We start from the raw sequence: 56,315 nt of genomic DNA, 5'->3' as shown, positions 1-56,315 counted from the left end.
TGCGGCCCCATCCAGTGACTGGTCAGCAGGTCCACCGAGGTCAGCTCCTCCAGCGGATAGTCGCGGCTTTCCCAGCGCGGCGTGTAATCCTCGGCGCTGTGCCACACGAAGTTGCGTACCTGCTCGAGATGCAGCACTTCACCCTGCGTGGCAGCCTCGGTCCTGGCGCTTGCCGGCGATGCCTCGTCCCGTGCTGGCGTGACCACCTGCCCCTCGACCAGATGCGCCACCTCCGGCGCCCAGTCGCGGTCCGCCCGTGGCGTGATGCTGGCCCACCAGGCAAGGCTTGCGACCAGCAGCATCAGGTAGCTGCCCATCAGCCGCCAGCGAATCGCGCTGGCCTGTGGCCACCACAGGGCAATCACGCACACGAGCCCCAGCACCGCTGCGAGAGCAGCCACGGTGGTGCGCAGCCCTTCCGGTCCCGGCAGGCGGAACCACAGTGCGGGCGCTAGCCAGAGGCTCGCGCCCACCACGGCGAGGCTGCTCAAGGCGCGAGCCGCGAGGCTGACCAGGGTCATCGCGAGGCCCTCACGATAAATCGTTCATGAACGGCGCTCTTCGGCGATGGCCTGCTCGAGACGCGCGAGACGGCCCGGCACCAGACTGTCTTCGAGTGTCGAGATGCGCAGGATATGGCCAAGCGAAGGATGCGGGGAGCGAGTGATCAGCACGCCTTGAGCCATCAATTGCTGCTGCACCTGTGCTGCCAGTTCGGCGCTCTTGAGGCGCACGCAGAGGAAGTTGGTCGCGCTGGGCAGCACTTCCGCGCCCAGCGAGCGCAGGTGCTCGGCGAGACGATCGCGACAGTCGATCACGCCGGCGACGTGCGCTGCCGCCTCTTGAGGGTGCGCCAGCAGCAGCTCACCTGCCGCCATTGCCGGGGCGCTGACCGCGAAGTGAATCCGCACCTTGGTCAGCATGGCGACATCGTCAGGCTCGGCGATCATGAAGCCGAGACGCAGGCCCGCCAGCCCATAGGCCTTGGAGAAGGTACGCAGGCGGAAGGTGCGCGCCATCGGCGCATGGTCGGCCTGGGCGGCGTCCGGGCGGAAGTCGTGATAGGCCTCGTCCAGCAGCAGGCTGCAGTTCTCCGGCAGGGCGTCGCGCAGAGCGCGCACATCGGCGTCAGAATGCAGGTGGCCGCTGGGGTTATCGGGGTTGGCGAGATAGACGACGCGGGCATCATGCTGCCTTGCCGCGGCGAGCAGCGCCGCGAGGTCCGGTGTCAGTCGCGACGATGAGGCGTCATCGGCCGTGGCGAAGCTCTCGCTGTAGGGTACCTCGATGACCTCGGCACCCAGCCCGCGGGCGAAGTACGCCAGGGTCGGATAGGTGCCGGCGCTGGTGATCACGCGCTCGCCCGCACAGACGGTGGCGCGCATCACCAGTGCCAGCAGGCTGTCGGCACCGGCATCGACCAGCAGGTTCTCGTAGGCGACTCCCAGACGCTCAGCCAGTTGCTGGCGCAGTTGCCAGGCATCGGCGTCGGCATAGCTGCGGCTCAGGTCGGCCAGGGCAGTGCCCAGCGCGCCGCCCAGCGTATGGTGCGGCATGTCGAGCCCTTCGTTGGAGCCATACTGATACGGCAGCGCGTGTCCCAGTCTGCGTTCCAGCGCCTTGATGCCGGGGAACGGGTTATGCGGCCCGTCCTGATAGAGGTGGGCAAGAAAGCGACGGGGACTGGCGGTGGTCATGTTGGCTCCGGAAAAGCAGAAAACGGTAAAGGGTGAATCAGGGGTGGCGGGGGCCACGGCGCAGCTGGGCGCAAGACTCTGGACTCAAGACCTGGAGCTCAGGGCGCGGGGTGATTACGCGCCAGCGACTCGAGGGCCGCCTGGTCGAAGGCACCGCTCAGGGTGAAGGTGCGCGTCTCATTGCGCTCGGCACTGGCGCTGCGGACCAGCGTCAGCTGCAGCTGATACGGCTGCAGCGTGCGGTCTGACAGGGTCAGTGCGGCGCCACTGGCCTCGAGAGTGGTCTCGAGACGCCACTGGCGGCTATCGACGGCAGGGCGGTCAGTGCTCCAGTTGAGCACCTGAGGCCCGTTCTTGAGCGCCAGCAGTGCGCGGGTCAGCGCCTCGTTCAGCGCGCCCGGGTTGGCCTGCAGCGTGGCATCTACCTCGGGCGGCGCGAGCAGCAATACCTGTTGCTCGAGCGGGGGTGTCCAGGACTGCTCGGCGATCAGGCGCGCCGCGCTCTGGCCGAGACCATAGATGGGGTCGCGTTCGGCACGCGGCACCTGGTCCAGGCTCATGCAGCCCGCCAGCGTGGAGAGTAGCAGGGTCGCGGCCAGCATGCGCAGGCGATGCATGGCCATCATGCCGTGCGCCCCTGCTGCGGCAGGTCTGACGGGCGCTGCGACAGGGCATCGAGAAAGGCGTCCAGCTCGGCAAACAGCTCCTGACGAATCGGCTCGGCTTCATTGACCAGATGGTGCTGGGCCTCGGGATGGCGGTAGATGCGCGCATTGGGGAACTTGCTGGCCAACACGCCGAGATTCCATTGCCAATCGACGGTGGTGTCCTGCTCGCCCTGCAGGATCAGGGTCGGCAGTGAGCAAGGGGGCAGGGCGCGGAGACGGGGAATCCACTCCCGCATCGCCGTTACCCACTTCACCGCGAGGCGATCGGCCTGCAGCGGATCATTGGTGCTGAGAAACTCGTAGAAGGCCACGTCGTTGGTATTCGCGCGGTACTTGCGCGGAATGGAATCGATAAAGGGGCGCGCCATGCTGTGCAGCCAGCGTGACTGCGACCAGCCCCACGGCCGCACCAGCGGTGCGAGCAGGGCGATACCCTGCCAGCGCGATTCATCGCCACGCATCAGGGCGTCGGTAGCCAGCACCGAGCCGCCGGTGCTCTGGCCGATGCCGAACCACGGGTGCGGCGCCAGGCTGTGGTCTTCCAGGTAATCCTGGAAGGCCTGCAGACAGCCGACATAGTCGCCGAAGTCATCGATGGAGGCGGGCTCGCCGGATGACAGGCCATGCCCCGGCAGGTCCCACAAGGCGACCTGCCAGCCGTTGCGCAGCAGGTGCGCCAGCAGATGGCGATAGAGAGCGAGGTGATCGAAGTAGCCGTGGACCACGAAGACGGTGCCGCGCGGCTTGCGCGGTGTCCACAGCTGGGCCCACAGGCGAAAGCCTCCGGCCTCCAGGTGGCCGGCATGCACGGCGATGTCCTCGCTGCGCAGCGCATCGAGACCATAATGGCCCAGGTAACGCTCCAGTGGACTGGACGTCTGGCCCGGCAGCATGTCAGGCAGGCGGATAAAGGGGCCGTGGTCGAGCAGTTCACTGAAATCGGGCATGGTCATCTCCATAATGCTGCCATGCTAGCGGCTGGCGCGGCTGCGAGCTACACAAAGAACAGTGTTTCTTCACTGTTTTCCCCGCCTGTCGCCGAGCAACAACAGCGACGCGGAATCAACGCTGGGCGGGTAATCGGGCTCCATGAGCTTGTTCATTGGTCATAGCAGTCCTTTCGCCGGCCTCGCCATCGGGTATGGTGATGGGATTCGTCCCCGCCCGGCAGGTGACAGCGTCTTCCTGCCCGGCGTCTCGATGGCTCACGCTTGTCGGGCAGTCGCGCGTCAGCAGTCGCGTCAAACGCCGCGCCAGTGAGTGCCGTCTGGCGAAAATCCTTTTGAACACCACTGCTTGCAGTGTTGTCAGCCGTTGAGGGTTTCCAGCGATTCGTTTTCAGGGAGAGCAAACGCATGACCGACCGTATTCAACTTCAGCGCCTGGCCATCGACGCCAGCCTGCACCGCTTCATCGAGCAGGAAGCGCTGCCGGGCACAGGGATCGCGCCGGAGACCTTCTGGGCGGGTGTCGATTCACTGCTGCACGAGCTGGCACCGCGCAACCGCGAACTGCTGGCGACCCGCGAGCAGCTGCAGAGCGAGATCGACGCCTGGCACCGCGAGCATCCGGGCAAGGTAGACCTCGAGGCCTACAAGGCGTTTCTGCACAAGATCGGCTATCTGCTGCCGGAGCCGAATACGGTCGAAGCCAGCACCGCCTTCGTGGATAGCGAGATCTGTCAGCAGGCTGGCCCGCAGCTGGTGGTGCCGGTGATGAATGCCCGCTACGCCCTGAATGCCGCCAATGCGCGCTGGGGCTCCCTCTATGATGCGCTCTACGGCACCGACGCGATCAGCGAGGAAGATGGCGCCGAGCGTGGCAAGGACTACAACCCGGCGCGCGGGGCCAAGGTCGTCGCCTATGCGCGCCAGGTGCTGGATACCATCGCGCCGCTGGCCGGCGGCAGTCACCACGACAGCGAAGGCTACACGATTCGTGATGGTCATCTGCTGGTGCGTGCCGGAGGGCGTGACCTCAGCCTCAAGTCGCCGGAACGCTTCCTCGGTTATCGCGGCGATGAAAGCGCGCCGAGCGCGATCATCTTCGCCCACAACGGCCTGCACGCCGAGCTTGTGATCGATGCCGAGCACCCCATCGGCAAGACCGATCCCGCCAACGTCAGTGACCTGATCATGGAGGCCGCGCTCTCCACCATCATGGACTGCGAGGACTCGGTGGCCGCCGTCGATGCCGAAGACAAGGTGACGGTCTATCGCAACTGGCTGGGCCTGATGAAGGGCGACCTGACCGAGACGCTGGAGAAGAATGGCCGCAGCATGACGCGCAAGCTGAATGCGGACCGCGAATACACCGGCGCCGATGGCACCACGCGCGTGCTGCATGGTCGCTCGCTGATGCTGATTCGCAACGTCGGCCATCTGATGACCAACCCGGCCATCCTGCTCGAGGACGGCAGTGAAGCGCCGGAAGGCATCATGGATGCCATCTTCACCAGCCTGATCGCGCTGCACGACCTCAAGGGCGACAAGCAGGACCGCGGCGGCATCTGCAACTCGCGCACCGGCTCCGTCTACATCGTCAAGCCCAAGATGCATGGCCCCGAGGAAGTCGCCTTCGCCGATGAGCTGTTCGCGCGGGTCGAGCAGCTGCTGGGGCTGCCGGACTCCACGCTCAAGATGGGCATCATGGATGAGGAGCGCCGCACCACCGTCAACCTCAAGGCCTGCATCGCGGCCGCCAGCTCCCGCGTGGCCTTCATCAACACCGGCTTCCTGGACCGCACCGGTGACGAGATGCACACCTCGATGGAAGCCGGCCCGATGCTGCGCAAGGGCGACATGAAGGGCGCCGCCTGGATCCAGGCCTACGAGAAATGGAACGTGGATGTCGGCCTGGAATGTGGCCTGCGGGGCCGCGCCCAGATCGGCAAGGGCATGTGGGCCATGCCCGACCTGATGGCCGCGATGCTCGAGCAGAAGATCGGCCACCCGCGCGCTGGTGCCAACACCGCCTGGGTGCCGTCACCGACCGCCGCCGTGCTGCATGCGCTGCACTATCACCAGGTCTCGGTGAAGGACGTGCAGCATGATCTGCTCAGCCGTCCGCGTGCCAGCCTCGATGACCTGCTGACCATCCCGCTGGAGCTCGACCCCCAGTGGAGTGCCGAGGAGATCCAGGCCGAGCTGGACAACAATGCCCAGGGGATTCTCGGCTATGTGGTGCGCTGGATCGATCACGGCACCGGTTGCTCCAAGGTGCCGGACATCCATGATGTCGGCCTGATGGAAGACCGCGCCACGCTGCGCATCTCCAGCCAGCACATCGCCAACTGGCTGCATCACGGCATCGTCGACAGTGCCCAGGTACAGGACACGCTGGAGCGCATGGCCGGCGTGGTGGACCGCCAGAATGCCGCGGACCCCAGCTATCAGGCGATGACGGATGACCTCGAGGGCTCCATCGCCTTCCAGGCCGCCTGCGAGCTGGTCTTCCAGGGGCGCGTGCAGCCGAGCGGCTACACCGAGCCGGTCCTGCATCGCCGTCGCCTCGAGAAAAAGCAGCAGGCGCGCTGATCGCAGGGCGGCTGACGGCAGGAAACACTGAACACGACAACGGCGACCCTGGGTCGCCGTTGTTGTCTGTCGCCGAGCAGGAATTGCCCGGCCACTATTTTGCCAGGCGCATGTTTCCCGAGGCCGCATTTGCCGCTAGCCTTGCCTCAGAAACCGCGTAACCGCGCGATCGGACCCAGTGTGTCGAGGAGAATGTCATGCCCGTGATGAGCGCCGCCGCCATCGAGGATTTCCTCGATGAAGTCTTCCCCCAGCGTCTGGGTACCATCGAGGCCGTCGGCGATCGCTGGGCGACCATGGGGCTGGCCATCGAGGACGAGCACCTGCGTCCCGGCAGCTGTGTGTCCGGGCCGACGATGATGGCGCTGGCGGATGTCTGCCTGTATGTCGCGATTCTCGGCGAGATCGGCCCGGAGCCGATGGCCGTCACCAGTGACCTCAGCATTCACTTCCTGCGTCGCGCGCGCGGCGACCGCGATCTGATGGCCACCGCGCGTATCCGCAAGCTGGGTCGGCGGCTGGCCGTCGGCGAGATAGAGCTTTTCAGCCACGGTGACACCGACCCGGTCGCCATCGTGACCGCGACCTATACCTTGCCGGACAGCGATGACTGACCCCGGGACGGTAATGGGCAACGTCTTGGGCCAGTCCGCTACAGCTTGTTGATATCCTTCTCTTCGCTGCCGCGCTGACGCCAGCCGGTGACGGCCAGGCTCAGCCAGCCGGCGATCAGCAGCAGGCCGCCGATGGGTGTGATGATGCCCAGCTGGGTGCGCGCCGTGGTCGCCAGAGCATACAGCGACCCCGAGAACATCAGGATGCCGGCCGCCCACAGCCCCAGCGTCAGCATCTGGCCGCGCAGCGGCTGCACCGAGCGCCAGGCGAGTACCCCGACCGCCGCCAGCACGTGCCACATCTGATAGCGTACGCCGGTCTCGAACACGCGCAGCATGTCCGCGCTCAGGGTGCCGCGCAGGCCATGGCTGGCGAAGGCACCCAGCGCGACGGTGGACATGCCGGCCAGTCCCATGGCCAGCCACCAGTGGCGGGAGTGGGAGTCGTTGTGACGCATAGACAATAATTCCTTGAGGGCAGGTGGCGCGGCACGATGTGCCTACGCCTGTCCACGTAAAGCCGCTACAATAGCGGCCTCTTTTCGCGGGAGGACAGCATGCAGATACAGCTCAACGGTGAAGACCACGTGGTGACGGACGACACGACGATTGCCGCCCTGGTCGAGAGTCTCGGTCTCCAGGGCCGCCGACTGGCAGTGGAACGCAATGAAGACATCGTGCCACGTAGCGCGCACGCCGACACCCGTCTGCATGCCGGTGACCGCATCGAGATCGTCCATGCCATCGGTGGTGGCTGATCCGTCCTGTTTCCAGGATTGACACTTTTCACTACTCGCTCGCGCTCAGCGCGTTCACGTCCAGCTCGATGAGGTCATCATGACAGACAGTTCTGCCCCGACATTGAACAATCCCGTCACCCAGGTCGCCGGCGACAGCCCGTTGATCGTCGCCGGTCGCGAGTTCTCCTCGCGCCTGCTGGTCGGTACCGGCAAGTACAAGGACATGGACGAGACACGCTCCGCCATCGAGACGTCCGGCGCGGAAGTGGTCACCTTTGCGGTCCGCCGTACCAATCTGGGTCAGAACGCTGACGAGCCGAACCTGCTCGACGTGCTGTCACCGGATCGCTATACCTTCCTGCCCAACACCGCCGGTTGCTACAACGCGCGTGACGCGGTGCGTACCTGCAAGCTGGCCCGTGAACTGCTGGATGGCCACAACCTGGTCAAGCTGGAAGTGCTGGGCGATCAGGACACGCTGTATCCCAATATCGTCGAGACGCTCAAGGCCGCTGAAGAGCTGGTCGCCGATGGCTTCGACGTGATGGTGTATACCTCCGACGACCCCATCGTCGCGCGCCAGCTCGAGGAAATCGGCTGCTGCGCCATCATGCCGCTGGGCTCGCTGATCGGTTCCGGCCTCGGCATTCTCAACCCGCACACCCTATCGCTGATCATCGAGCGCGCCAATGTGCCGGTGCTGGTCGATGCTGGTCTGGGTACGGCGTCAGAAGCCGCCTTCGCCATGGAACTGGGCTGTGATGGCGTGCTGATGAACAGCGCCATCGCCCACGCGCGCCAGCCGCTGTTGATGGCAGATGCCATGCGTCAGGCCGTGATTTCCGGCCGTGGTGCCTTCCTGGCCGGCCGCATGCCGACTCGCCTGACGGCACGTGCTTCCTCACCGGGCGCTGGCCTGATCACCGGCTGAGCCCTGAAACATTCGAATCCGATGCTCGCGCATCGTTCATGCAAAGACCAAGACGACCCCATGACTGACGAGACTTCCAAGCCGCAGGACGACACGTCCACTTCTGCTCCCGCTGACGATGCGCAGCAAGAAAGTGTGCAGAACGAGCGCGCGCAGCCCGAGAGCGTGCAGACCGAAAGTGCGCCAGCGACCCCTTCCGTTGCCGATGAAGCCGTCGCCCGCAAGCGTGGCATCAAGAGCTACGTGATTCGTGGTGGCCGCATGACCCAGGCCCAGACCCGTGGGCTCGAAGAGGTCTTCCCGCGCCTTGGCCTGCGTCACGAGCAGGGCGAGCTGGATCTCGAGGCGCTGTTCGGGCGTCGGGCACCGCTGGTGATCGAAGTCGGCTTCGGCATGGGCAAGTCACTGTGTGAACAGGCCCAGGCCAACCCGGACACCGACTTCATCGGCATCGAAGTACATGCGCCGGGCGTCGGCAAGCTGCTGGATGATGTCGACAAGCTGGGTCTGACCAACCTGCGTGTCTATCGTCACGACGCGTTGGAAGTGCTGGCGGATTGCGTGCCGGCCGGTTGCGCTGACACCTTCCAGCTGTTCTTCCCGGACCCGTGGCCGAAGAAGAAGCACCACAAGCGTCGTATCGTTCAGCCGGCCTTCGTCGAGCTGGTGCGTCGTGTGCTCAAGCCGGGCGGCCACTTCCACATGGCCACCGACTGGGCCAACTACGCCGAAGCGATGGCGGAAGAGATGGCCGAAGCACCGGGCTTTGCCAACACCGCTCCAGCGGAAACCGCACCCTACGTGCCGCGTCCGGACTTCCGACCGCTGACCAAGTTCGAACAGCGCGGCGAGCGTCTCGGCCACGGCGTGTGGGACCTGATCTTCGTCAAGCAGGACTGATCAGCGCCTCGTGCGCAGTGGCGGCGTCTTCATGATGCTGCATCGCGGCCGCCTTCGGGTGGCCGCTTGCTGTGTTTGCTGTCCCTTTCTTTCCTCGTCCCGAGAGTTGCTGACCATGACGACGCTTACCGCCGATTCGGCTGATCGCCCGACCATGACCCCGCTGACAGCCCTGACCTGTCCGCTGGATGCCCAGCCGCTGGTACGTGACGGCCAGAGCTGGTGCTGTGCCGACGGGCATCGCTTCGATATCGCACGCCAGGGGCATGTCAATCTGCTGCCGGTGCAGCGCAAGCGCAGCCTGGACCCCGGCGACAGCAAGGCGATGGTCAGTGCCCGTCAGCGCCTGTTCGCCCTCGGCGGCTATCAGCCGTTGGCGGCGGCCCTGGCCAGCCGTGTGCTGGCATTGGCATTGGCAGCGGCCCAGACGTCTCAGGCGCCGCTGGCCGTGCTGGATGCCGGCTGCGGCGAAGGCTTCTATCTGCGTCAGTTGGCGTGCGCTGCCGGTGAGCAGAATCTCTCGCTGACGGCGGCGGGGCTGGATATCTCCAAGCACGCGGTGCTGGCCGCGGCGAAGCAGTCACGTGATGCCGCCTGGCTGGTGGGCACCAACGCCGCTCTGCCGCTGGAGGATGCGTGTGTGGATGTCGTCATCTGCGCCTTCGGCTTCCCTGTCTGGCAGGAATTCGCGCGTGTCCTCAAGCCCGGTGGCCACGTCGTGCTGCTGGAAGCGGGGGCCGAGCATCTGCTGGCGTTGCGCAAGATTCTCTACCGCGAGCTGAAGCCCGCGCGTGGCGAGGCCGGACTGAGCGCTGCCGAGTCTGCTGGCTTCACCATCAGCGGCGAGGTCGAGCATCTGCATGCGGGGCTGTCATTGACCAGCAATGAGCAGATTCGGGACCTGCTGACCATGACCCCGCATCTGTATCGCGCCGAGCGTGATGGCCTGGCGCGTGCGGAAGCCATGACGGCGTTGGAGGTCGAGCTGCATGCGGAGTTGAGGGTGTTCTCGCTCGAGGATGCACAAGATAAAGCTTAAATAGAAATTCTTCGCATTTGACTTGCAAAAGCAAATGAGAATGATTATCTTGTCTGTGCGGTGTCCGGGCAGACATCGCAGGGCGCAAGCCCAGCCGTAGCGGCGGAGTCAGGCCCCCGCTACGGTGTTTCTCCTCATCAAGCTAGTCACGGTCTTGGGCATCCTCATCTGGGGATGCCCTTTTTGTTGTGCGCTACGCACGCTGCGAGCTCTCACGTCGCGTTCGGATATGCGGTCGTCAGCTCGACAGCTCGACAGGAGCTCAGGTCGACAAGAGATCAGGTCGCCAGCCACAGGGGCAGGGTCAGCATCGCCAGTAGCGTCTGGGCGGTGATCAAGGCCGCCATCAGCTCGGCATTGCCGCCTAGCTGGCGGGCCAGAATATAGGCGGAGGTCGCGGTGGGCAGCGCCGCGAACAGAATCGCCACATCGCGCGCCACTCCCTCGAGGCCGAACCACCGGCAGAGCACGACCACCAGTGCCGGCATCGCCAGCAGCTTCAGCAGGCTCGCCAGCCACGCCACGCTGCCACTGCTCACCAGTACACGCGGGCGCAGCGCCACACCCACCGCGACCAGGCCGAGCGGCAAGGCGGCGCGCCCCAGCAGGCTGATGGCGTCGCCACTCCAGCCCGGCAAGCCGATGCCGCTCAGGTTGAGCGCCGTGCCGGCCAGACACGCCAGCACCAGCGGATTGCGGGTCAGCGCCTTGAGCGAGCGCAGCAGGCCACCTTCGCCCAGGGTGCCAGCCCCGATGAAGGCCATCACGCACAGCAGGTTGGCGGCCGGCACCATCAGCGCCAGCGCCACGGCCGCGACGGTTGCCCCGGCACTGCCATGCAGCGCTGCTGCCCCGGCCACACCGACGTAACTGTTGAAGCGGATGCTGCCTTGGAAGAGCGAGGTAAAGGAGGCGGCGTCGCCCATATGACGGCTCAGCCAGTCCGGCGCGTGACGCCAGCTCAGCCATAGCGCGGCGGCGAACAGCAGCATCGCGCCCAGCATCACGCTGGCCAGCGCCACGACCGGCACGCTGGCCATGTCGGCACGTGCCAGCGTGGACACCAGCATGGCGGGGAACAGCACGTAATAGATCAGGCGTTCCAGTTCGCTCCAGAAGCCTTCGCCGGGGAAGCGCTTCCAGCCGAGTAGCGCCCCCGCGAGGATCAACAGGAAGAGGGGGCCGAGCGCCTGCTGTACACTTGCCATGCTGACTCCTTGTCGGGGCTGAGTGCGAATGCCTTGAGAGCGATGTGGCGTGCGCGTGACATGATGTCTCGCCTGCTGCCGCGGTGAGGCGGGCTGGTAAGCTTGTCATGACTCGCTCAGCGCTGCACTTGGACTCAGGTCTTGTTCGCCGGTCACGCGCTGGCGTCATGTCGTGGCTGAGCGCAGACCATTCCCATCACGTCACTTTCTTTCCCATTCGGGGCGCCTTGCCTGTCGATGCGCTGCCGGACTGTTGCCGGAACTGCCATGTATCGCGTAGAAGAAGACAATGCCCGCCCGCGGCTGCTCAATCTGCTGATCATCGTCACGCTGATCACCATCGTGGTCTCGCTGTATTACCTGATCGACTATTACCTGGTACGCGACGGCAGCAACGGCAAGGTGACCTGGTTTGCGCCCAATCAGTCCTGCGAGCTCAATCATGCCCCTTGCACTGCCGAGCTGGGCCGCTTCGGGCGTATTACCCTGGCGCTGGAGGGCGACATCAGTCCGCTGACGCCGCTGGGCATTCGCGTGATGACGGAAGGCGTCTCACCGGAGGGGGTCGAGGTGGACTTCATCGGCCGCCACATGGACATGGGCGTGAAGCGCAGCGTGCTGAACACCACCGATGCCCAGAGCCTCGAGCGCCAGCATTGGCAGGGGGAAGGGCAGCTGGGGTTCTGCAGCAGCGCGACCATGGCGTGGCGCGCGCAGGTGATCGTGACCACCGAGCGTGGCCGACTGGGCAGCTGGTTCGATTTCGATAGCCACCCGCAGGCCACCACGGCAGAGCAGCTCGAAAGCTCGGTCGATCAATTGTTTCGCAGTGATACCCGCCCGACGCATCAGGGCAGCTAGCCGCTGGCGCTGAGCCCGGCCGGCAGGGACGTCGTTTCAGGCAGAAGGCACCGGGAGGCAGGGATGGGCGCAGAGCGAAAGTCACAGGACGGGCAGGCAGGCACTCGCCGACAAGAAAGCCATCAGCTGGACAAGGGCGTCGCCAGACGCTGGTGGCTGCTGGGCGCCGTCGGCCTGGCGGCCGTGATCGGTGCTGGTGTCGCCTGGCAGCAGGCGCAGCAGGATCTGGCGCCGGTCGCGGGCATGCAGGCCTGGGCCAGTCTGGGCGGCCCCATCCAGCTCGAATCACAGCAGGGTGACTTCACGCTCGCGGAGGTCACGATGGGCGAGGCCGCAGACGCGCAGGCCACGCCGGTCGTCGCGCTCTACTTCGGCTATACCCAGTGCCCGGATGTCTGCCCGATGACGCTGGCGGCGCTGCGTCAGGTGATGTCTGAACTGCCACCCCAGGCGGCGGCGCGCGTGGTGCCGGTGATGGTGTCGCTGGACCCCGAGCGCGACACGCCTGCCCGGCTGGCCGAATACACCGGGCACTTCGGGCCGCGCTTTCAGGGCATCACCGGCAGTCAGGCGGCACTCGCCGATGTGGCGCGGCGCTATGGCGTCAGCTATCGGCGTGTCGAGGCGCAGGACTCCGCGCTGGGTTACACCATCGATCATGGCGCCGCGCTCTATCTCGTCTCTGCCCAGGGGCGCATCTACGATCGCATTCCATTCACGCCGGGGCCGGCCGGTGTTCGCGCTGGCGTGACGCGTGTCCTGAGCGCGACCGCTGATTGAGCGCTGCGTGGCACCCGCTGAATGCGCCGCGCCTTGAGGCCTTTCTCAGAGGTGAAATACACATTGTCCACAAGTTGGCAAGCGCTCAAGGAAAATTTTGTGGATAATCATGACGCCTCGAACACGCAACGCAGTGCCGTCAAGTGCTGATTTATAAAGGCTAGTAAAAACAAACTGTTACGAGATATCGACTAAAAATATCAAGTCAGTGGTTGCTTTGCGTTCAACCAGCATCACTGCCGCGACAGGCACCAGAAGGGCCGGTTGTCAACCTGTGGTCAATAGCTTCCCCACAGATTTATCCACAGGCTGGCGGCGTCCGCACCGGGCCTTCTGGAGGGGAGAATCAGCGGACATCAGCCATTGCCGTAGTAGTGGAATGCACCGTTGTCCTGTGCGCAGCATGCGCTTGGATGAGCTTGCCGATAGCCCTCATCCAGCCTGGCCAGAAACGCAAAGAGCCGCCCGATGGGCGGCTCTTTCGTTGCTACCGGCAGCAGTGCTTGCCGGTTACCAGCAGGGGAGGCTCACGCCGCCATTACTGCTTGGCGTCGGCCTTGGTCACGTCGAGCAGCTCGACCTTGAAGGTCAGCGTCTCGTTCGGGCCGATCGGGCCGCCGGTGCCAGCCTTGCCGTAGGCAAGCTCAGCCGGGACGTAGAGCATCCAGGTGTCGCCGACGCTCATTTCCTGCAGTGCTTCCTGCCAGCCCTTGATGACCTGGTTGACCTTGAAGCTGACCGGCTCGCCACGCTGGTAGGAGCTGTCGAAGACGGTGCCGTCCAGCAGCTTGCCTTCGTAGTTCACCTTGACGGTATCTTCAGCGGACGGGGTCGCGCCGTCACCGGATTCCAGCACCTTGTACTGCAGGCCGGAATCCAGTGTCTTCACGCCGTCCTTCTTGGCGTTGTCGGCGAGGAACTTGTCACCCTCTGCCTTGTTGTCGGTCGCTTCCTGCTCGACCATCTTCTTCTGCTCTTCCATCTTCTTCTGCTGGAAGCGGGAAAGCGAATCCGCGATTTCCTGGTCGCTCATCTTCATGTCGCCCTTGGCGTAGACATCACGCACGGCTTGAGTGAAGGCGTCGAGATCCAGATCGGTGATGTCCTGGGAAAGGCTCTTGCCCAGAGTTGCACCGATGCCATAGCTGAGCTGTGCCTGCTCGTCTGCGAGGCTGTCATCGGCGGCAAAGCTGAACGGGGTGACCAGGAGGGCGCCGAGCGCGACGGCACTGACCAGCTGTTTCATGAAAACTCCTTCAGGATGGAATGGGCCTGAGACGGGCCCGAAACACGCAATTGGCACCGAGGCGGCATGGCCTGCCTCGGGCACTAGTGTTACTCCGACTCTACCAGCCGCGTACAAGTTCCGCATCTCGCTGGCGTTGTCAGGCGCCGGCGGGCACGCGGGCCAGTGCCAGGCGGCGCAGGGCACGTGCCGACGGGTGGTCCCCCACGGCGAGCGTCGTCTTGCCACTCAGCAGGGCCAGCGATTGCTGAAAGGCCTGCAGCGGGTCCGCGACATGCGCGAAGGGCGCCCGCAGGCCGGTCGCGCCTTCGGCTGACGACAGCGCAGGGCTCAGCTCTTCCAGCTGGGCGAGGGTTTCCTGCTCGGCGGAAAGCTCGCAGGCCTTGAGCTGCTGATAGAGGCGTTCCAGGCGTTGCACCGCGGCCGGGTCCTGGGTCGCGGGCAGCGTCATCAGTTCCTGCTTCAGCTGGCGGCGGCGCTCGCGCAGCATGCCGGTCATCCAGCCCTGCCAGTCGCGCACGTCTTCCAGCAGGCGAGTGGGCGAGGCGGCCAGGGCGATGCCGTGGGCGGACAGCCAGTGAATCCACAGCAGCTCGCAGACATCGAGGCCCGCCTCGTCCTGCAGCAGCAGGCAGGTACTCATCATGTCCGGCGTCGGCTGAGGGTTGCCCGCAGAGCCGACCTCGCCGGGCAGGGCATACAGAGACAGCGCGTAGTCCCACAATCCGATAGAATATGCGCCCATCAAGTCGGCCTCTTCGTGTGTCACGGATGATGTCTCTTCATGTGCCACCGATGATGTCTCTTCACGAGTCGCGTCCAGCAGCTTGCTGAGTCGTAGCGCTCGTGTCGGTGGCGGTGAACGGGAGCCCGACGTCCCCCGTATTTTCTGATCGAGGTTGTCATGATTGCACTGCGCCAGCTCGCCCTGCAACGCGGCGGAGCACCGCTGATCGACGAAGCGGACCTGACGCTGCATGCCGGTCACAAGGCCGGTATCGTCGGCCCCAACGGCGCCGGCAAGTCGAGCCTGTTCGGCCTGATCCTCGGCGAGTTGACGCCCGATAGCGGCACGGTATCGCTGGCCGGTGGCGTGCGTGTCGCGCACATGGCGCAGGAAATCGATGCGCTGGAGCGCCCGATCGTCGACTACGTCATGGACGGGGACCACGCGCTGCGCGAGACCGAGCGCGCCCTGGCGGCCGCCGAAGAGAGCGGCGAGCACCAGCGTCAGGCCGAGCTGCACGCCCATTTCGACACCCTCGATGGCTACACCGCACGGGCACGTGCCGAGCAGCTGCTGGTCGGCCTCGGCTTCAGCCAGGCGCAGCTCAGTCAGCCGCTGGCGGCCTTCTCGGGGGGCTGGCGCATGCGTGCCAATCTGGCGCGTACCCTGTTCACGCCGTCTGACCTGCTGCTGCTGGATGAGCCGACCAACCACCTGGATCTCGATGCGCTGCTGTGGCTGGAGCAATGGCTGGCGCGTTATCCCGGCGCGTTGTTGCTGATCTCCCACGACCGCGACTTCCTCGATGCGGTGTGTGATCACATTATCCACTTCGACCGCCGCAAGCTGGTGGTCTACAAGGGCAACTACAGCCGCTTCGAACGCACACGTTCCGAGCGTCTGGTGCGCGAGCAGGTTGAGCACGAGAAGACCATGGCGCGGCGCGCCGAGATCGAGGATTTCGTGCGTCGCTTCAAGGCCAAGGCCACCAAGGCACGTCAGGCCCAGAGCCGCATGAAGATGCTGGAGCGCATGGAGGAGACGGCGGCGGTCAAGGCCGATTCCCCGTTCCACTTCACCATCCCGTGCTCCGACAAGATCTCGCATCCGCTGCTGGGGCTGGACCGCGCGGTGATCGGCTATCCCGGTCAGCCGCCGCAGCTCTCCGGGGTGCGCTTCTCGCTGCTGCCGGGGCAGCGCATCGGTCTGCTCGGCCCCAACGGCGCGGGCAAGTCGACGCTGATCAAGGCGCTCACCGGCGAGCTTGCGCTGGTCGAGGGCCAGCGGACCGCCGGCGAGCATCTGGCCATCGGCTACTTCGCCCAGCACCAGGTGGACGGGCTCGACCTGTCCTCGACGCCCTTCAATCATGTGCTGCGCCTGTCACCGTCGGCGGGTGAGCTGGAGATCCGCACCTTCCTCGGCAGCTTCGGCTTCCACGGCGATGAGGTCTACGCCACGGTGGAGTCGTTCTCCGGTGGCGAGAAGGCGCGTCTGGCGCTGTCGCTGATCGCGTGGCAGAAGCCCAATCTGCTGCTGCTGGATGAGCCGACCAACCACCTGGACCTCGATATGCGCGAGGCGCTCACCGATGCACTGGCGACCTTCGAGGGCACCGTGATTCTGGTCTCCCACGACCGCCACCTGCTGCGTGCCTGCGTCGATGAATTCTGGTGCATCGCCGATGGCCGCGTGACGCCCTTCGATGGTGACCTGGATGACTACCGTGCCTGGCTCAAGGCGCGCGTCGAGGGCGAGCGGCGGGAAGCGCGCGCCCAGAAGGATGCCGATGCGGGGACAGACAGCACGCGCACGCCGGACCGCAAGGAAGCGCGCCGTCAGGCGGCTGAACTGCGCGAGAAGCTGCGTCCGCTCAAGAAGGTCAGCGACAAGGCCGAGCAGAAGATGAGCAAGGCGCAGGGCGAGCTGGACAAGATCGAGGAAGCGCTGGGCGATGCCACGCTCTACGAGGCGGACCGCAAGGCGGAGCTGACCAAATTGCTGGCCAGCCAGGGCGAGATCAAGAGTCGCCTCGATGAGGCCGAAGCCGAATGGTTCGAGGCTCAGGAAGCGCTGGAAGAGATGGAAGCCCAGCTCAAGGCGGCGGACTAGGTCATGCGGCTGGACCGCTGGCTGACACGTCAGCCACAGCTCAACCGTCGTCATGCGCTCTCGGCGCTGGCGGCGGGGCGCGTGCGGGTCAACGGCGCGACGATCAGCGACCCGCTGCATGAGGTCGGCCCCTTCGATGACATCCACCTGTCAGCGCCTGACGCGACCACCTGCCTGCAGATCGCGCGGCGTCCGCGTCATATCCTACTCAACAAGCCTGCCGGGGTCGTGACGGCCTGTCATGACCCCGAACACCCCACCGTGATCGATGTGCTGCGTGACACGCTGAATGCACGCGGCGAGGACAGCGGCTGGCTGGCCGAGATCCACCATGTCGGGCGTCTCGACCGTGCGACGACCGGTGCCCTGCTGCTGACCAACGACGGCGATGTCTCGGCGCGCATCAGCGATGCCGGGCTCGACGGGCCCGCCAAGCGCTATCGCATGGGGCTGGAGCGGCCCCTGACGGAGGCCGAACAGGAAAGCGCGATCGCACAGGTTCGCCAGGGGGTGCTGCTCGAACATGATCCACGCCCGACACTGCCAGCACAGCTTGCGTTTCTCACCGCGGACCAGGCACGCCTGACGCTGCACGAGGGCCGCCATCATCACGTCAAGCGACTGTGGCGCAGCCTGGGCAATCGCGTGGTGTGGCTGCACCGTGAGTCGGTGGCGGGCTTGAGTCTCGAGGGGCTGGCGCCGGGGGAGTGGCGCGAGCTTACCCGCGAGGAGTGTTCACGGCTGGGGGCCGCGCAGCCTCGCGGGTGAGGCCACCCGGCGGGTGGCGTCTTGCCGACACCGGGTTATCCACACCCGCCGAGCGCGCCGCCAGCGCGTGACGGCTGCGATGGGGTGTGGATAGGTCGTTATGAATCGTCGTCAGCGCTGCTCAGCTGCCGGTCGCCTGACTGGGCAGGTCCTCTGCCGTGATGCTCGCCTCGTCATCGTCGCTGGAGCTTGCCTCCGGCGTCGACAGGCTGACCAGCTCGCCCTCGGCGTTGCGCGTGAAGTTGCGCACGATGACCCCGATATCCTCCGGTAGCGGCGCAAACTGGCTGCAGCGGCTCAGCACTTCTTGCATGTCCTGATAGCCACTGTCGCGACGCGAGTCGATGGTCGCGCGCGAGAAGTCGATATCCTTCAGAGAGGTCTCGCCCGGGCGCGCCGAGGCCAGCAGGCGCACCACGTTGATCGAGGGCTGCTGGGTCATGGCGAGGATGCGCTGGATCTTCGGCGACTGGCGCAGCTCCTCCGGCAGATGGTCGGCGAGATTCTCGATCCCCATGCGCAGCGCCTGATTCTCCTCCAGCAGATTGAGGTGCTCCCCGGCACGGCTGGAATACTGGATGTCCTTCTCGCGCAGCTGCGCCTCCTGCAGGGTCTCCGGCACCTTGCCATCGGCACTCCACAGGTCGATCACGTAGCAGTTGACCACCGTCTCGCCATGCGGACGCTCCGACAGCACCCAGCTGACGGGCGTATTGGAGTAGAGACCGCCATCCCAATAGGCTTCGCCATCGACCCACACCGGCGGGAAGGCCGGTGGCAGGGCGCCACTGGCCAGAATATGGCGGTGATCCAGCGCTTCATGCGAGGAGTCGAAGTAGCGCAGCGCGCCGCTGCCGATATTCACCGCCCCCACCGACAGGCGAACGTTCTCCGGATGGCGGGCATCCAGGCGCTCGAAGTCCACCAGCCGGTTGAGCGTGTCGCCCAGCGGCTCGGTGTCGTAGAGGCTGGGCGGCTCACCGAAGAAGCTCTGCCAGATCGGTACCGTCCACAGCGGGCGCGGGCGGAAGAAGCCCGGAATGCCCCACAGCATGGCGGAGGTACGCGCGACACTGCGCTCCCACGGATGGAAGGCGGGGCCCATGCTGGCAGCGGGTTGGGCGATGCCATACCAGAATGACTCAAGGGCCTTGAGGCGCTCGCCCTCCGGATTGCCGGCGATCAGGGCACCATTGATGGCGCCGACCGAGGTGCCGACCACCCAGTCGGGCTGGATACCGGCTTCGGCTAGCGCCTCGAAGATGCCGATCTGGTAGGCGCCGAGCGCACCACCGCCTTGCAGCACCAGAATATTGAGCGCATCGGCGCAGAAGTCGCAGGATGTATCACGCATGAAACCTTCTCCTCTCTAGCAGTGCAGCACTCCGCCGGGGAATGCCCGAGGTCAGGGGGACCGTCGCGAGCGAGACGCCATGTGATGGGGGAGGCGTGGACTCGTGGAGGCGGCGAAAGGGTGACGAGGTGCATATCAAGGGCAGCAAAGCACCTGATCAAGGCAATGAGACACTGGTGAAAAGCAATCGAAGTGCTTTTATTGTGCAGTGCAGCATGGCGCTTGTCAGCATAGCACGCATCCTCGCCTTGCGTGTCTGCGATCTCATTCAAACGATTGACTGAGGCGGCAGGGTAAAGACGAGGGAGAGGTCAGGAACAGGAGCAGGAACAGGAGCAGGGGCAGCAGCCGTGCGGCGGTCATTGGCACCAGGGCGTCAGCCACAGGTCGGCTGCCAGCAACAACAGGGCATAGCGTCCGCCCTTGGCGATCACGATCAGGACGATGCTTTTCCACCACGCCAGCCGGAAGACGCCTGCCAGCACCGTCAGCGGGTCGCCGATCAGCGGGGCCCAGCTCAGCAGCAGGCTCCAGGCGCCGAAACGGCGATACCACAGGGTGCCGCGCGCCAATGCGCGCCGCGAGACCGGAAACCAGCGCCGTGTGCGCAGACGACGGGCGCCACGCCCCAGGGCGACGTTGATCAGGCTGCCGAGCGTGTTGCCCAGCGTCGCCGCGATCCATAGCGCCCAGGGCGCGTGCCCCTGGCACCAAAGCCCCGCGAAGGCCGCCTCCGATCCGCCGGGCAGCAGGGTGGCGCTGGCCAGCGAGATCACGGCGAGCGAGGTCAATGCCGGCAATGACAGTAGGGCCACTTCACTCATATCACTTTCTTCTGTTTTTCACGGTGGCAGGGCGCTGGGGGTGGCTTTCTTCCCTCCTCAGCTCGGGTATGCTGTTGGCACGTCAAAGCCATATTTCGGGAGCTTCCTGCATGCATATTCCGTGCGTCCTGACGATAGCGGGCTCAGACCCCTCCGGGGGAGCCGGCATTCAGGCGGACCTCAAGACATTCTCTGCGCTGGGCGCCTACGGGGCCAGCGTGATCACGGCGCTGACGGCGCAGAATACCTGCGGTGTGCGCAGCGTGGAGGCGGTCTCGCGGGAATTCATCGCCGCACAGCTGGACGCCGTGCTGGATGATCTCGATATCCGCGCCGCCAAGATCGGCATGGTGGCCGATCCGCTGGTGGTGGAAATGCTCGCCGACCGCCTTCAGCAGCGTCGCCCGCGCTGGGTCGTGCTCGACCCGGTGCTGGTCGCCAAGAGTGGCGATGCGCTGGTCAATGATGCTGCCATCCAGTCGGTGGCCGAGCACCTGGTGCCGTTGGCCGACATCATCACGCCCAACCTGCATGAAGCCGCGGTACTGCTGGGTGAGCGGCGCCTGATCGGGCGCTCCGACATGTCCGAGGTCGCCCGCGAGCTGCGTGCCAGAGGCGCGAAGGCGGTGTTGATCAAGGGCGGTGCGCTTGAGGGGCAGGCCTGCGATGACCTGCTGGTCAGCGATGCCGGCGAGCAATGGCTGTGCGCACCGCGTATCGAGACCGACAACCTGCACGGCACCGGCTGCTCGATGTCTTCCGCCATCACGGCGCGACTGGCGAACGGTCTGCCGTTGCCGCAGGCGGTGGTCGAGGCGCGCGAATGGCTGCTGGGCGCGCTGCGCGCCTCCGACCAGCTCAACGTCGGCAAGGGCCGTGGTCCGGTGCATCATTTCCATGCCCTGTGGTAAGTCAGCGAGAGCCAGCCTGTGAAACCCAGTCTGCAGGAGTGATGAACCCCGCGAGCTCCCCTTGATCCCTGCCAGCCAACGAGTAGATGCCATGCCTATATCGCCGCTGTATCGCTTGTCCGTGTCAGCTGTCCGTGGCGCCGCTTGCAGCCTGAACGCCGCCTGTCATGCCGTCAGCCTGCCGGTGGCGAGTGCGCCGCGCTGGCTGGCCGCGGGCGTGATGGGGGTGCTGCTTGCCACCACCAGCCCGGCGGCGCTCGCCGTCGAGATCAAGGGGGTGGCCTTCGCGGATCAGGTGACCACGCAGTCCGGCCAGCCGCTGACGCTGATCGGCAGTGGGCTCTTCACTTACCTGCTGTGGGACGCCTATGTCGGCGCCTATTATCAGGATGCGCGTCGCCCTCGCCCGGCGCCGCTCAAGGATGTCTCGCGTCGCCTGGTGCTGGAGTACTTCCATGCCATCGATGCCGAGGACTTCGCCAAGGCGACCACCAAGGGCGTGCGCAAGAACCTGTCAGCGGCGGATTTCGCGGCGATCGAGCCTGAATTGACGCGCTTCAATCGTGCCTATCAGGACGTCGTGCCGGGGGATCGCTATGCGCTGCAATGGCTGCCCGCCGGTGGCGGCAGAGGCACGCTGTCGCTGGTGCTGAACGGGCAGGTCATCTTCGAAAGCGATTCACTGGCGCTGGCCAATGGCCTGTTCGCGATCTGGCTTGGCGACGAGCCGGCCCAGCAGGATTTCCGTACCCAGCTGCTGGGGCAGTAGCGCGTTCTCCATCCGGGCCCTCTAGCCCCTCTTTAGCCCCTCTCTAGCCTATCTGGCCCATCTAGGCCATTTAGCCTATCTGGCCCATCTGTCACGGCATCGCCATCGTCTTGCGCCTCTATCGCGCCTCTATCGAGACACCACGAAAAACGCCCCTGCCGGGAGTCCCGGCAGGGGCGTTTTTTCATGCTCGTCTTTCTATCTTTCCATCACTCTTTCGATCCTTGCTATCTACCTGGCGGGGCTGACGCGCTTGCCTGGGCTTACTTGCCTTCGGCAGCCTTGATGTCGGCCTGCAGGGTGTCGAGGATCTTGCTGCCACGCTCACCGGATTGCTCACGATAGACTTCCCAGCCCTTCTCGCCGACCGGGCGGAAGGCTTCGCGCTGCTCATCGGTCAGCGTGATGATCTCGATGTCGCTGTCTTCCTTGATCTTCTCCAGACGGTCGGCGTTGTACTCCTCCTGCTTCTCGAAGATGTACGGACGCATCTCGTTGGTGACCTTGTCGAGCATCTGCTGCTGCTCGTCATCCAGACCGGAATAGAAGTCACTGGAGGCCACCAGCGTGGTGATGAACTGCGCCTGCTTGGCCTGGATCATGTAGTCCTGAACTTCGTAGAAGCTCATTTCCTGGATGGCGAATACCGGGTTCACCTGGCCGTCGATCTGGCCCAGCTGCAGGCCGGAGTAGACCTCGGAATAGGGCATCGGCGTCGGGTTGGCACCGTAGCCGCGATAGCTCTCGACCAGAATCGGCGAGGTCATGGTGCGGATCTTGAAGCCTTCCATGTCCTCGGGTGTCTTGATGTCGCGGTTGCCGGTCCACACCATCCAGCCTTCCGGAATCACGCCCAGCAGCTGGAGGTTCTGCTCGGTGTAGGCCTCGGACAGCATGTCGATGGCCTTGGAGTTGCCGAGTACCTCTTCATTGACGGCATTGTCGTCGGAGAACAGGAAGTGCAGCGTGAAGACGCCCGATTCCGGAATCACCGAGGCCAGGTGACCCGGTGAGGCAAAGGTCAGCTGGATGGCATCGCTCTGCACCAGTTCGGTGAGTTGTGAGGAGGTACCCAGTGCACCGTAGGGGTAGATCTCGACATCGATGTCACCGCCGGAAGCCTCTTCGATGCGCTTCTTGAATTCCTGGGCGTAGGCATCCTGCACACTGCCGGAGACCTCCTCCAGCGCGAAACGCCAGGTGTCCGCCTGCACGCCCGCGGAGGCCAGCGCCGCCATGCCCAGGCCGGACGCGAGGGCGCCTCCCTTGATGAACGCGGCGAGACGAGAAAGGGGAACAGGAGTCCTGGACGTCTCGCGATTCTGCTCGGGTGACGGGTTCCATTGCATCGTCATCTTGTTCTCCTTGTGTGATTTCCATCAGCGTCGGGCGGCTCTGGGCATACCCGGCGTGCAACTTGCATCATTTAGATAATATTGCCATTCTTAATATAATAAAAAAATTACCAAGTTGGATAGTATGATTAGAATTTATTATGAATAAGCTGAGCCTGTGCGCATGAGGCTCTGGTACTCGAGCTCTGGTGCTTGAGTTCTGGTACCTGAACTCTGGTACTCGAGGACCTGCTCGTCGCTCGCCAGAGCTTCGCGCTCGGTCTTCACGATCGGTCTTCACGATCGACCCCCGGCGCCAGACCGACATGCCGCGCATCGGCCGCATACTGATTTCAAGCGCCGCTAATAAAGCTAGAACAAGAGTAGCCAAAGTGAAAATCGCGGCGGTGCCGCGGAAAATTTCAATGGATCGTACTGGCAAATGCAGGCCGTCTGGCGCAAACCACTGCACTCATGACGTCTGGTAGAAAGCCTATCTGGCAGGATGCCACATCAACAGGAAGCCGCTTCATGAACTCGCCCCCCTCCAAGTCTCCCTCCGCTGATGAGACCCGCCCCGCCCCGGCCGAGACGAATGGCGCTCAGGACCCCCTCGCACATCTGCCTGCGCCGCTGCGCCGTCTGGCCGCCTGGTTCGAACGTGGTGACCAGGGCCTGGCGCATGTCGAGCGATGGTTGATCGCCCTGTGTGTGCTGGGCATGGCGACGGCCAGCATCGCCAATGTCATCGGGCGCAACGTCTTCAACTACAGCCTGCCGTTCACCGAAGAGCTGATGCAGATCCTGCAGCTGTGGCTGACCTTCCTCGGCATCAGTTACGGCGCGCGCGCCGGGCGTCATATCCGCGTGACGGCGCTGCTGGACTTCATGCCGCCGTGGTTGCGCAAGGTGCTGCTGATCGCCGGACAGGTCATCACCTGTGCCTTGCTGGCCTACCTCGCCTGGCTGGCGGTGGATTATCTGCAGAGCCTGGCCAAGTCCGGGCGTGTCACGCCGTCGCTGCGCTGGTCGCTGGCGGCGCTCTATGCCGTGGTCCCGCTGGGGCTCGCACTCGGGGCGCTCCAGTACCTGATGGCGATTCTGCGCAATCTGCTGGCGCAGGGCGCCTGGTTGTCATGGCGTACGGCGGAGATGGACGAGAACGAGGAAGTCGACGGCAGCGGCGCGCTCTAGCCACTGCGTCTGGAATGTCTTCTCGATGCCTCGATAGACGATTGATCACACTTCATTGACCCAGGGACGGAAGCTGCGATGTGGATTCTGCTCGTGATGGTGGGGCTGCTGTTGCTTGGGGTACCCATGATGGTGCCATTGAGCGTCGGCACCTTTTTCTTGTTGTTCAGCGATTTTCCCTTCCTCAAGCCGGAGCTGGTGATCCAGCAGATGATCGGTGGCCTGCAGCCGGTGGTGCTGACGGCGGTGCCGATGTTCATTCTGGCGGCCGATATCATGCTCAAGGGCTCCACTGCCCAGCGCCTGCTGGATCTGGTCGAGCGCTTCGTCGGCCACTGGCGCGGCGGCCTGCCGGTGACCACCGCGCTGGGCTGCACCCTGTTCGGCGCGGTGTCCGGCTCCACCCAGGCCACGGTGGTGGCGATGGGGCGCCCGCTGCGCCCGCGGCTGCTGGAAGCCGGTTACAGTGACAAGTTCACCATCGCGTTGATCATCAATGCCTCCGATATCGCGCTGCTGATTCCGCCCTCCATCGGCATGATCATCTATGGCGTCGCGACCGGTACCTCGGTGGGTGACCTGTTCATCGCCGGTATCGGCCCGGGGCTGATGATCCTGGTGCTGTTCTCGCTCTACTGCATGTGGAAGTCGTGGAAGCTGGGCATCGCCCCGCAGCCCAAGGCGGACTGGCCCGCACGCCTCAAGGCCTTGAAGCGCGCCAGCCTGCCGGCGGGCTTCCCGGTGATCATCATCGGCGGCATCTACTCGGGCATGTTCTCGCCGACGGAGGCCGCCACGGTCTCGGTGATCTACGCGCTGATTCTCGAGATGCTGATCTATCGCGGCGTGACCCTGAAGGACATGCCCAGTGTGGCCTTCTCCACGGGGCTGATCACCGCGGTGGTGTTCATTCTGGTAGCGGCGGGCGCGGGCTTCTCGTGGATGATCTCCTTCGCCAAGATTCCGGATGCCATCCTCGGCGGCTACATCCCCTACCTGTCGGAGCATGCGCTGGCGCTGTTGGCGGTGATCGCGGCGGCCTACTTCGTCGGCTGCATGTTCGTGGACCCCATCGTGGTGATCCTGATTCTGGCCCCGGTGTTTGCGCCAGCAGTCGATGCCGCCGGGCTGGACCCGGTGCTGGTCGGTACCCTGGTTACCCTGCAGGCGGCGATAGGTTCGGCGACCCCGCCCTTCGGCTGCGACATCTTCACGGCGGTGGCGGTATTCCGAAAACCGTACATGGAGGTCATCCGGGGGACGCCACCCTTCATTGCCCTGCTGTTGCTGGCGACGGTGCTGCTGATGCTGTTCCCGCAGATCGCGCTGTTCCTGCCGAGCCTCGCCAACTAGCAGCTCGCCAACTGGCAGCTCGTCCACTCAAGTAGCACCTGTCGCGCCCCGCAGGCTCAGTCTGCGGGGCGTTCGCGTCTGGTATGCTCCCGAACACGAAATGTCATGAACATCATCCATCTCTTGAAGGAGCAAGCGGCATGCGAGCATTGATCCAGCGCGTCACACGGGCGGAAGTCGTGGTCGAGGACGAGAGCGTCGGCGCCATCGAGGGCGGTCTGCTGGTGCTGGTGGGTGTCGAGAAGGGCGATGATGAGGCGCGTGCCGACAAGCTGCTGCACAAGCTGCTGCATTACCGGGTCTTCGCTGACGAGAACGACAAGATGAACCTCAACGTCCAGCAGGCGGGCGGCAGTCTGCTGCTGGTCTCGCAGTTCACGCTGGCGGCAGACACCGGCAGCGGCATGCGCCCCAGCTTCTCCTCGGCGGCGCCACCGGCGGAGGGCGAGCGGCTGTTCACCTATCTGGTCGACAAGGCACGTGAGCGCGGGCGAGAACTCGGGGTGGGAATCGAGACCGGACGCTTCGGGGCCAACATGCAGGTCTCGCTGCTCAATGACGGGCCGGTGACCTTCCTGCTCGAGAGCTGATCGCGCAGACCGAAAAAAGCCGCCCCCGAGGGGGCGGCTGCAAGCATTGGATGACGGGACTGCGCCGTCTCGCGGGAGCGCGGCGCAGGTAACGCAGTCTTACTGCACGCCTTCCGGGTTGCGTGCGTTCAGGTAGGCCTGTTCAGAGACCTCATGCCACTTCTCGACCTTGCCTTCGAAGGTGGTGTAGGACTCGTAGATGCGGCCGGCCAGATCGTTGGAGTCGCCGAGTTTCTTGACCACTTCGCCGGACAGCTCACGCGCCTTGTCGAGCACGTCCTGCGGATAACGGCGCAGCTCGACCTTGTGCTCGTTGAGCAGTGTCTCGAGGGCGTCGTTGTTGCGCGCGGTGTACTCGTCGAGCATGTCCTGGTTCACGTCACGTACCGCGGAACGCAGGATGGCCTGCAGGTCCTTGGGCAGCTCGGCCATGGCGTCGTCATTGACGATGGCCTCGAAGGTGACGGTCGGCTCGTGCCAGCCCGGATAGTAGTAGTACTTGGCGGCCTGATAGAGACCGAAGGCCAGGTCGTTGTACGGGCCGATCCACTCGGTGGCATCGATGGCCCCGGACTGCAGCGAGGTGAAGATCTCGCCGCCCGGCATGCTGACCGTCGCCACGCCCATCTGCTGCATGACATCGCCACCCAGCCCCGGCATGCGCATCTTCAGGCCGTCGAGATCGGCAACCGAGTTGATCTCCTTGTTGAACCAGCCGCCCATCTGCACGCCCGAGGCACCACCGGCCATGACTTCGACACCGAACTTGTCATAGACCTCGTTCCAGAGCTCCAGCCCCCCGCCGTAATGCAGCCAGGCGTTCATTTCCTGTGCGGTCATGCCGAAGGGGACGGCGGCGAAGAACTGGGCTTCCGGCGCCTTGCCTTTCCAGTAGTAGGAGGCCGAGTGGCCGATCTGCGCCGTACCGGAAGAGACGGTATCGAGCACCTCGAAGCCCGGCACCAGCTGTCCGGCGCCGTAGACCTTGATCTTGAGGCGTCCATCAGACATCTCATCGACGAGACGCGCGAGGCGCTCGGGACCCTGGCCTACGCCCGGGAAGTTCTTCGGCCACGAGGTGACCATCTTCCAGGTGTAGGTATCCGCGGCATTGGCGATGGCCGGTAGGGTGCCCATGGCGGTCATGGTGCCGACGGCGATGCCGAAGGCGAGTTTGTTGAGTTGCATGGCATGCTCCTTGAAGTGCCCGATTGTTGTTGTGCACCGGTCAGGGACTGGCGCTGGGCAAGAGGTGGGCCGCGAACGGCTCCCGTGCATCTGCATGAGCCGACTGGCGGCTCTCCCATCAGCTGGCGGGGCAGGCCCCGCCAATTCAGTTGCTGCTCTGTGTTTGTTCTGTCCTTGCTCTGTCCTTGTGCTGTCTCGTCACTCGTGGCCTAGAACTGGGCCGGCAGCCAGGTCGCCAGCCCCGGGAAGGCGGCCAGGGCGCCCAGCATGCACAGCTGGATCAGGATGAACGGCACGACACCCTTGTAGATCTGGCTGGTGCTGACTTCCTTGGGCGCCACGCCGCGCAGGTAGAACAGTGCGAACCCGAAGGGCGGCGTCAGGAAGGAGGTCTGCAGGTTGATGGCGATCATGATGCCCAGCCAGATCGGGTCGAGGCCCATGGCCAGCAGCACCGGGCCGACGATCGGCACCACCACGAAGGTGATCTCGATGAAGTCGAGGATGAAGCCGAGCAGGAAGATCACCAGCATCACCACCAGGGTGGCACCGATGACGCCGCCGGGCATGTTCTCGAAGATCTCGGTGACGACCTCTTCGCCGCCGAAGCCGCGGAACACCAGCGAGAACAGCGCGGCACCGATCAGGATCAGGAACACCATCGAGGTGACATTGGTGGTGGAGCGCACCACTTCCGTCAGGGTCTTCAGGCTCAGCTTGCGATTGGCGAGGGCCAGCATCAGCGCACCGAAGGCACCCACGGCAGAGGCTTCGGTCGGGGTCGCGAGACCGCCGAGAATCGAGCCGAGCACACAGACGATCAGCACGATCGGCGGCACCAGGCCCTTCATCAGCAGCCAGAAGATGCTGCCGGTATGCCCCAGCTCTTCCATCAGCGCATCACGATCGACGGCCGGCGCCTTCTCCGGCTTCAGCCAGGCGACCATGGCGATGTAGACGATATAGGCGAGTACCAGGATCAGGCCCGGAATCAGCGCGCCGATGAACAGGTCACCCACCGAGACGGTTTTCGGGCTCCAGATGCCCATCGACAGTTGCGCCTGCTGATAGGCGGAAGACAGCACGTCGCCCAGCAGAACCAGCGCGATGGACGGCGGGATGATCTGCCCCAGGGTGCCGGTGGCACAGATGGCGCCGGTGGCCAGTGACGGGTCGTAACCGCGCTTGAGCATGGTCGGCAGTGACAGCAGGCCCATGGTGACGACGGTCGCACCGACGATACCGGTGGAGGCGGCCAACAGCATGCCGACGATGGTCACGGATATCCCCAGCCCGCCACGCAGCGAGCCGAACATCAGCGCCATGGCGTCGAGCAGCGTCTCGGCGACCTTGGACTTCTCCAGCAGCACGCCCATCAACACGAACAATGGCACGGCCAGCAGGGTCTGGTTGGTCATGGTGCCGTAGAGGCGGTTGGGCATCGCGGACAGGAAGCTGGCATCGAATACGCCCTGGGTAATGCCCAGCGCATCCAGCCCCATGCCGAGTCCGGCGAAGGCAAGCGCGGTACCGGCCAGTGACAGCGCCACCGGATAGCCCAGCATCAAGACGATACAGATACACACGAACAGCAGCAGTGGCATGATCTCGAGCATTACACCAGCTCCTCATCGTGGTCAGGGGTGTCATCGCTCGCATGCGGAGAGGGCAGGCGGCCCATCAGGAACAGCAGGTGGCGGCCGGCTTCCGCCACGCCTTGCAGCATCATCAGGATGGCGATGGCCGGAATCAGGGTCTTGAGCAGGTAGACGCCCGGCAGGCCGCCGGATTCGGGCGAGGCTTCCTTGATGCCCCAGGAATCGCCCACGTAACCGAGGCTGGAGAGCAGGATGAAGGTCATCACCGGGAACAGCAGGAACAGGGTGCCGCCGAGATCGACCCACGACTTCCCGCGGTGCGACATGCGCTGATAGAAGATATCCACCCGCACATGGCCGTCGTGCTTGAGCGTGTAGCTGGCGGCGAGCAGGAAGACGGCCGCGTGCATGTACATCACGGATTCCTGCATGGGGATGCTGTTGATGTTGAAGGCGTAGCGCAGCATCACGATGGTGAATTCGACCAGCATCATGATGACGACCAGCCAGGACACACAGCGTCCCAGCCCCTCGGTCATGCGGTCGAGCCCTGTGAGCCAGCCGGGGGTAGAGGCATTGGCAGACATGGAGTCCCCTTGGCCTGCGGGTAGCAGGTGATGATTGTTGGTGTTGTTGTTGCTTTGCCGACAGCGTCTGCTGTGTCTTTGCCAAGCGCTTGTGTTGCAAGCGATTGCTGGCAAGGTCGCCAATTCAGATGTTGCTCATGTTGTGGTCAGTCGCGGTGTCCAGCAAGCCGTGATGGCATCGCTTTGAACAACGCTATTCCACGCTTCATCCCTGTAAGTGACGTCGCTCGGATGCGGCATGCCATCAGTCATCGCTAAGTCAACGATTAATCCACGTCATTGGCAGACAAAGAGTAGCGAGCGGCGCCGCAACAACAAATGGATCATTGGTCTGACAGGCGGTTTTTGTCTTTGCTTACAGTGAGATAGGCGAAGAAATGCCGGCAGGCAGGCAAGAAAACGGGCAAGTAAGGGCGCGGCAGATCGCGTTATGCGCATCCAACAGTCGGCAAGCGATGCGCCGCAGACGCGATGGCAGGGGTGAGCATCATGGCGCAGACAGCTGCCGGCAAGCCGTAGCTGAGGGAAGCCTGGGTCGGGAAAGTCAGGCGGGAGAGCCAGGCAGTAGAGGGGGGCGATATCCGGGGGATCGATATCCGAGGGGCAGGTCAGAGATGCCTATGCAAGAGAGGCAGGCGTCAGGCGAGCCCGATCGCCTTGCGGCATGCGGCTGGCAGATGGACTTCTACCGCAAGCGGCAGATGGTCGGAGAACAGGTGCGACAGCGTGGTCGGGTGGCTCAAGCGCAGCGTCGAGGAGACCAGGATATGGTCGAGCCCACGGCGTGGCTGCCAGGCCGGGTAGCTGTTGATGGCCTTGCTGGGGCGGGAGTCGAGTGCCTCGCTGAACGCCTTGTGCTGACGAAGCTGGGCCAGCGTGCAATTGAGGTCGCCCATCACGATGACATGCTTGAGGGGCGCGATCAGCTCGCCGAGGTACTGCAGCTGACGATGCTGGATACGGGCGCCGAGTGCCAGGTGGGTCACGAAGACATGCAGGGCGTGTTCGCCCTCGCCGAAGCGGGCATGGATGGCCCCGCGTCCCGGCAGCGTACCGGGCAGGCTGTGCTCTTCGAGATGGCTGATCGGCAGGCGAGACAGCAGGCCGTTGCTGTGCTGAGCCAGGCGGCCCAGGTTGCGGTTGAGCTGCTGATAGCGATGCGGGAATTCGGCCGTCTCGGCCAGTGAATCGACCTGATTGACGTTGCCGGAGCGGAAACTGCCACCGTCGACTTCCTGCAGCCCGACGATATCGTAGGGCGTGATGGCGGCGGCGATCAGCTCCAGACGCTTGCGGCGCATCGGGTGTGGCAGCACATGCTGCCAACCGCGGGTGACGTAGTGATGCCACGCCGCGGTATGGATACCGACCTGCATGTTGAAGGTCAGCAGACGCAGGGGAGGTGCCGTCTCGTCGAGTCCGGCACCTCCCGCGGCGCTGGCGGCCACTGGGTCAGCAGCCGCTGCCATCAAGCGGCGTCCTTGCTGCCGGCTTTCTCTTCACGCACCTGCTCGACCAGCTCGTCGGTGATCTTGAGCATGTTCTGCAGTGAGCCTGCCGTGCTCGGCGAGATGACATAGCGGCCATCCACGATCAGTGCCGGTACGCCCATGATCTTGTAGGCGCGCATCTGGGCGTGGGCCTGATTGACCTGGCTCTTCACGCCGAAGGAGGTCAGCGACTTCTTGGCGTCTTCTTCGCTGACGCCGTAGTCGCTGTAGAACTTGGCGATATCATCCGGGTCGGTCAGGCGCTGGTGGTCCTGATGGATGGCATCGAAGAAGGCCTTGTGGGTCTCGTCGAGGATGCCCAGGTCCTTGGCGGCATAGAAGGCATAGGCGTGCTTGACCCAGTCCTGCCCCATGGTGGCCGGCAGACGGTTGAAGGTCACGTCACTCGGCAGCTCGTCGACCCACGGCTCGAGGCTGGATTCCAGCTTGTAGCAGTGCGGGCAGCCATACCAGAACGCTTCGACCACTTCGACATTGCCCGCCGGCGCGTCGGTCTTCACCGGCTCGTCGAGTACCTGGTAGTCCTTGCCAGCTTCAGCGGCGAACACGCTTGCTGACAGGCCAAGGCCCGCCACCAGAGTCAGTAGGGGTTTCCACTTCATGGAACATCTCCATCGGATTGAGGCATGCCCGGGCATGATACCCGGCAACATTAGTGATGCATCGAGTATGCGTGTCAGCCACCACTGCTGTCGAGACTGCCGGGCGGGACACGGCGGATCACTGTCGGGCCAGCCTAGCGTGACAAGGTTGACCGTTGGATGAACGCCGTTCGATCACGCGCCGTACAAGGCGTCGCTCGATCACGCCCCGTGAATGGCGTGCTGGTGCCGGTCGTCATCAAGTCAGTCATACGCGACAACCGGCTGAACGGATGCCTCAGCGCAGGCCGTGGAGATATTCGGCCACCTGCTGCATGTCGCTGTCACTCATGCGCGCGGCGATGCTGCTCATGATGGCGTTCGGGTCGTTGTCGCGGCTGCCGTCGCGGAAGGCCTTGAGTGCTGAGACGGTATAGGCGGGGAATTGCCCGGCCAGCGCCGGATAACCTGCCGAGTCGATGCCTTCACCACGCGGACCATGACAGGCTGTGCAGGCCGCGATGCCACGCTCGAGCGAGCCGGCCCGATACAGCACCTCGCCTGCACGGGCCGCCTCTGGCTCGGCCTGACCACGATTGGCGGGCTGCGCGGCGTAATGGGCCGCGATATCGGCGATGTCCTGATCGCTCAGGTTGTCGGCGATACCGGCCATCTGCGGCACCGAGCGGCGACCATCCCGGATGTCGGCCGTCTGCTTGCGCAGGTAGTGGGCCTGCTGGCCAGCAAGATGGGGGAAGGCCGGCGTCGGCGAGATGCCCTGGGCGCCATGACAGGCAGCACAGACGGCAGCCTTGGCCTTGCCTGCCGCGGCATCGCCGACCAGCGACTCGGCGGCGGCCCCCGTCGGCAAGGTGGCGGCCAGCGTCGTGGCAGCAAGTGCCAGCAGCAGGCGCAAGGGGCGCTCGGGGGTCTGCCTTGGTCTCATCAGCTCATCCATTTCACTGGTCCCTGTTTCACGAAGAGGCCCGTTCGGGGCTTGTATCATCCGGCGTGGATGGTGGCCTCTGTCATTTCCCCGGTGCCCGCGCCGTGCTGCGCGCGGTGAGAAGTGCACCCCACTCTCGCAGCCCGTGAGAGCAGGGTGGTACACTAGGCCTCATGATCGCCATGCTGACCATGCAGGCAGTATAGCGAATCCCCTCAGGGCGCGTGAGCGTGCCTGTCGCCAGTCGTGTCATCGCAGTAATCCAGTGCATCTTCCCGCTGTCGTCGGCAAGTTGCAGCGCCGATGGCAGGGCATGCGGCACTCTTTTCGTTACACCGGTCGTTTCTTCTGCTCTCTCGTGATGTCGCGCGGGCGAGACGTCCGCCTTCAACAGGTATTCAGAACTCCCATGGCCGAATCAGCTCCTTCGACCCCCAAGCTCCATTATCGTCAGGCGCGCTTCCTGATCAGTGCCGCGACTCTGGCCCAGTGCCCGACGGACGTGGGTGCCGAAGTGGCCTTCGCGGGTCGCTCCAATGCCGGCAAGTCCAGCGCCATCAATGCGCTGACTTCGCAGAAGGCGTTGGCCCGTACCTCCAAGACCCCCGGCCGCACCCAGCTGATCAACTATTTCACCATCGGTGAAACGGGCCGCCATCTGGTCGATCTGCCCGGCTATGGCTATGCCAAGGTGCCGGACAAGGTGAAGCGCGAGTGGCAGTCACACCTGTCCAACTACCTGCGCAACCGCCAGTCGCTGCGGGGCCTGGTGCTGCTGATGGATGTGCGCCATCCGCTGTCCGAATTCGACCAGATGATGCTGGGCTGGGCCGATGAGGCCAAGATGCCGGTGCATATCCTGCTGACCAAGGCGGACAAGCTGAAGCGCGGGCCTGCTGCGGCAAGCCTGCAGAAAGTGCGTCACGCGCTCAAGGAGTGGGAAGACCTGGTCACCGTGCAGCTGTTCTCGTCGCTGAAGTACTCTGGTGTCGAGCAGGTGCATGCCAAGCTCGACGAGTGGCTGGCGGACCCGTCGGTGATGGACGGCGTGGAAGAGATGGCAGGCGATGAGGCACCGCAGGACCCCTTCGACGACTGATTGAAGGTGTAAGGCGATTTGGGGCGAAGCCTCGAACCACGCCACCTTGCATGACGAAACGGCCACCCCTCGGGGTGGCCGTTTGCGTTACGACAGGCGTGTTGTCACTCACCTCTGCGCTTTTACGCTTCCCCAGGGCCACTCACATGAACAGGCTGCGCGTCGCGCTGCTGATGGGGTCAAGGCGGGTCAAAGAGCTCGTTTCCCTGGGTGCCGAGAGAATATGCGGCACCTTTACCGCGGGCTCGACGACTTCCGGCATCGTCACGGCCTCGCTGGGGACGAGCAGGCTGCGCATGGCCTCCTGTGGTGAGGCCGCCGGGGCCTCCTGCACGCCGGATTGCAGCGTCGCGAGGCTGGCACGCCCACTGTAGACCGCCATGATGACCAGCAGCGCGGATGCCAGCACGATGGCGACCCCTTTCAGCAGGGCGCGGCTGGTCTGTCGCGAGGGCGTCATGATCGGCGCGCGCTGCTCGCCTTCACCATGCAGGGGCGGCCTCTGGGGAGAGGAAGATGACACACGGTAGCGCGGGAGCGAGTGGGTGCTCATGCTGGCCTCTCCTGTTGAGGTCGAGGTGGCAGGCATCTCCCAGCGCAGATTCAGGAACCCCAGACAGGATTCAATATCGACGACGCTGAGAAACTTGTACATGAAATATGGTTGAGGCGTCATTTTTGTACAAGTTTTAATTCACTCAGCCATCGGGCACACCAGGCGCATCAGGCGCGCCACACCTTGAGCCTCAGCCGTCACTCAGTCATTCAGGCGTGCAATCAGCGCCGGCAGTTCGCGGACATGCGAGATGACATGCACACCTGACGGGACGGGCCCCGGGGCGCCCTGGCCCTTGACGTCGATCCAGGCGGCCTGCATGCCCAGGCGCGCGGCAGGCAAGGCATCTTCCTTCCATGAGTCACCGACATGCAAGGTGGTGGAGGGGCGGCTGCCCAGGCGTGCCATGGCGGCGAGGAAGGGGCGCGCATCCGGCTTGGGTGCCAGCCATTCGCCGGCGGCGATGCTGAACTCGAAATGATGATCCAGCGCGAGGCGAGCCAGGTCGACATTGCCATTGGTGATGGCACCAAGACGGTAATCGCGGGCGAGGGAGTCGAGCAGCTCGCTGGCTTCCGGGAAGGGCGTCAATTCGTGGCGCAGCGCCAGGAAGCGCTCGATGGCGGCGCGTGACCAGTGGCCCGCCTGCTCATCATCATGCCCGGCATCGCGCAGCATGGCGTGCATGGCCTCGCGGCGCAGCCAGGTGAAGTCACCGCGGCGCAGCGGGTGCTCCAGCCCCAGCGCCATGCGGCGGCGGGTGTATTCCTCGAGGGGGAAGTCGTTGGCATGCCCGATCTCGCCATCCAGCCAGGCGTAATGCTCGGCCTCGGCGCGCTCCATCACCGCGCGATTGGCCCACAGGGTGTCATCGAGATCGAAGGTCAAGGCCGTCAGGCGAGGCGCATTGGCAGGCGTCACAGGGTGTCATCCTTGAGTGGAGCATCAATAGGGGAGGTGGCGTCGGTGTCTGACGTTGCCGTCGCTGACCCGCGCTGGCGGCGGGCGCGAGGGTGGGCCTGATCATAGGCGCTGGCCAGTTGCTGCCAGTCGAGGCGCGTATAGACCTGGGTGGTCGAGAGGTGAGCGTGTCCCAGCAGTTCCTGCACGGCGCGCAGGTCGCCGCTGGATTCGAGCAGATGACTGGCGAAGGAGTGGCGCAGGCGGTGCGGGTGCAGATGCTCGGGCAGGCCACGTTCTTTCGCCTGCGTCACCAGCCTGAGCTGAACCCCACGCTGACCGAGGCGACGCCCCTGCTGGCCGACGAACAATGCCGGCTCGTCCCGGGCGGCGAGCTGACCACGCACCACCAGCCAGGCATCCAGCGCCTGGCGGGCGCGTGAGCCGATCGGCAGCTGGCGGGGCTTGTCGCCCTTGCCACGCACGCGCAGGCGGCGGGTTTCCAGCATGTCGAGGTCGAGGCTGACCAGCTCCGAGAGACGCAAGCCCGCGCCGTAGAGCAGTTCCAGCATTGCCTGATCGCGGATCGCCAGCGGCGTGCCGTCATGTGGGCAGTCGAGAAAGCGCGCCAGACTGTCGATATCCACCGGGCGTGGCAGGTGGTCTGGCAGGCGCGGGGTCTGCACCAGCCCCGCCGGGTTGTGTGGCAGCACATCCTGCTCGACCAACCAGCCACAGAAACGGCTGATCGCCGCGCGCCGCCGCGCCAATGAGCGGGGCGCGAGGCCACGACTGCGCTCGGCGCCCAGAAATCGCCTGAGCGTCGGTACGTCCAGCGCCTGCCAATCCTGCGGCAGGGGCGGCGCGTCCTTTGCACGAGCGGCGCTGCTGTCCGCTGCGGGACGCAGCATGAAGGCGGTCAACGCCTGCAGATCACGCGCGTAGGCGCTGACGGTCGCGTGGCTGCTGTCGAGGGCAAGCTCGGCCAGAAATTCCCGACAGGTCGCGGACAGCGCCTGCTCGGCGGCAACACGCTCGGCGTTGCTCGCTGAGGCGTCGTCGGTGGATGTGTCGACGACCGAGGTGCCGTGGACCGACTCGAGGCGACTCATCGGCTGGCCTGGTCGTCACGGCTCGAGGAGCGCAGTGGTGCCTGGCCCGGGACATCGCGGCCCAGGCAGCGGGCCAGCACGTCACCGAGGTATTCGGGAAACAGGGTGTCGAGACCGGCACGGAACTGCTCGGCATCGGCACTCGCCACCACCAGATAGCCCAGGCACTCGCCACGGGTCAGGCGCACGATGACGGCGGAGCCGCGCGTGGCATCGGCCTGGCTGGCATCGACGAGGTCTGCGCAGTCGGCGCCGAGTGGCCACTGATGGTCGGGCAGCAGGGCTTCCCAGCGCGTGCGCGGCATGGCCAGGCAGCGACTGGCGCGACCCTCGAGCAGACGCTCGAACTGCTCGCCGCGCGCATCGTCGAGCGCCTGGCGCGGTGGCTGTGCCGAGGAACCGGCGTCGCGCTGCCACAGACAGACGGCCGCGATGTCGAACAGCTCGCTGAGACGCGTGGCCAGCGTTTCGGCCAGCGCATCATCGGACTCGGCATCGAGCAGATCCAGCACCAGCTGACGCAGACGCTGATAGCGACTCTCGTTGTCGCGCGCGGCGGTCAACAACTCCTCGAGGCGCTCTTCTGCCTGATCGGTCCGCCCGCGCAGGTCATGTACCAGCCGCTCCAGCAACGAGATGCTGCCGCCGCGCGCTTCCGGGTGTGGCACCCGCATGCGTTGCAGCAACCCTTCACGCCCCTCGAAGAAATCGGGATGCGTGGCCAGCCATTCGGCGACCCGATCCGGGTCCAGCGTGCGCGGGCGACGTGACACGGGTGACTCGGCCATGTGGGACTCCTTGCGGACGGTTGGCAGCGGGACGCCGTCGGCCATGTTTCCGGCGGCGTCCCTCGGCTGGGGCTGGCGCTCTACAGGATGATGCGGCCTTCGAAGACGGTCTCGGCGGGACCGGTCATGAATACCGGCTGGCCGTCGCCAGCCCATTCGATGCTCAGGGTGCCGCCGGGCAGCGTGACGTTGACCGGGCTTGCCAGCAGGCCACGGCGAATACCGGACGCGACCGCCGCACAGGCGCCGGTGCCACAGGCCAGCGTCTCGCCGACACCGCGCTCGAAGACACGCAGGCGCGCTTCATGCGGCGAGACGACCTCGAGGAAGCCGGCATTGACGCGCTTGGCGAAGCGCGGATGCGCTTCGATCCGCGGGCCCAGCGTCAGTACCGGGGCCTGCTCGACACTGTCGACCAGCAGCACCGCGTGGGGGTTGCCCATCGAGACGACGCCGATTTCCAGCGTCTCGCCGTCGACATCCAGGGTGTGCACCGGCAGGTCGGCCTCGGCCTCGAAGGGCAGCGCGGCGGGGGCGAAGCGCGGCGCGCCCATGTCGACGCGCACACGGCCATCTTCGGCCACGACCAGGGTCAGCGGGCCGCCGGCCGTCTCGACGCGAATCTCGCGCTTGGTGGTCAGGCGCTGTTCACGCACGAAGCGCGCGAAGCAGCGCGCCCCGTTGCCGCAGTTCTCGACTTCACTGCCATCGGCATTGTAGATGCGATAGCGGAAGTCCATGTCCGGGTCACGGGGCGGCTCGACCACCAGCAGCTGGTCGAAGCCGATGCCGAAGTTGCGGTCCGCCAGACGGCGGATATCGGCATCGCGCAAGCGACTGCGCTGCGAGATCAGGTCAATGACCATGAAGTCATTGCCCAGTCCGTGCATCTTGGTGAAGTTCACCAGCATCAGGCATCACCTTCCGGCAGCAGTTGCTCACCGGTCCACAGTTCTTCGAGGCGCTCGCGGCGACGCACCAGGTGCATCTCGGGGCCATCGACCATCACTTCGGCAGGACGGCAGCGGCTGTTGTAGCTCGAGGCCATCACGAAGCCGTAGGCACCGGAAGAGCGCACGGCGAGCAGGTCGCCCGGCGCGATGGCCAGTTCGCGGTCCTTGCCGAGGAAGTCACCGGTCTCGCAGACCGGGCCGACCACATCGTAGCTGGCGGACTTGCGTGTCTCGCGCGTGTCGACGGTGACGATGTTCTGCCACGCCTGGTACAGCGACGGACGGATCAGGTCATTCATGCCGGCATCGATGATGGCGAAGTTCTTCTCTTCACCGGGCTTGAGGTACTCGACACGGGTCAGCAGCACGCCGGCGTTGGCGGCGATGGAGCGGCCCGGTTCGAACAGCAGCGTCATCTCGCTGCCGTGCTCATAGCGGGCCAGACGCTCCAGCAGAGCGCTGGCGTAGGCGAAGGGCTCCGGCGGGGTCTCGTTCTGGTAGGGCACGCCGAGGCCGCCGCCGAGATCGAGGTGCTCGATGACGATGCCGCGTTCACGCAGGCGATCCAGCAGCACCAGCAGGCGTTCGAGGGAATCGAGGAAGGGCGCCAGCTCGGTCAGCTGGGAGCCGATATGGCAGTCGGCACCGACCACCTGCACGTGCTCCATGGCGTTGGCGATCTCGTAGACCTCCAGCGCCTGTTCGACCGGAATGCCGAACTTGTTGGCCTTGAGGCCAGTGGAGATGTACGGGTGAGTGCCGGCATCGACGTCGGGATTGATGCGCAGCGACACCGGTGCGACGCGTCCGAGACGGCCGGCGACGGCGTTGAGGCGCTCAAGCTCCGGCAGCGACTCGACGTTGAAGCACTTGATGCCCAGCTCCAGTGCACGCTCCATCTCGCCTGCCTGCTTGGCGACGCCGGAGAACACCACCTTGGCGGGGTCGCCGCCGGCCTTGATGACGCGCTCCAGCTCACCGGCGGAGACGATGTCGAAGCCGGCGCCCAGACGTGCCAGTACATTGAGCACCGCCAGGTTGGAATTGGCCTTCACGGCATAGCAGATGAGATGCGGGTGGTCGCCCAGCGCATCCTGATAGGCCTTGAAGTGGCGCTCGAGCGTGGCACGGCTGTAGACGTAGCACGGCGTGCCGAACTGCTCGGCCAGCGTGGCGAGCGAGACGTCTTCGGCGTGCAGCACGCCATCCTGATAAACGAAGTGATCCATGATCCGGCCTGCAAGATGTCGCGCCGGCGGGCATCACCCGCCGGAGATGAATAAGGGGGCTCAGGCGTCGCTGCCGGAAGTCTCGGCAGCGGCGGTGCTCTCTGTCTCGGAGGCGTCAGCTGCCGGCGCGGGAGCTTCGGCACGCTGACCACCGGCATCGGCGTCCGCCGGCAGATAGAGCGGGCCTTTCTGGCCGCAGCCGGCCAGCAGGCCAGCACCCAGCAGCAGCGCCGCGAGGGTGCGAAGGGTATGACGGGCGGACTGGCTCATCAGATGACGCATCGGGCGGCCTCCTGGCAGCAAGCGATAGAGCGATGCGGGCCCGGTTGCCATGGGTGGCGACCAGGCCCGAAAGAGGATGATCAGGCGCGCGAGGCCAGGGCGTCACGCGCACGCTGCACGGCAGCGCGGACCTGGTTCGGCGCGGTGCCACCGATGTGATTGCGCGCCGCGACGGAGCCTTCCAGCGTCAGCACGTCGAAGACGTCCTGTTCGATGGTGTCGGAGAACTGCTGGAGCTCTGCCAGGGTCATCTCGGACAGGTCGCGCTGCTGCTCGATGCCGAAGGCGACGGACTTGCCGACGATCTCGTGGGCATCACGGAAGGCGACGCCCTTGCGCACCAGGTAGTCCGCCAGGTCGGTCGCGGTGGCGAAGCCCTTGCTGGCCGAGGCGTACATGTTGTCGGACTTGGCGCGGATCGCCGGAATCATGTCGGCGAAGGCACGCAGGCTGCCGCGCACGGTATCGATGGTATCGAACAGCGGCTCCTTGTCTTCCTGATTGTCCTTGTTGTACGCCAGCGGCTGGGACTTCATCAGGGTCAGCAGGCTCATCAGGTGGCCATAGACACGGCCGGTCTTGCCGCGCACCAGCTCCGGCACGTCCGGGTTCTTCTTCTGCGGCATGATGGAGGAGCCGGTGCAGAAGCGGTCCGGCAGGTCGATGAAGTCGAACTGGGCGCTGGTCCACAGCACCAGCTCTTCGCTCATGCGTGACAGGTGCATCATCAGCAGGCTGGCGAAGCTGGTGAATTCGATGGCGAAGTCACGGTCGCTGACCGAATCGAGGCTGTTCTCGGTCGGGCGGTCGAAGCCGAGCAGCTCGCTGGTGACGTGACGGTCGATGGGGAAGGTGGTGCCGGCCAGCGCCGCGGCACCCAGCGGCAGCACATTCATGCGCACGCGGCAGTCACGCAGGCGGTCCTGGTCGCGGGCGACCATTTCCTGCCAGGCCAGCAGGTGGTGGCCGAAGGTGACCGGCTGGGCGCTCTGCAGGTGAGTGAAGCCCGGCATGATGGTGTCGGCTTCCTGCTCGGCCAGCCCCAGCATGCCTTCGCGCAGACGCGTCAGTTCGGCGTCGATGGCGTCGATCTCGTCACGCAGATAGAGGCGGATGTCGGTGGCGACCTGGTCGTTGCGTGAACGGCCGGTGTGCAGCTTCTTGCCGGTGATGCCGATCTTGGCGGTCAGGCGTGCCTCGATGTTCATGTGCACGTCTTCCAGTGCCACGGACCACTCGAACTCGCCCTGCGCGATCTCTTCACTGATTTCCTTCAGTCCCACGATGATGACGTCGCGTTCTTCTTCGCTCAGCACGCCGACACCGGCCAGCATGGTGGCGTGGGCGATGGAGCCCTGGATGTCGTGCTGCGCCATGCGCTGATCAAAATCGACGGAGGCGGTGAAACGTGCCACGAAGGCATCGGTCGGCTCGCTGAAGCGGCCGCCCCAGGACTGATTGGTAGATTCGCTCATCGGGATCTCGAATTGTGGTGACGTGTCCAGAGTTCGGCGTCCGGTGCACGGTCGCGCAGCCGGTATCGTTGACCTTGGAGTGTACCAGACTCCTGCGCGTGGGCGAGGGGCCGCGGCCAGTCCGGCGGATCGCAGGAAAGCGTGCCACGGATTTTCCCCCTGAGGTGACTGGCTTTATGATAAGTGTCATCAGAGGGCAGCGCTGTTCGTCAGTCATGTTTGCTCAACAACTTCGAATCAGATGGCGTGCATTGCGCGCCAGCAAGGAGAATGCCGTGCCCCGCCGTGAGATTCTGCGTATCGCGACCCGCAAGAGCCTGCTCGCCCTGTGGCAGGCCGAACACGTCAAGGCGCGACTCGAGGCCCTGCATCCTGGCTTGAGCGTCGAGCTGGTGCCGATGTCGACGCGTGGTGACAAGATTCTCGATACCCCGCTGGCCAAGATTGGCGGCAAGGGGCTGTTCGTGAAGGAGCTGGAAGAGGCGATGCTCGACGGTCGCGCCGATATCGCCGTGCACTCCATGAAAGACGTGCCGATGCACTTCCCGGAGTCGCTGGGACTGGCGGTGATTCTCGAGCGTCACGCCCCGACCGATGCCTTCGTGTCCAACACCTGTGCCAACTTCGATGCCCTGCCGCAGGGCGCGCGCCTGGGCACCTCCAGCCTGCGTCGTGGTCTGCAGGCCAAGGCGGCACGCCCGGACCTGGAAGTGCTGAGTCTGCGCGGCAATGTCCAGACGCGTCTCGGCAAGCTGGATGCCGGCGAGTTCGACGCCATCATCCTGGCCACTTCCGGCCTGCAGCGCCTCGAGCTGGATGCGCGCATCACCGCCGAGATGGATGCCGAGACCTGCCTGCCAGCCTGTGGTCAGGGCGCGCTCGGCATCGAGTGCAACCTGCAGGACGAGGAGATTCTTGCGCTGCTCGAGCCGCTGGCCCATGAAGACTCCAGCCGTTGCGTGTTGGCCGAGCGCGCCATGAACACGCATCTGGAAGGTGGCTGTCAGGTGCCGATCGGCGGCTATGCCGTGCTCGAGGAAGGCGGCAGCCAGCTGTGGCTGCGCGCGCTGGTCGGCAACCCCGACGGGACGGTCATCCTGCGCGCCGAAGCGCGTGGCCCGTCCGACGCGCCGGAAGCGCTGGGCGTCGCCGTCGCCGAAGACCTGCTCTCCCAGGGTGCCGGCGAGATTCTGGCGGCGGTCTACGGCGACGCTCGTGGCTGAGGTGTCAGCGATGGCAAAGGCGTCGCGTCTTGAGGTGTTGACGACGCGGCCGGGCTCGCGCGGAGCGGTTCTCGATGCGATGCTGAGTGAGGCCGGCTGCGAGGTGGAATGCCTCAAGCTGATGGCGCTCGAGGCCTTGCCGCTGGAACCCGCCGCGCGCCAGGCGATCATCGATGTCGATCTGTATCGCGGCGTGATCGTGATCTCGCCCCAGGCCGCCGGCTATCTGGCCGATTTGCTGGAGGAGTGGTGGCCACAGCTGCCCGAAGGCGTCAGCTTCTATGCCGTCGGCGCGGCCACGGCCGAAGTGCTGCATTCGCGGCTGGGGGTGCCGGTGCGTGTTCCGCCGTGCGCCACGCGCGGTGAGCATGCCGAGCGCGATGCGCCGGTCGGCACCACCAGCGAAGCCTTGCTGTCGCTGCCATCGCTCAGGGCGCTTGCGGGTCAGCGCTGGTTGCTGGTGGCCGGTGAAGGCGGGCGTCCGCTGCTGGAAGAGACGCTGGTGGCACGGGGTGCTCTGGTCACGCGTCTGGCACTTTATCGACGCCTTCCGTTGGCTTTGTCGCCGCAACAGGCTGGCCGTCTGGCGGCGGGCGCGTATGATGCAATGGTGGTGACCAGCAATGAACTGCTCGAGACGGTGATGGCATCGGTGACGCCGCAGGCCTTGCACCAACCGCTAATCGTGTCGAGCCACCGTTTGGCTACACTGGCACACGCTCATGGTTTCGAGCGCGTGACGGTCGCCGAGGACGCTTCACCCGGGGCCCTGACGCAGGCAGTACTTCGCGCCTGCGCCCCCATCAGCAAGACTCGCCATGCAGTGACCGGCGCCACTGCGCCTGGTCCGCGTGAGGCCATCGATTCCCAAGAATCCGGAAAAGGGCAAGCGTAGATGAGCAACCGAGAACACGATCAGGAAGATAACGGCTCTGCCGGCATGACGCCCGGCAAGTCGGGCGACAAGGATGCTGCCGCTCGCGCATCAGATGCTTCTTCCGCTTCCGGCGTTTCCGCCGATGACACTGCCTCTGGCCGCCCTGGCGCCGAGGCCTCCCGTTCGTCCTCTTCCTCGTCATCCGACACGGCTGATGCCCCGCGCGAGCGCCGCTCGCGAGGTGGGCGCAATCGTCGTGGGCGTGGCAAGGGGCAGGGCAGCTCCTCCTCTTCAACCTCATCCTCCACTGCCAGTGAGTCCACGCCCGTGAGCCAGACTTCAGACGACAACGCATCGACGCCTTCCGGCGCAAAATCGCCGCTTCCGGAGCGTAGCGAACCCGCCAAGGAGGCGTCTGCCGCCAAGCCGAGTGCTGGCAAGGCCTCTTCCAGCAAGGCGACTCCCGGCAAGCCCTCCACGCCGGCTGGCAAGACGGCCAGCGCCGGTGGTGCAGGCCTGGGTGGCACGACGGCACCCGGCACGCCGCCGCCCGGCGAGCCGCAGGGCAAGAAGAGCAAGGCCGGCAGCATCGCGCTGATTCTCGTCATCGTGCTGGCCATCGTGGTCGCGGTGCTGGCGTGGTTCGGCTGGCAGCGTCTGAATGCGCTGCCGGATGCCCAGGGCCTCGACAAGCAGGTCAGCGAGAGCGTGACCCAGCAGGTCGGCCAGGTTTCCAGCAAGGTCGATGGCCTGTCGAGCACGCTCGAGAAGAACGAATCCCGCGTCAGCGAGCTCGACAAGCGTCTGTCCAGCGAGAGCCAGGACACCGAGCAGGCCCTCAACAAGGTGCTCGAGGAGCTCAGCAAGTCCCAGCAGACCGACGCGCGTGACTGGCACTATGCGGAAGCCGAGTACTTGCTGCGCCTCGCCAACCAGCGTCTGCAGCTGGAGCGTGACGTGAACGGTGCCGATGCGCTGCTCGAGAACGCCGATGCGCGCATCGCGGCAGCCAACAACCCGGCGCTGCTGCCGGTGCGCAAGGCCATTCAGTCCGAACTGGCCAGCCTGGACAGCGTGCCGCGCGTCGATCGCAGCGGTATCTATCTGGCGCTGCTCGCCGAGCAGGAACAGCTGGCGCGTCTGCCGCTCAAGCAGGACGTGGCCGAGATCGCCGCCAAGGTCGAGAACGACGCAGCGCCGACAGGCGGTTGGCAGCAGCAGCTGACCCGCTTCGGCAACGAGCTGAAGGACCTGGTCACCGTGCGTCGTCATGACGAGGCACTGGAAGCCCTGATCACGCCGGAGCAGGAATCCTACCTGCGTCAGAACGTGCGTCTGGTGCTGGAACAGGCGCAACTGGCGCTGCTCAAGGAAGAGCCGAAGCTCTACCAGGCCGCCATCGACAAGGCCATCACGCTGGTCAATGGTTACTACGACACCAAGACCGATGGCGTGCAGAATGCCGTCGCCAAGCTGGAAGAGCTCAAGAGCAAGACCATCCGTCCGGAGCTGCCTGACATCTCCGCCTCTCTGAGCAAGCTGCGTGAGCTGATCGAGCGTCGCGCCCAGCAAGGGGGTGGCAACGCATGAGAGTCCTGATACTGCTGATCATCATCGGGCTGGCCATCGGTGCCCTGTTCGGGCAACTGATGCAGGCCTTCCCGGGCTACTGGCTGATTCGCGTCGGCGATACCTCGGTCCAGACCTCCTTCTGGTTCGGCTTGATCCTGCTGTTCGCGGGCTTCGTGGTGCTGCACTTCGGTCTGCGCCTGCTGTCGCGCTTCGCGCATCCGTTCTCCCGCCTCAAGGTGTGGAACAGCCGTACCCGTCACCGCAATGCCACGCGCAAGACCGTACGGGGTCTGGTGGCGCTGGCCGAAGGCCGCTGGAAGCGGGCCGAGAAGTCGCTGACCCACTCGGCGGAAGATTCCAGCACGCCGCTGGTCAACTACCTGTCCGCCGCCCTGGCCGCGCACTATCAGGGGCGTTTCGAGCAGGCGGACACGCTGCTCAAGCGGGCGCACGAGTCCACCCAGGGCTCCGAGAGTGCCGTGGGTCTGGTGCAGGCGCAGCTGATGCTGGACCGCCAGCAGCATGAACAGGCGCTGGCGACCCTGACGCGTCTCGACAAGCAGCTGGGCGAGCACCCGCAGGTGCTCAAGCTGCTCAAGCAGGCCTATCTGGCGGTCAATGACTGGGATGGTCTGCGTCGTCTTATGCCGCGTCTCGACAAGCAGGACCTCATCTCCCCCGAGGAGAAGAAGGAGCTGGAACAGCGTGCCTATGTGGCGCTGATCCAGCAGGCCGCGCGCAATCCGGAAGACATCGAGCGCGTGCGCAACCTGTGGGCCGACATGCCGGACCACCTGCGTACCGACGTGAATCTGGTCGCGCTCTACGCCGAGGCGCTGATCGCCGGTGGTCAGGAAGGTCTGGCCGAGCGTCTGCTGCGTCACTCCCTCAAGGAGTGCTGGGATTCGCGACTGGTGCTGCGTTACGGGCTACTGGACGTGGATGCACCGCGTCAGCTGGTGTATGCCGAGAAGTGGCTGCAGGAGCGTCCGAATGATCCGGACCTGCTGCTGTCGCTGGGCCGTCTGGCACTGCGCAACGCCAGCTGGGGCAAGGCTCAGGAGTACTTCGAGGCTAGCCAGCGCCAGCGTCCGAGCGGTACGGTGTGTGCTGAACTCGCGCGTCTGTTCGCCAACCTGGGCGAGCACAACAAGAGTCAGCTCTACTACCGTCAGAGCGTCGAGCTGCTGGATCGCTCACTGCCGGCCCTGCCGCAGCCGAGCAAGGACAACGCCTGAGGGGCGGCCGCCGAGTGTCAGTCAACCGTCGAGCGCCAGCCGCCTAGTGCCAACCAGGGCATGCCAGGCGTCATGAGGGCTGGCGGACAAGACACTCGGCGGCTTGCACGATGTTTCCTTGTTTGATGAAAGGTATTGCCCAATTGCACCGGTCGCGCTGTCGGCCGGTGATGCAGGTTTCTCTCCGGGGTATCCACGTTCACACGCTGTGTGACGGGATGCCCTTCTTTTTGCCCGTATGACGGGCGCTGTGGGCATTCTCGCCCAGGCTTTCGCCCTGTCAGCACGCCGCCGTGAGATGTCGGCGGGTGCATGCTGGCGTGGGCATGGCCGGTGCCGGATTTCTCGTTGCTGATCCGGCAACGATGCGTCCGGGCCTTCACGGCCGGAGCGTGATCGTGTGGCGCTGGCTGGAAGCGATTCCTCCGTGCGATGATTCTGCGTGTCGGATGCGCCCATGCACGTGGTGCATCTTCGGGCCGAGTCCGGTCCGTTTCCCCAAGCGATGATGGAGTCTGCATGTTGCATAAGTCCCTGGCCCTGATGGGCGCCTCTGTACTGGCCGTGTCACTGGCCGGTTGTGCCGCTACCGGTAACAGCTCTTCCAGCAACGCCGCCAGCTCCTCCAGCTCGTCCAGTTCCATGATGAGCCTCGCCAGCAGCATGCTGAGCAGCCAGACAGGCCAGTCCCTGCCGGCGGCCGACCTGATGTCCAGCCTGACTTCCCAGCTGGGTGTGTCCTCCACTCAGGCGCTGGGTGGCTCTGCTGCCATGCTGGCCCTGGCCCAGTCCCAGCTTGGCACCAGCGCGACCTCCGAGCTGTCCACTGACGTGCCGCAGCTGTCCAGCCTGACCAGCAGCAGCTCGCTGTCCACGCTCTCCAGCTTGGCGAGCCTGAGCGGCAACGACAATGCCACGGCATTGGCCAGCACCGTTGGCAATGTCGATGACAGCGCGTCTCTGGACAGCGCCTTCTCCGCGCTGGGCATGGACAGCAGCATGGTCTCCCAGTTCGCGCCGGTGCTGCTCAGCTACATGGGCGGCGAAGGCGTCAGCTCGACGCTGCTGAGCTCGCTGTCCAGCATGTGGGGCACCGGCTCCTGAGCCAGCCTCGTGCATGAGGTGTGAGGCAGTGTTTTATGCCCGCACATGAAAACGCCCCCGAGCCACTGGCTCGGGGGCGTTTTCGTTTCAGGACGGCTGCCTGCGCAGGCAGCCGTGTCGGGATAGTGCAGGCGCTTGATCAGTCGCCGTCGGCATCCGGTTGGGTGGTCTGACGGATGCGCTGTTCCTCGGCATCCACGACTTCGCCGTCTTCGGTGGCATGACGCGTCAGCGGATTCTCCTCGCGGCGCTTGGCGACCTTGGCGGCTGCCTCGCGCTGCTCGGGGGTCTTCGGCTGACCGGCGGCCGAGCCATCGATCACGAACGGCGCCTGCATGGTGCGCACGTTGGCCGGCGGCGCGCCACCGTCCTTGTCCTGACCGAAGTACATGGTCATGTGCGGGAACGGGATCTCGATGCCAGCGGCGTCGAAGTGCTGCTTCACGAGCTTGTTGTACTCGCGGCCGATGGCCCACTGGTTGCCCGGGCTGGTCTTGATCATCACGCGGATGTTGACCGAGCTGTCGGCCAGGGCCGAGACGCCGGCGATGGTGACCGGCTCGAGAATCTCCGGACCATAGCTGCCTGCCTCGAGCTCATCGAAGGCCGCACGCAGGTGCACGATGGCGTGGTCGACATTCTCGCGATAGGAGATGCCGTATTCGCCGACATGGTAGGCGAAGTCACGCATGTAGTTGGAGACGGTATCCACCGACGAGAACGGCACGATATGGAAGGTGCCGGACAGGTCGCGGATGCCCACCGAGCGGATGGTCAGGCGTTCCGCGGTACCGGTCACGCCACCGGCAGAGACCACATCGCCGGTGTTGATGGCGTTCTCCAGCTGGATGAACACCCCGGTGATGATGTCCTGCACCATCTTCTGGGCGCCGAAACCGATCGCCAGACCCAGTACCCCGGCACCGGCCAGCAGCGGCGCGATGTCGATGCCGATCTCGGACAGCACGATCATCGCGGTGAAGACGATCATCGCGATGGCGATGGCATTGCGGAACAGCGCCAGCAGGGTTTCCACCCGCGAGGACGGCTTGCCCTTGCCGGTGTCCGGATTGAGCTTGTGCTCGATCAGACTGGCGATACCGACCCAGACCGCGATGGCGAAGGCGAGAATGAACAGCACATGGAAGATGCGCGACAGCAGCAGGGCACCAGCATCGGTTGCCAGCCACTCGCCGAGCGCCACGATGTGCCAGGCATTCAGCACCATGCCGACCACCACGATCAGGATGATGGCGCGCATGATGCGCAGCGCGGTGGGAATGTAGGAGTTGAGGCGCTTCTCGAGCAGCGGCAGCTGGCCGCGCAGCTTGTCGGAGATCTGGATGCGCTTGCCGATCAGCTGCGTCACCACGCGCGACAGCAGAGCACCGCCGCCGATGGCGAGCAGCGTCTTGAGCGTCGCCCCCATCATGAACGGCAGCGCCTCTTCAGGCGTCGTCTGCGAGATGATGAACAGGGTGGCGAAGTAGGCCAGCGCGATCAGATGCCAGGTGCGCGCCAGAATGCGCAGACACACGGCGATGATCGCGTTGTTCGCCTCGCGGGCCTGAGTGAGCAGGCGGTCACGCAGAATGATGCGATTGCGCGAGATCACCACGATGGCCCAGACGAGGGTGATGGCCATGATCAGCAGATTGACGAAGCTGCCGACGGCCGGCGCCAGGTTGTTGTTGATCATCGGCACCACGACCAGGATGCCGTAGCCGATGAAGCCGGCCAGCATGGCCAGGGAGCGGTTCCAGTAACGCGCCACCTCATCCGGCATCGGCAGCAGACGCAGCCCCTTGTAACCGGAGGAGAACAGCATGCGCATCAAGGCCTTGAACAGCTCGATCACCAGATAGGCGTTCAGGAACATCGACTCGCGCTGACCGATCACGCCCTGTTCGCCATAGGCGAAGATGGCGAGCAGATAGCCGCCGAGGAAGGCGAGACCGATGACCGCGATGTCTACCACTGCCGCGACCAGCACTGCCAGCAGGGTACGCAGCAGCGGGCTGCGGTGCTGGCCATCCAGTGACCACTGGCTGACACGTGAGAACAGCGGCTTGGCGAGTCTGCGCAGCACGAGGAACAGCGCGATGGTCGAGATGACGACTAGCCCGAGGCTTACGGCCTCGCTGGTGAAGCGACTCCAGTCGATCTCGTCGGCGTCCTCGTTGGCCAGACCGTCGAGAGTGCCCAGCATGCGGTCCAGCGTGGCGGAGAGATCCGCGACCAGGTCCTGGCTGATGGCCGCCAGCTGACGCGACAGTGACGGCGAGTCCTCGCTCAGGGTGACGTCTTCCCCCGCCACCTCGACGGCTTGTTCACTCGCCTTGCTGTCCAGCTGTCGCAGGCCTTCGATCAGGGCCTCGCGCTGACTGGGGTCTTCCAGCAGCGTGGCCAGGCTCTCATAGGAGGATGTCGCGCCATCGCCGCTGACGTCCTCGGCCGGGGCGGCATGGGACAGGCTGCTGAACCCGAGGCTCAACACCATCAACAGCATCATCAGGGCGGACATCAGCCAGGCAGGTCGCCATGAGTCCGGTTGGCGCGAGGTAGCAAGGGCGGGAGGGGAGTGCGGGGGTGTCGGAATCGCCACAGATGGCTTCTCCATGTCGGTGAGTGTGTGAGGCGTCGGGGTAGAGAGTGAGAGCAGGCTCCGCAGGTGCATCAGAGGCTCGCAAGCGTCCCATCAATAACGCGAGGATCTGTCAGGTAGATGTTGAAGGGGCGTCACGCGCGTCCTGCGCGCACGCCGAGCGAGAGTCCATCCCTCAGTTATCGGGGCACTTGGTGCTATCCCAACCCCTGCGGGGACTCCGCCAGAGACATTCTTGCGCACAGCCTGCGGCAGGCGCCGCCAACCTTCAAGGTCTTCAGGCGCTGCTCGGGGGAGGGGCGGGACCTGTTGCCACGCAGGATGTTGCAATGTCGCGTTGCATGAACTGGTGTGGTGAGTCACAGGATGAGTCGGTATTGTTGCGATTGATTATTATTCGTTGTTCAGGTGTGATAGTCATGCGCACAGGGGCCGCCTTGCGGTATCGTCCTGCGCAGGATCACGCCTGCCTTCGCTTGAGTGCGAGATCATTTCCTTCATTTCGGAGTACTGCATGACCGTCTCGTCGACTGCTTTTACTGCTCGTGGCATGACCCGGCCTGCATGGTTCAAACAGGGCCTGATGGCGACCTTGGCGGTAGCGCTGATGGGGGCTTCCCTGTCTGCCGAGGCACGCAGTGTCGAGACGGCCTACGGTGAGCTGGACATCGAGGGCACGCCGCAGCGTGTCGTCACCCTGTACGAAGGCGCGCTGGATGTGGCCGTCGCCAGTCAGGTGACGCCGCTGGGCACCGTGACCACGCGCGGCGGTGATGGCGTGGCGAGCTATATCCAGTCGCAGGTGCCGGACATCAAGATCATCGGCACGCCGCGTGAATTCAATCTCGAGGCGATCGTCGCGCTCAAGCCGGACCTGATCCTGGCGCCGCCGGGCCTCGACAAGACCCAGTACCAGCTGATGTCGCGTCTGGCGCCGACCGTCGTGCCGAGCGCTTCGGCGCTGAGCCAGCAGGGCTGGAAGGAGCAGAGTCGTGTCTATGCCGAGGCGCTGGGCGAGACGGCCGAAGCGGAACTCGAGACACGTCTGGCTGCCATCGACGCGCACGCCGCGCGTCTGAAGGCCGAGATGACCACTCCGGAAACCGCCAGCCTGGTGCGTCGCATGCCGGGTGGTCTGATGGCGATGTCCGACCAGCTGTTCGCGACCGGCCTGATGGCGGCCAGCGGCTATGAGCTGGTCGGCGGTGATCTGGTCAAGCCGGGTCGCCCGCATTCCGATCCGCTCAGCGACGAGAACATGGCACGCATCGATGCGCAGACCATCTTCCTCGCCACCATGGACGATTCCTCTGATGCCGCGGTCGACGCCCTGGCGGCAGAGCCGGCCTTCCAGCGCCTCGAGACAGCGGACCGCGACAGCCTGGTCGGCGTGAATGGCCAGCTGTGGACCAGCGCCAGCGGACCGTTGGCCGCGGAAGCACTGCTGAAGGATATCGACCGGGCGCGCGATGATGGCTAGTCGCAGTCATGTCGGTGCACGACGTTTGACCCCTGCGCAGGCAGGGGACCTCCCGCAACCGCGACGCGGGAGGTGGTATGCAGGCTGAAGAGACCTCTCCACAGGTCCGCAGGCCACGCGCACATGCCGCCCGGATGACCCACAAGGTCTCCGGGCGTCTTGCGTTGCGTCAGGTGATGCCGCTGGCCTGCCTGAGCGCCCTGCTGACCTGTCTGGCCAGCCTGCTGTGGGGGGCTGGCGATGTCGGCCCCTGGCAGGCGCTGCAGGTGCTGGCCGGACAGGGCAGTGATCAGGCGCGCTTCGTGGTGCTCGAGCTACGCGCGCCGCGTACCCTGATCGGCATGGTGGTCGGCATGATGCTCGCCTGTGGCGGCGCCCTGATGCAGGTGGTGGCACGCAACCCGCTGGCGGAGCCGGGCTTGCTGGGCGTGAGTGCCGGGGCCTCCTTTGCCGTGGCCGTGGCGTTGTTGCTGGGGATGGAAGCGACCGGCATGCACGTGATGGTGGCGCAGAGCGGTGCGCTGCTGGGCTGCCTGTTCGTGATGAGCACCGTGCGGATGAGCGGCGCACGTCAGGACCCGGTGCGCCTGGTGCTGGCCGGCGCGGCGCTGTCGAGCCTGCTGGTGGCGCTGACGTCTCTGGCCTTGCTTATCGACCAGCGCGCGGCCGACGAGATCCGCTTCTGGGTGATCGGCAGTCTGGCCGGGCGCTCGCTGGAGGCGCTTTACAGCAGCCTGCCCAGTATCCTGCTCGCGGTGCTGCTGACGCTGTGGCTGGCGCGGCCGCTCTCCGCGATGGTGCTGGGTGAGCAGGTCGCCAGTGGCCTGGGCCACCATCCCAAGCGCGTGCGCAAGGTCGCGATCCTGGTGGTGGCGCTGCTGGTCGGTGCCGCGACGGCACTGGCAGGGCCGGTGGCCTTCGTCGGCCTCGCCGTGCCCTATGTGGCGCGTGCGCTGTGCGGCGCCGATGTGCGGCGCACGCTGTGGCTGTGCCTGCCGCTGGGCGTGACCATGCTGCTGAGCGCCGATGTGGTGTCGCGGCTGGTCGTGCCGCCCTCGGAGCTGCCGCTGGGGGTGCTGACGACCCTGATGGGCGCGCCCGTGCTGATTGCCGTGGTGCGTGCTCGCCGTCTGCCCACCCTGTAGCGACTGGTGTCTCTGGCGCTTGCGGCGTGAACGATGATGGAGGCCAGGCTGGCGCGCATGCCGGCGCCATCGCCTCATTGCTTGAATCGACCGGCCCTGTCAGGCGTTGTCCTGACAGGGCCTTGTTTGGAATCGATGATGTCTAGACCTTCACCGCTTGATCCCCTTCGCTCGGCCCCCACAGGCACGCTCTGGTGGCGGCATGGCAAGCTGTCCCTGCTGCTGTTGCGTGCGCCATTGCTGGCGGCCGGCATACTGCTGCTGGCGCTGCTGATGGCCAGTGTCGCCTCGCTGATGCTGGGCAGTGCCGGCCTCGGGCCGTGGGATGCCTTCAAGGCGGCCTTCGGGCACGGCGAGTTCGCCACCGTCTTCGTGGTGCAGGAGCTGCGTCTGCCGCGCCTGCTGGCCGGTATCGCCACAGGCGCTGCTTTCTCGCTGGCGGGCTGTCTGATGCAGACCCTGGCCGGCAATCGCCTGGCGACACCCGGCATCATCGGCATCGACAATGGCGCGACCGCCTTCGCGGTGGCCTCCGTGGTCGGGATGGGCATCTCGCTGGCGCCGCCGGTGATGGCGTTGAGCGGTGCCGTGATCGCCACTGCGCTGGCCTTCGGGCTCTCCGGCGGCATCGGCACGCGTGGCTATCGCTTCCTGGTCGCCGGTATCGGGGTCGGGGCGCTGTTCGGTGCCGGAACGCAGCTGATGCTGGCAAGAGTCTCCATCGATGCCGCCAACAGCGCCTATCCGTGGACGGTCGGCAGCCTCAATGCGCGTGATGCCGATTCGCTCACCTGGCTCGGGCTGGCCTTGCTGATCGGCGTGCCGATCGCGCTCTGGCTGGGACGCGGGCTGAATACGCTGCGCTTCACCGACCGCGTGGCGACGGGGCTGGGACAGCCGGTGTCGCGTGTACGTCTGATCACGCTGTGGCTGTCGGTCGTGCTGACGGCGGCGGCCGTCGCGGTGGCCGGGCCGGTAGGCATGGTGGCGCTGGTGGGCCCCGAGATCGCACGTTACCTGTCGCGTCACAAGGGCGTGCCGCTGCTGGCCTCGGCGCTGGCCGGTGCGCTGGTGATGGTGCTGGCAGACCTCGCCGGTCGTACTCTGCTGTCGCCGCTGGAAATCCCGGTAGGTATCGTGATGGCCGTGGTCGGCAGCCCTTATCTGCTGTGGATACTGCTGCGCAGTCCGCGCTAGCCGTTGCCCCTATTTTCCTGCTGAGCGGCCCAGGGCCAGCCCTTGCCGCTCAGCGTCGCACGACATGTTCCAGCGGCCGATGATGTTTCAGGAGAGTGCGCCATGAGCGCTGAGACGATGCTTGATCCGCGAGCGATGAATTCCCCGGCCGATCGCCACGCCGGGGCCACCACCGATACCCTGCGAGCGAACGAGCTGTCGCTGGGCTACGGCGCGCGCCAGCGCCATGTCACCGTGATCGATTCGCTGACCCTGGGGCTGCCCGACGGCAAGGTGACGGCGATCGTCGGGCCCAACGGCTGTGGCAAGTCGACACTGCTGGCAGGGCTGGCTCGCCTGCAATTGCCTGAGTCAGGCGCGGTGCTGCTGGAAGGCAAGGACATTCACGCCTACAAGCGACGCGAAGTGGCCCAGCGCATCGCGCTGCTGCCTCAGGAGACGCATTCGCCCGAGGGGGTGACGGTGCATGAGCTGGTGCGTTTCGGTCGTCAGCCCTATCAGGGCGCGCTGAGTCAGTGGTCTGAGGAGGATCAACGCCTGGTAGCCGAGGCGATGGCCGCCGCCGATATCGAGAGCCTGGCGGACCGTGAGCTGGCCTCGATGTCCGGTGGGCAGCGTCAGCGTGCCTGGATCGCCATGGCGCTGGCACAGCAGACACCCTTGCTGCTGCTGGATGAGCCGACCTCGGCGCTGGATCTCGGCCACCAGATCGAGGTCTTCGAGCTGATCCAGCGTCTGGCCCATGAAGAGGGCAAGACCATCGTGATGGTGGTGCATGATCTGGCCAGTGCCTGCCGCTATGCCGACCACATCGTGGCCATGCACGCAGGTCACGTGATCGCGGAAGGCGCGCCCGCCGAGGTGGTGACGCCGGAGCTGGTGCGCAAGCTTTATGGGGTCGAGTGCCGCCTGATTCCCGACCCGGACACTGGCACACCGCTGCTGATCGGCGTACGCCGCACCAGCGAGCGCCTGAGTGGCAGCGCGACCTGAGGCCAAGGCAATGGCCATGGCGGGCGCTGTGGCGCCTGCGTGGCCGCTGCCGAGCCTTGTGCAGGTCTGATAGAGGGGCTTGGGGAGGTCTGAAGAGGGTGACTTGATAGGGCGACTTGAGAGAGCGCTCTGCCTCTGACGGAAAAGGCCAGCCAGAACTGATCGCCCACAAACAGAAAGGCCTCCCCGAAGGGAGGCCTTTCTGTCACGGATATGGTGGAGGCGACGGGAGTCGAACCCGTGTCCGCCGGCACTCCGCCTTCGGCTCTACATGCTTAGTTTCATTATTTGATTTAACACTACTGCCGCCAATGAACAGGCTACAGCAATGCGATTCTCTGAGTTTTAATCTCGACCTTAGAGACGTCGGCCAAGACGATCCTGTTTATACGGGCTCGTTCTCAATCCACCTTGAACAGGCGCAACGGTATCATGAGCAGCTTATGCAGCTAGAGCGTAGTTGTCGTCGTTTGCGACTATATATTTGCAACGTTTTATTTACGAGATACGTTACGATCTCGGCATGCACCTCAGGGTTTGCCACCAGCGTCGAATGCCAGAACGCCCCCATAACAGTGTTACCACTTTACTGCGTTGCTACGTCTTCATCATAACAGGTGGGGACTGTGCTACGCCAGTTCAAGCGTTCAGGAAAATTTCTGACCTGACAGTAGCTTGCTGGCGTGAGCTGCCTCACGCTGCCCTCAGCGGTCGCGGAGGATACGGGCCTTCTGACGGTTCCAGTCACGGTCTTTCTCGGTGGCGCGCTTGTCGTGCAGCTTCTTGCCTTCCACCAGCGCGATCTCGCACTTCACGATCGCATTCTTCCAATACAGCTTGACCGGCACACAGGTGTGGCCCTTGTCCTGGGTGCGCGAGAAGATGCGTGCGATCTGCTTCTTGTGCAACAGCAGCTTGCGCGTGCGCTGCGGGTCCGCCACCGCGTGGGTGTTGGCGGTTTCCAGCGGATGGATGTGGCAGCCCAGCAGCCAGGCTTCGGCATTCTTGATCACGATATAGGTATCGGTCAGCTGGCCCTTGCCTGCGCGCAGCGCCTTCACTTCCCAGCCTGCCAGTACCAGACCCGCTTCGAAGGTTTCCTCGATGTGGTACTCGTGGCGTGCCTTCTTGTTCTGGGCGATCAGATTGCCGCCCTGTTCGGGTTTCTTTTTCTTGCCCATGTTGCCTCATTTGTCGTGTGCGCCTGCCGTCATCCAGTGTGGATATGGCACATCCTTCTGGATGGGGGGAGGCGTGTTACCATTCAAGGCCAGACGGCACTTCATGCGCCGGCCCATTGTTCATGATACGCATGCTGCGTATCCAAGTCAGCGGAGAGCTAGATGCCTACGGTCAACCGGTCTGCCCTGGTGCGGCATTCGGCCCGGGCAATGTTCGATCTGGTCAATGATTTCGAGCGTTATCCCGAATTCCTGTCCGGCTGCAGCAACGCGGAATTGCTGGAACGTGATGAGGACCATCTCAAGGGCAGGCTCACCCTGTCCAAGGCAGGCATGCAGCAGAGCTTCGTCACGCGCAATGACCTGTATGCCCCCGAGCGGATAGAGCTGAATCTGGTCGATGGCCCCTTCAAGCGTCTGCAGGGGACCTGGCTGTTCACGCCGCTGGGCGAAGATGCCTGCAAGGTCTCGCTCGAGATGGACTTCGAGTTCAGCAATCGCCTGCTGGGCATGGCGTTCGGCAAGCTGTTCAGTCAGGTCGCCGCTCAGATGGTCGAGGCCTTCACGCGCCGCGCTGACCAGATCTACACCCAGCGCTGACACCTGGCCGTTGGCCAGGGTGGAACGCTGCGCAGGTGATATATCGCACAGGTGGTATATAAAGGTGGCGAGAGCAAAGGAGCAGACATGACAGACAGAATCACGGTCGAGGTGGCCTATGCGCTGCCCGACAAGCAGA

The 56,315-nt window shown here is 64.9% G+C and carries 53 protein-coding genes, 1 other RNA gene and 1 pseudogene (2 of these 55 cut by a window edge); 27 read left to right on the top strand and 28 right to left on the bottom strand.

The window, feature by feature from the left end:
- The 4 genes from R2R70_RS09860 to R2R70_RS09845 all read right to left on the bottom strand — a co-directional run.
- Positions 1-521, bottom strand: the start of a protein-coding gene (locus R2R70_RS09860) for a DUF4105 domain-containing protein (RefSeq protein ID WP_410977915.1). 565 nt of this gene lie to the left of the window's left edge; only the first 521 of its 1,086 coding nucleotides appear in the window; its start codon is at positions 519-521; its stop codon lies beyond the left edge, outside the window.
- 24 nt (positions 522-545) lie between these two features.
- Positions 546-1,697, bottom strand: coding sequence for a pyridoxal phosphate-dependent aminotransferase (locus tag R2R70_RS09855; protein ID WP_410977914.1), 1,152 nt, complete (start codon positions 1,695-1,697; stop codon positions 546-548).
- A 98-nt stretch (positions 1,698-1,795) separates the two neighbouring features.
- A complete protein-coding gene (locus R2R70_RS09850; RefSeq protein ID WP_153635041.1) occupies positions 1,796-2,323 on the bottom strand; it encodes a hypothetical protein in 528 nt (175 codons plus the stop codon).
- Entirely contained in the window at positions 2,320-3,312 is a 993-nt protein-coding gene (locus tag R2R70_RS09845) for an alpha/beta hydrolase (protein ID WP_131431112.1), read from the bottom strand. Before R2R70_RS09845 ends, R2R70_RS09850 begins: the two co-directional genes overlap by 4 nt.
- A gap of 408 nt (positions 3,313-3,720) precedes the next feature.
- Here R2R70_RS09845 and R2R70_RS09840 point away from each other — a divergent pair, with 408 nt between their 5' ends.
- Together R2R70_RS09840 and R2R70_RS09835 are read left to right on the top strand one after the other, a co-directional pair.
- Entirely contained in the window at positions 3,721-5,901 is a 2,181-nt protein-coding gene (locus R2R70_RS09840) for a malate synthase G (protein WP_284726479.1), read from the top strand.
- A gap of 197 nt (positions 5,902-6,098) precedes the next feature.
- The gene (locus R2R70_RS09835) at positions 6,099-6,515 is read left to right on the top strand and encodes a PaaI family thioesterase (protein WP_043336979.1); all 417 of its coding nucleotides are present in this window, start codon (positions 6,099-6,101) and stop codon (positions 6,513-6,515) included.
- A 38-nt stretch (positions 6,516-6,553) separates the two neighbouring features.
- Here the strand turns inward: R2R70_RS09835 and R2R70_RS09830 are convergent, their stop codons facing one another.
- The gene (locus R2R70_RS09830; protein ID WP_043336980.1) at positions 6,554-6,973 is read right to left on the bottom strand and encodes a DUF423 domain-containing protein; all 420 of its coding nucleotides are present in this window, start codon (positions 6,971-6,973) and stop codon (positions 6,554-6,556) included.
- Between the two features lie 99 nt (positions 6,974-7,072).
- Between R2R70_RS09830 and thiS the strand changes: the two genes are divergently transcribed.
- From thiS to R2R70_RS09810, 4 genes are all read left to right on the top strand, one after another.
- Positions 7,073-7,273 carry a sulfur carrier protein ThiS gene (gene thiS, locus R2R70_RS09825; protein ID WP_043336981.1) on the top strand — a complete coding sequence of 67 codons (201 nt, stop codon included), beginning with the start codon at positions 7,073-7,075 and terminating at the stop codon, positions 7,271-7,273.
- A 79-nt stretch (positions 7,274-7,352) separates the two neighbouring features.
- Positions 7,353-8,186 carry a thiazole synthase gene (locus R2R70_RS09820; protein WP_052384900.1) on the top strand — a complete coding sequence of 278 codons (834 nt, stop codon included), beginning with the start codon at positions 7,353-7,355 and terminating at the stop codon, positions 8,184-8,186.
- Positions 8,187-8,246: 60 nt separating this feature from the next.
- Positions 8,247-9,086, top strand: a complete 840-nt coding sequence (gene trmB, locus R2R70_RS09815) for a tRNA (guanosine(46)-N7)-methyltransferase TrmB (protein ID WP_192839062.1) — start codon at positions 8,247-8,249, stop codon at positions 9,084-9,086.
- A gap of 115 nt (positions 9,087-9,201) precedes the next feature.
- Positions 9,202-10,125, top strand: a complete 924-nt coding sequence (locus R2R70_RS09810) for a putative RNA methyltransferase (protein WP_410977913.1) — start codon at positions 9,202-9,204, stop codon at positions 10,123-10,125.
- Between the two features lie 278 nt (positions 10,126-10,403).
- Here the strand turns inward: R2R70_RS09810 and R2R70_RS09805 are convergent, their stop codons facing one another.
- Positions 10,404-11,333 (bottom strand): AEC family transporter, encoded by a 930-nt coding sequence (locus R2R70_RS09805; RefSeq protein WP_131431117.1) that lies wholly within the window; start codon positions 11,331-11,333, stop codon positions 10,404-10,406.
- A 267-nt stretch (positions 11,334-11,600) separates the two neighbouring features.
- On the opposite strand from R2R70_RS09805, the gene R2R70_RS09800 reads away from it, so the two are divergent.
- Both R2R70_RS09800 and R2R70_RS09795 read left to right on the top strand, forming a co-directional pair.
- Positions 11,601-12,194, top strand: a complete 594-nt coding sequence (locus tag R2R70_RS09800; protein WP_052384509.1) for a hypothetical protein — start codon at positions 11,601-11,603, stop codon at positions 12,192-12,194.
- Between the two features lie 63 nt (positions 12,195-12,257).
- Positions 12,258-12,974: an SCO family protein gene (locus tag R2R70_RS09795; protein WP_054556420.1), complete on the top strand. Its 717-nt coding sequence runs from the start codon at positions 12,258-12,260 to the stop codon at positions 12,972-12,974.
- 538 nt (positions 12,975-13,512) lie between these two features.
- Here the strand turns inward: R2R70_RS09795 and R2R70_RS09790 are convergent.
- Together R2R70_RS09790 and R2R70_RS09785 are read right to left on the bottom strand one after the other, a co-directional pair.
- Positions 13,513-14,220, bottom strand: a complete 708-nt coding sequence (locus tag R2R70_RS09790) for an FKBP-type peptidyl-prolyl cis-trans isomerase (RefSeq protein WP_043333314.1) — start codon at positions 14,218-14,220, stop codon at positions 13,513-13,515.
- 139 nt (positions 14,221-14,359) lie between these two features.
- Positions 14,360-14,965, bottom strand: coding sequence for a TIGR02444 family protein (locus tag R2R70_RS09785; RefSeq protein WP_410977912.1), 606 nt, complete (start codon positions 14,963-14,965; stop codon positions 14,360-14,362).
- A 159-nt stretch (positions 14,966-15,124) separates the two neighbouring features.
- Here R2R70_RS09785 and R2R70_RS09780 point away from each other — a divergent pair, with 159 nt between their 5' ends.
- Together R2R70_RS09780 and R2R70_RS09775 are read left to right on the top strand one after the other, a co-directional pair.
- The gene (locus R2R70_RS09780) at positions 15,125-17,059 is read left to right on the top strand and encodes an ATP-binding cassette domain-containing protein (RefSeq protein WP_107335718.1); all 1,935 of its coding nucleotides are present in this window, start codon (positions 15,125-15,127) and stop codon (positions 17,057-17,059) included.
- A 3-nt stretch (positions 17,060-17,062) separates the two neighbouring features.
- Complete coding sequence (locus tag R2R70_RS09775) at positions 17,063-17,827, top strand: pseudouridine synthase (protein ID WP_107335717.1); 765 nt, start codon at positions 17,063-17,065, stop codon at positions 17,825-17,827.
- A 121-nt stretch (positions 17,828-17,948) separates the two neighbouring features.
- Here the strand turns inward: R2R70_RS09775 and R2R70_RS09770 are convergent, their stop codons facing one another.
- Together R2R70_RS09770 and R2R70_RS09765 are read right to left on the bottom strand one after the other, a co-directional pair.
- Entirely contained in the window at positions 17,949-19,181 is a 1,233-nt protein-coding gene (locus R2R70_RS09770; protein ID WP_192839066.1) for a patatin-like phospholipase family protein, read from the bottom strand.
- 359 nt (positions 19,182-19,540) lie between these two features.
- Positions 19,541-20,005, bottom strand: coding sequence for a YqaA family protein (locus R2R70_RS09765; protein ID WP_410977911.1), 465 nt, complete (start codon positions 20,003-20,005; stop codon positions 19,541-19,543).
- 110 nt (positions 20,006-20,115) lie between these two features.
- Here R2R70_RS09765 and thiD point away from each other — a divergent pair, with 110 nt between their 5' ends.
- Positions 20,116-20,916: a bifunctional hydroxymethylpyrimidine kinase/phosphomethylpyrimidine kinase gene (gene thiD / locus R2R70_RS09760; RefSeq protein ID WP_410977910.1), complete on the top strand. Its 801-nt coding sequence runs from the start codon at positions 20,116-20,118 to the stop codon at positions 20,914-20,916.
- Positions 20,917-21,007: 91 nt separating this feature from the next.
- Complete coding sequence (locus R2R70_RS09755; protein ID WP_244995120.1) at positions 21,008-21,685, top strand: chalcone isomerase family protein; 678 nt, start codon at positions 21,008-21,010, stop codon at positions 21,683-21,685.
- Between the two features lie 263 nt (positions 21,686-21,948).
- On the opposite strand, the gene dctP is transcribed toward R2R70_RS09755, so the two are convergent.
- A complete protein-coding gene (gene dctP, locus R2R70_RS09750; protein ID WP_234368071.1) occupies positions 21,949-23,040 on the bottom strand; it encodes a TRAP transporter substrate-binding protein DctP in 1,092 nt (363 codons plus the stop codon).
- Between the two features lie 510 nt (positions 23,041-23,550).
- Between dctP and R2R70_RS09745 the strand changes: the two genes are divergently transcribed.
- The 3 genes from R2R70_RS09745 (at position 23,551) to dtd (ending at position 26,156) form a co-directional block, all read left to right on the top strand.
- Positions 23,551-24,213 carry a TRAP transporter small permease gene (locus R2R70_RS09745; RefSeq protein ID WP_159055814.1) on the top strand — a complete coding sequence of 221 codons (663 nt, stop codon included), beginning with the start codon at positions 23,551-23,553 and terminating at the stop codon, positions 24,211-24,213.
- Positions 24,214-24,291: 78 nt separating this feature from the next.
- The gene (locus R2R70_RS09740) at positions 24,292-25,566 is read left to right on the top strand and encodes a TRAP transporter large permease (protein ID WP_410977909.1); all 1,275 of its coding nucleotides are present in this window, start codon (positions 24,292-24,294) and stop codon (positions 25,564-25,566) included.
- A gap of 140 nt (positions 25,567-25,706) precedes the next feature.
- The gene (gene dtd / locus R2R70_RS09735) at positions 25,707-26,156 is read left to right on the top strand and encodes a D-aminoacyl-tRNA deacylase (protein ID WP_131431125.1); all 450 of its coding nucleotides are present in this window, start codon (positions 25,707-25,709) and stop codon (positions 26,154-26,156) included.
- 99 nt (positions 26,157-26,255) lie between these two features.
- On the opposite strand, the gene R2R70_RS09730 is transcribed toward dtd, so the two are convergent.
- The 6 genes from R2R70_RS09730 to R2R70_RS09705 form a co-directional block, all read right to left on the bottom strand.
- Complete coding sequence (locus R2R70_RS09730) at positions 26,256-27,302, bottom strand: TRAP transporter substrate-binding protein (protein ID WP_410977978.1); 1,047 nt, start codon at positions 27,300-27,302, stop codon at positions 26,256-26,258.
- Between the two features lie 251 nt (positions 27,303-27,553).
- Entirely contained in the window at positions 27,554-28,960 is a 1,407-nt protein-coding gene (locus R2R70_RS09725) for a TRAP transporter large permease subunit (protein WP_054556429.1), read from the bottom strand.
- Positions 28,960-29,529 (bottom strand): TRAP transporter small permease subunit, encoded by a 570-nt coding sequence (locus R2R70_RS09720; RefSeq protein ID WP_043333327.1) that lies wholly within the window; start codon positions 29,527-29,529, stop codon positions 28,960-28,962. Before R2R70_RS09720 ends, R2R70_RS09725 begins: the two co-directional genes overlap by 1 nt.
- 638 nt (positions 29,530-30,167) lie before the next feature.
- Positions 30,168-30,998, bottom strand: a complete 831-nt coding sequence (locus R2R70_RS09715; protein ID WP_192839072.1) for an endonuclease/exonuclease/phosphatase family protein — start codon at positions 30,996-30,998, stop codon at positions 30,168-30,170.
- Positions 30,998-31,642 carry a thiol:disulfide interchange protein DsbA/DsbL gene (locus R2R70_RS09710; protein ID WP_043333328.1) on the bottom strand — a complete coding sequence of 215 codons (645 nt, stop codon included), beginning with the start codon at positions 31,640-31,642 and terminating at the stop codon, positions 30,998-31,000. Before R2R70_RS09710 ends, R2R70_RS09715 begins: the two co-directional genes overlap by 1 nt.
- 277 nt (positions 31,643-31,919) lie before the next feature.
- Entirely contained in the window at positions 31,920-32,537 is a 618-nt protein-coding gene (locus R2R70_RS09705; RefSeq protein ID WP_176678204.1) for a c-type cytochrome, read from the bottom strand.
- A 439-nt stretch (positions 32,538-32,976) separates the two neighbouring features.
- Between R2R70_RS09705 and yihA the strand changes: the two genes are divergently transcribed.
- Positions 32,977-33,666 (top strand): ribosome biogenesis GTP-binding protein YihA/YsxC, encoded by a 690-nt coding sequence (gene yihA / locus R2R70_RS09700; protein WP_054556430.1) that lies wholly within the window; start codon positions 32,977-32,979, stop codon positions 33,664-33,666.
- 142 nt (positions 33,667-33,808) lie between these two features.
- Here the strand turns inward: yihA and R2R70_RS09695 are convergent, their stop codons facing one another.
- The 8 genes and pseudogenes from R2R70_RS09695 to argH all read right to left on the bottom strand — a co-directional run bounded on the left by R2R70_RS09695 (position 33,809) and on the right by argH (position 40,961).
- On the bottom strand, positions 33,809-34,219 hold the full coding sequence (locus tag R2R70_RS09695; RefSeq protein WP_410977908.1) for a hypothetical protein: 411 nt from the start codon (positions 34,217-34,219) through the stop codon (positions 33,809-33,811).
- 204 nt (positions 34,220-34,423) lie between these two features.
- Positions 34,424-35,143 carry an HAD family hydrolase gene (locus tag R2R70_RS09690; RefSeq protein WP_172978608.1) on the bottom strand — a complete coding sequence of 240 codons (720 nt, stop codon included), beginning with the start codon at positions 35,141-35,143 and terminating at the stop codon, positions 34,424-34,426.
- Entirely contained in the window at positions 35,140-36,234 is a 1,095-nt protein-coding gene (locus R2R70_RS09685) for a tyrosine recombinase XerC (protein WP_410977907.1), read from the bottom strand. The genes R2R70_RS09690 and R2R70_RS09685 overlap by 4 nt, the downstream gene beginning before the upstream one ends.
- The gene (locus tag R2R70_RS09680; RefSeq protein WP_410977906.1) at positions 36,231-37,022 is read right to left on the bottom strand and encodes a DUF484 family protein; all 792 of its coding nucleotides are present in this window, start codon (positions 37,020-37,022) and stop codon (positions 36,231-36,233) included. Before R2R70_RS09680 ends, R2R70_RS09685 begins: the two co-directional genes overlap by 4 nt.
- A gap of 80 nt (positions 37,023-37,102) precedes the next feature.
- Complete coding sequence (gene dapF, locus R2R70_RS09675) at positions 37,103-37,933, bottom strand: diaminopimelate epimerase (protein WP_215823692.1); 831 nt, start codon at positions 37,931-37,933, stop codon at positions 37,103-37,105.
- Positions 37,933-39,204 (bottom strand): diaminopimelate decarboxylase, encoded by a 1,272-nt coding sequence (gene lysA / locus R2R70_RS09670; RefSeq protein WP_043333334.1) that lies wholly within the window; start codon positions 39,202-39,204, stop codon positions 37,933-37,935. The genes dapF and lysA overlap by 1 nt, the downstream gene beginning before the upstream one ends.
- Positions 39,205-39,339: 135 nt before the next feature.
- A pseudogene (lptM, locus tag R2R70_RS09665) lies at positions 39,340-39,474 on the bottom strand (LPS translocon maturation chaperone LptM); the annotation flags it as partial.
- A gap of 92 nt (positions 39,475-39,566) precedes the next feature.
- Entirely contained in the window at positions 39,567-40,961 is a 1,395-nt protein-coding gene (argH, locus tag R2R70_RS09660) for an argininosuccinate lyase (protein ID WP_410977905.1), read from the bottom strand.
- A gap of 275 nt (positions 40,962-41,236) precedes the next feature.
- Here argH and hemC point away from each other — a divergent pair, with 275 nt between their 5' ends.
- The 5 genes from hemC (at position 41,237) to R2R70_RS09635 (ending at position 46,975) form a co-directional block, all read left to right on the top strand.
- On the top strand, positions 41,237-42,184 hold the full coding sequence (gene hemC, locus R2R70_RS09655) for a hydroxymethylbilane synthase (RefSeq protein ID WP_043333340.1): 948 nt from the start codon (positions 41,237-41,239) through the stop codon (positions 42,182-42,184).
- Positions 42,185-42,194: 10 nt separating this feature from the next.
- Entirely contained in the window at positions 42,195-43,079 is an 885-nt protein-coding gene (locus R2R70_RS09650; RefSeq protein WP_410977904.1) for a uroporphyrinogen-III synthase, read from the top strand.
- Complete coding sequence (locus R2R70_RS09645; RefSeq protein ID WP_410977903.1) at positions 43,080-44,651, top strand: uroporphyrinogen-III C-methyltransferase; 1,572 nt, start codon at positions 43,080-43,082, stop codon at positions 44,649-44,651.
- Positions 44,648-45,871 (top strand): heme biosynthesis HemY N-terminal domain-containing protein, encoded by a 1,224-nt coding sequence (locus R2R70_RS09640; protein ID WP_043333341.1) that lies wholly within the window; start codon positions 44,648-44,650, stop codon positions 45,869-45,871. The genes R2R70_RS09645 and R2R70_RS09640 overlap by 4 nt, the downstream gene beginning before the upstream one ends.
- 519 nt (positions 45,872-46,390) lie before the next feature.
- The gene (locus R2R70_RS09635) at positions 46,391-46,975 is read left to right on the top strand and encodes a DUF2780 domain-containing protein (RefSeq protein ID WP_159055812.1); all 585 of its coding nucleotides are present in this window, start codon (positions 46,391-46,393) and stop codon (positions 46,973-46,975) included.
- 139 nt (positions 46,976-47,114) lie between these two features.
- Here the strand turns inward: R2R70_RS09635 and R2R70_RS09630 are convergent, their stop codons facing one another.
- Complete coding sequence (locus tag R2R70_RS09630; RefSeq protein ID WP_410977902.1) at positions 47,115-49,580, bottom strand: mechanosensitive ion channel domain-containing protein; 2,466 nt, start codon at positions 49,578-49,580, stop codon at positions 47,115-47,117.
- Between the two features lie 514 nt (positions 49,581-50,094).
- Between R2R70_RS09630 and R2R70_RS09625 the strand changes: the two genes are divergently transcribed.
- From R2R70_RS09625 to R2R70_RS09610, 4 genes are all read left to right on the top strand, one after another.
- Positions 50,095-51,060: an ABC transporter substrate-binding protein gene (locus tag R2R70_RS09625; RefSeq protein ID WP_234368067.1), complete on the top strand. Its 966-nt coding sequence runs from the start codon at positions 50,095-50,097 to the stop codon at positions 51,058-51,060.
- A gap of 176 nt (positions 51,061-51,236) precedes the next feature.
- The gene (locus R2R70_RS09620; protein WP_043333495.1) at positions 51,237-52,205 is read left to right on the top strand and encodes a FecCD family ABC transporter permease; all 969 of its coding nucleotides are present in this window, start codon (positions 51,237-51,239) and stop codon (positions 52,203-52,205) included.
- Between the two features lie 138 nt (positions 52,206-52,343).
- Entirely contained in the window at positions 52,344-53,402 is a 1,059-nt protein-coding gene (locus R2R70_RS09615) for a FecCD family ABC transporter permease (protein WP_082388719.1), read from the top strand.
- Between the two features lie 135 nt (positions 53,403-53,537).
- Entirely contained in the window at positions 53,538-54,395 is an 858-nt protein-coding gene (locus tag R2R70_RS09610) for an ABC transporter ATP-binding protein (RefSeq protein ID WP_410977977.1), read from the top strand.
- A gap of 214 nt (positions 54,396-54,609) precedes the next feature.
- On the opposite strand, the gene ssrA is transcribed toward R2R70_RS09610, so the two are convergent.
- Positions 54,610-54,964: a transfer-messenger RNA gene (gene ssrA / locus R2R70_RS09605) on the bottom strand.
- A 135-nt stretch (positions 54,965-55,099) separates the two neighbouring features.
- Positions 55,100-55,576 carry an SsrA-binding protein SmpB gene (smpB, locus tag R2R70_RS09600; protein WP_043333345.1) on the bottom strand — a complete coding sequence of 159 codons (477 nt, stop codon included), beginning with the start codon at positions 55,574-55,576 and terminating at the stop codon, positions 55,100-55,102.
- 162 nt (positions 55,577-55,738) lie between these two features.
- Here smpB and R2R70_RS09595 point away from each other — a divergent pair, with 162 nt between their 5' ends.
- Both R2R70_RS09595 and R2R70_RS09590 read left to right on the top strand, forming a co-directional pair.
- Positions 55,739-56,176, top strand: a complete 438-nt coding sequence (locus R2R70_RS09595; protein ID WP_043333347.1) for a type II toxin-antitoxin system RatA family toxin — start codon at positions 55,739-55,741, stop codon at positions 56,174-56,176.
- 87 nt (positions 56,177-56,263) lie between these two features.
- Positions 56,264-56,315 carry the start of an RnfH family protein gene (locus R2R70_RS09590; protein WP_410977901.1) on the top strand. The gene runs 260 nt beyond the window's last position, so 52 of the gene's 312 nt are visible here — the first part of the coding sequence; its start codon is at positions 56,264-56,266; the stop codon falls past the right edge of the window.

The organism is Cobetia sp. SIMBA_158 (assembly GCF_046566945.1).
GTDB lineage: Bacteria > Pseudomonadota > Gammaproteobacteria > Pseudomonadales > Halomonadaceae > Cobetia > Cobetia amphilecti.
The sequence above is the reverse complement of the archived record's forward strand: the minus strand, read 5'-3'. Positions and strand labels throughout refer to the sequence as shown.

Coding starts and splice junctions, on each gene's coding strand:
- R2R70_RS09855 (WP_410977914.1), bottom strand. CDS start 1,697: ATGACCACCGCCAGTCCCCGTCGCTTTCTTGCCCACCTCTATCAGGAC.
- R2R70_RS09850 (WP_153635041.1), bottom strand. CDS start 2,323: ATGATGGCCATGCATCGCCTGCGCATGCTGGCCGCGACCCTGCTACTC.
- R2R70_RS09845 (WP_131431112.1), bottom strand. CDS start 3,312: ATGCCCGATTTCAGTGAACTGCTCGACCACGGCCCCTTTATCCGCCTG.
- R2R70_RS09840 (WP_284726479.1), top strand. CDS start 3,721: ATGACCGACCGTATTCAACTTCAGCGCCTGGCCATCGACGCCAGCCTG.
- R2R70_RS09835 (WP_043336979.1), top strand. CDS start 6,099: ATGCCCGTGATGAGCGCCGCCGCCATCGAGGATTTCCTCGATGAAGTC.
- R2R70_RS09830 (WP_043336980.1), bottom strand. CDS start 6,973: ATGCGTCACAACGACTCCCACTCCCGCCACTGGTGGCTGGCCATGGGA.
- thiS (WP_043336981.1), top strand. CDS start 7,073: ATGCAGATACAGCTCAACGGTGAAGACCACGTGGTGACGGACGACACG.
- R2R70_RS09820 (WP_052384900.1), top strand. CDS start 7,353: ATGACAGACAGTTCTGCCCCGACATTGAACAATCCCGTCACCCAGGTC.
- trmB (WP_192839062.1), top strand. CDS start 8,247: ATGACTGACGAGACTTCCAAGCCGCAGGACGACACGTCCACTTCTGCT.
- R2R70_RS09810 (WP_410977913.1), top strand. CDS start 9,202: ATGACGACGCTTACCGCCGATTCGGCTGATCGCCCGACCATGACCCCG.
- R2R70_RS09805 (WP_131431117.1), bottom strand. CDS start 11,333: ATGGCAAGTGTACAGCAGGCGCTCGGCCCCCTCTTCCTGTTGATCCTC.
- R2R70_RS09800 (WP_052384509.1), top strand. CDS start 11,601: ATGTATCGCGTAGAAGAAGACAATGCCCGCCCGCGGCTGCTCAATCTG.
- R2R70_RS09795 (WP_054556420.1), top strand. CDS start 12,258: ATGGGCGCAGAGCGAAAGTCACAGGACGGGCAGGCAGGCACTCGCCGA.
- R2R70_RS09790 (WP_043333314.1), bottom strand. CDS start 14,220: ATGAAACAGCTGGTCAGTGCCGTCGCGCTCGGCGCCCTCCTGGTCACC.
- R2R70_RS09785 (WP_410977912.1), bottom strand. CDS start 14,965: ATGGGCGCATATTCTATCGGATTGTGGGACTACGCGCTGTCTCTGTAT.
- R2R70_RS09780 (WP_107335718.1), top strand. CDS start 15,125: ATGATTGCACTGCGCCAGCTCGCCCTGCAACGCGGCGGAGCACCGCTG.
- R2R70_RS09775 (WP_107335717.1), top strand. CDS start 17,063: ATGCGGCTGGACCGCTGGCTGACACGTCAGCCACAGCTCAACCGTCGT.
- R2R70_RS09770 (WP_192839066.1), bottom strand. CDS start 19,181: ATGCGTGATACATCCTGCGACTTCTGCGCCGATGCGCTCAATATTCTG.
- R2R70_RS09765 (WP_410977911.1), bottom strand. CDS start 20,005: ATGAGTGAAGTGGCCCTACTGTCATTGCCGGCATTGACCTCGCTCGCC.
- thiD (WP_410977910.1), top strand. CDS start 20,116: ATGCATATTCCGTGCGTCCTGACGATAGCGGGCTCAGACCCCTCCGGG.
- R2R70_RS09755 (WP_244995120.1), top strand. CDS start 21,008: ATGCCTATATCGCCGCTGTATCGCTTGTCCGTGTCAGCTGTCCGTGGC.
- dctP (WP_234368071.1), bottom strand. CDS start 23,040: ATGACGATGCAATGGAACCCGTCACCCGAGCAGAATCGCGAGACGTCC.
- R2R70_RS09745 (WP_159055814.1), top strand. CDS start 23,551: ATGAACTCGCCCCCCTCCAAGTCTCCCTCCGCTGATGAGACCCGCCCC.
- R2R70_RS09740 (WP_410977909.1), top strand. CDS start 24,292: ATGTGGATTCTGCTCGTGATGGTGGGGCTGCTGTTGCTTGGGGTACCC.
- dtd (WP_131431125.1), top strand. CDS start 25,707: ATGCGAGCATTGATCCAGCGCGTCACACGGGCGGAAGTCGTGGTCGAG.
- R2R70_RS09730 (WP_410977978.1), bottom strand. CDS start 27,302: ATGACCGCCATGGGCACCCTACCGGCCATCGCCAATGCCGCGGATACC.
- R2R70_RS09725 (WP_054556429.1), bottom strand. CDS start 28,960: ATGCTCGAGATCATGCCACTGCTGCTGTTCGTGTGTATCTGTATCGTC.
- R2R70_RS09720 (WP_043333327.1), bottom strand. CDS start 29,529: ATGTCTGCCAATGCCTCTACCCCCGGCTGGCTCACAGGGCTCGACCGC.
- R2R70_RS09715 (WP_192839072.1), bottom strand. CDS start 30,998: ATGGCAGCGGCTGCTGACCCAGTGGCCGCCAGCGCCGCGGGAGGTGCC.
- R2R70_RS09710 (WP_043333328.1), bottom strand. CDS start 31,642: ATGAAGTGGAAACCCCTACTGACTCTGGTGGCGGGCCTTGGCCTGTCA.
- yihA (WP_054556430.1), top strand. CDS start 32,977: ATGGCCGAATCAGCTCCTTCGACCCCCAAGCTCCATTATCGTCAGGCG.
- R2R70_RS09695 (WP_410977908.1), bottom strand. CDS start 34,219: ATGAGCACCCACTCGCTCCCGCGCTACCGTGTGTCATCTTCCTCTCCC.
- R2R70_RS09685 (WP_410977907.1), bottom strand. CDS start 36,234: ATGAGTCGCCTCGAGTCGGTCCACGGCACCTCGGTCGTCGACACATCC.
- R2R70_RS09680 (WP_410977906.1), bottom strand. CDS start 37,022: ATGGCCGAGTCACCCGTGTCACGTCGCCCGCGCACGCTGGACCCGGAT.
- dapF (WP_215823692.1), bottom strand. CDS start 37,933: ATGCTGGTGAACTTCACCAAGATGCACGGACTGGGCAATGACTTCATG.
- lysA (WP_043333334.1), bottom strand. CDS start 39,204: ATGGATCACTTCGTTTATCAGGATGGCGTGCTGCACGCCGAAGACGTC.
- argH (WP_410977905.1), bottom strand. CDS start 40,961: ATGAGCGAATCTACCAATCAGTCCTGGGGCGGCCGCTTCAGCGAGCCG.
- R2R70_RS09650 (WP_410977904.1), top strand. CDS start 42,195: ATGGCAAAGGCGTCGCGTCTTGAGGTGTTGACGACGCGGCCGGGCTCG.
- R2R70_RS09645 (WP_410977903.1), top strand. CDS start 43,080: ATGAGCAACCGAGAACACGATCAGGAAGATAACGGCTCTGCCGGCATG.
- R2R70_RS09640 (WP_043333341.1), top strand. CDS start 44,648: ATGAGAGTCCTGATACTGCTGATCATCATCGGGCTGGCCATCGGTGCC.
- R2R70_RS09635 (WP_159055812.1), top strand. CDS start 46,391: ATGTTGCATAAGTCCCTGGCCCTGATGGGCGCCTCTGTACTGGCCGTG.
- R2R70_RS09625 (WP_234368067.1), top strand. CDS start 50,095: ATGACCGTCTCGTCGACTGCTTTTACTGCTCGTGGCATGACCCGGCCT.
- R2R70_RS09620 (WP_043333495.1), top strand. CDS start 51,237: ATGCCGCTGGCCTGCCTGAGCGCCCTGCTGACCTGTCTGGCCAGCCTG.
- R2R70_RS09615 (WP_082388719.1), top strand. CDS start 52,344: ATGTCTAGACCTTCACCGCTTGATCCCCTTCGCTCGGCCCCCACAGGC.
- R2R70_RS09610 (WP_410977977.1), top strand. CDS start 53,538: ATGAATTCCCCGGCCGATCGCCACGCCGGGGCCACCACCGATACCCTG.
- smpB (WP_043333345.1), bottom strand. CDS start 55,576: ATGGGCAAGAAAAAGAAACCCGAACAGGGCGGCAATCTGATCGCCCAG.
- R2R70_RS09595 (WP_043333347.1), top strand. CDS start 55,739: ATGCCTACGGTCAACCGGTCTGCCCTGGTGCGGCATTCGGCCCGGGCA.